The sequence below is a fragment of the Pseudoflavonifractor phocaeensis genome (assembly GCF_021531815.1).
Classification (GTDB): domain Bacteria; phylum Bacillota; class Clostridia; order Oscillospirales; family Oscillospiraceae; genus Lawsonibacter; species Lawsonibacter phocaeensis_A.
The window spans coordinates 173015-230685 of the sequence record NZ_JADYUM010000001.1; the positions used below are offsets into that span (position 1 = coordinate 173015).

At 58.6% G+C, this 57671-nt stretch carries 54 protein-coding genes and 1 other annotated feature (2 of these 55 running past the window's edge); of the genes, 13 read left to right on the forward strand and 41 right to left on the reverse strand.

Annotated features, from left to right (window positions below):
* From I6E42_RS00765 to rpoB, 17 genes are all read right to left on the reverse strand, one after another.
* Positions 1-68, reverse strand: partial view of a metal-dependent transcriptional regulator gene (locus I6E42_RS00765; protein WP_235369829.1) — the start only. The gene continues 301 nt to the left of window position 1, outside the view; only the first 68 of its 369 coding nucleotides appear in the window; the start codon lies at positions 66-68; its stop codon lies off the left edge, out of view.
* Positions 69-166: 98 nt separating this feature from the next.
* On the reverse strand, positions 167-1198 hold the full coding sequence (mreB, locus tag I6E42_RS00770) for a rod shape-determining protein (RefSeq protein ID WP_164475071.1): 1032 nt from the start codon (positions 1196-1198) through the stop codon (positions 167-169).
* A gap of 132 nt (positions 1199-1330) precedes the next feature.
* Entirely contained in the window at positions 1331-2008 is a 678-nt protein-coding gene (locus I6E42_RS12670) for a ComF family protein (RefSeq protein WP_268841824.1), read from the reverse strand.
* On the reverse strand, positions 2005-2187 hold the full coding sequence (locus I6E42_RS00780) for a type II toxin-antitoxin system antitoxin (protein ID WP_235369831.1): 183 nt from the start codon (positions 2185-2187) through the stop codon (positions 2005-2007). The genes I6E42_RS12670 and I6E42_RS00780 overlap by 4 nt, the downstream gene beginning before the upstream one ends.
* Before the next feature lie 253 nt (positions 2188-2440).
* A complete protein-coding gene (locus I6E42_RS00785) occupies positions 2441-3451 on the reverse strand; it encodes an aldo/keto reductase (protein WP_235369833.1) in 1011 nt (336 codons plus the stop codon).
* A 132-nt stretch (positions 3452-3583) separates the two neighbouring features.
* Positions 3584-4387, reverse strand: coding sequence for an ABC transporter ATP-binding protein (locus I6E42_RS00790; protein ID WP_235369838.1), 804 nt, complete (start codon positions 4385-4387; stop codon positions 3584-3586).
* Complete coding sequence (locus I6E42_RS00795) at positions 4381-5319, reverse strand: ABC transporter permease (RefSeq protein WP_235369840.1); 939 nt, start codon at positions 5317-5319, stop codon at positions 4381-4383. Before I6E42_RS00795 ends, I6E42_RS00790 begins: the two co-directional genes overlap by 7 nt.
* A 73-nt stretch (positions 5320-5392) precedes the next feature.
* Complete coding sequence (locus I6E42_RS00800) at positions 5393-6499, reverse strand: ABC transporter substrate-binding protein (RefSeq protein ID WP_235369847.1); 1107 nt, start codon at positions 6497-6499, stop codon at positions 5393-5395.
* Positions 6500-6617: 118 nt separating this feature from the next.
* Positions 6618-6863, reverse strand: a binding site (T-box leader).
* A 118-nt stretch (positions 6864-6981) separates the two neighbouring features.
* Positions 6982-8178, reverse strand: coding sequence for a bifunctional phosphopantothenoylcysteine decarboxylase/phosphopantothenate--cysteine ligase CoaBC (gene coaBC, locus I6E42_RS00805; protein ID WP_235369856.1), 1197 nt, complete (start codon positions 8176-8178; stop codon positions 6982-6984).
* Between the two features lie 534 nt (positions 8179-8712).
* The gene (gene tuf / locus I6E42_RS00810; RefSeq protein ID WP_235369858.1) at positions 8713-9915 is read right to left on the reverse strand and encodes an elongation factor Tu; all 1203 of its coding nucleotides are present in this window, start codon (positions 9913-9915) and stop codon (positions 8713-8715) included.
* Between the two features lie 123 nt (positions 9916-10038).
* Positions 10039-12144: an elongation factor G gene (gene fusA / locus I6E42_RS00815; protein ID WP_235369866.1), complete on the reverse strand. Its 2106-nt coding sequence runs from the start codon at positions 12142-12144 to the stop codon at positions 10039-10041.
* Between the two features lie 18 nt (positions 12145-12162).
* Positions 12163-12633 carry a 30S ribosomal protein S7 gene (rpsG, locus tag I6E42_RS00820; protein ID WP_235369867.1) on the reverse strand — a complete coding sequence of 157 codons (471 nt, stop codon included), beginning with the start codon at positions 12631-12633 and terminating at the stop codon, positions 12163-12165.
* 189 nt (positions 12634-12822) lie between these two features.
* Positions 12823-13248, reverse strand: a complete 426-nt coding sequence (gene rpsL, locus I6E42_RS00825) for a 30S ribosomal protein S12 (protein ID WP_235369872.1) — start codon at positions 13246-13248, stop codon at positions 12823-12825.
* 86 nt (positions 13249-13334) lie between these two features.
* Positions 13335-13574 (reverse strand): ribosomal L7Ae/L30e/S12e/Gadd45 family protein, encoded by a 240-nt coding sequence (locus tag I6E42_RS00830; RefSeq protein ID WP_235369874.1) that lies wholly within the window; start codon positions 13572-13574, stop codon positions 13335-13337.
* Between the two features lie 384 nt (positions 13575-13958).
* Positions 13959-14141, reverse strand: coding sequence for a ferredoxin (locus I6E42_RS00835; protein WP_235369876.1), 183 nt, complete (start codon positions 14139-14141; stop codon positions 13959-13961).
* A gap of 141 nt (positions 14142-14282) precedes the next feature.
* Positions 14283-18047 (reverse strand): DNA-directed RNA polymerase subunit beta', encoded by a 3765-nt coding sequence (gene rpoC, locus I6E42_RS00840; protein WP_235369877.1) that lies wholly within the window; start codon positions 18045-18047, stop codon positions 14283-14285.
* Between the two features lie 22 nt (positions 18048-18069).
* A complete protein-coding gene (gene rpoB, locus I6E42_RS00845; RefSeq protein ID WP_235369880.1) occupies positions 18070-21942 on the reverse strand; it encodes a DNA-directed RNA polymerase subunit beta in 3873 nt (1290 codons plus the stop codon).
* A 566-nt stretch (positions 21943-22508) separates the two neighbouring features.
* Between rpoB and I6E42_RS00850 the strand changes: the two genes are divergently transcribed.
* Together I6E42_RS00850 and I6E42_RS00855 are read left to right on the forward strand one after the other, a co-directional pair.
* Entirely contained in the window at positions 22509-22799 is a 291-nt protein-coding gene (locus tag I6E42_RS00850; RefSeq protein WP_235369882.1) for a hypothetical protein, read from the forward strand.
* A gap of 45 nt (positions 22800-22844) precedes the next feature.
* The gene (locus I6E42_RS00855) at positions 22845-23816 is read left to right on the forward strand and encodes a C40 family peptidase (RefSeq protein WP_235369884.1); all 972 of its coding nucleotides are present in this window, start codon (positions 22845-22847) and stop codon (positions 23814-23816) included.
* A gap of 60 nt (positions 23817-23876) precedes the next feature.
* Here the strand turns inward: I6E42_RS00855 and spoIIR are convergent, their stop codons facing one another.
* The 7 genes from spoIIR to sigK all read right to left on the reverse strand — a co-directional run bounded on the left by spoIIR (position 23877) and on the right by sigK (position 29886).
* The gene (gene spoIIR / locus I6E42_RS00860) at positions 23877-24494 is read right to left on the reverse strand and encodes a stage II sporulation protein R (RefSeq protein WP_235369891.1); all 618 of its coding nucleotides are present in this window, start codon (positions 24492-24494) and stop codon (positions 23877-23879) included.
* An 85-nt stretch (positions 24495-24579) separates the two neighbouring features.
* Positions 24580-25431: a 4-(cytidine 5'-diphospho)-2-C-methyl-D-erythritol kinase gene (gene ispE, locus I6E42_RS00865; RefSeq protein ID WP_235369899.1), complete on the reverse strand. Its 852-nt coding sequence runs from the start codon at positions 25429-25431 to the stop codon at positions 24580-24582.
* A 20-nt stretch (positions 25432-25451) separates the two neighbouring features.
* Complete coding sequence (locus I6E42_RS00870; protein WP_235369900.1) at positions 25452-26747, reverse strand: DUF1015 domain-containing protein; 1296 nt, start codon at positions 26745-26747, stop codon at positions 25452-25454.
* A gap of 2 nt (positions 26748-26749) precedes the next feature.
* Positions 26750-27349 (reverse strand): bifunctional phosphoserine phosphatase/homoserine phosphotransferase ThrH, encoded by a 600-nt coding sequence (gene thrH, locus I6E42_RS00875; RefSeq protein ID WP_235369901.1) that lies wholly within the window; start codon positions 27347-27349, stop codon positions 26750-26752.
* Positions 27350-27368: 19 nt separating this feature from the next.
* On the reverse strand, positions 27369-28565 hold the full coding sequence (locus tag I6E42_RS00880; RefSeq protein ID WP_235369902.1) for an aminotransferase class I/II-fold pyridoxal phosphate-dependent enzyme: 1197 nt from the start codon (positions 28563-28565) through the stop codon (positions 27369-27371).
* A complete protein-coding gene (locus I6E42_RS00885; protein ID WP_235369903.1) occupies positions 28562-29041 on the reverse strand; it encodes an Lrp/AsnC family transcriptional regulator in 480 nt (159 codons plus the stop codon). The genes I6E42_RS00880 and I6E42_RS00885 overlap by 4 nt, the downstream gene beginning before the upstream one ends.
* Positions 29042-29190: 149 nt before the next feature.
* Entirely contained in the window at positions 29191-29886 is a 696-nt protein-coding gene (gene sigK / locus I6E42_RS00890; protein WP_235369904.1) for an RNA polymerase sporulation sigma factor SigK, read from the reverse strand.
* Between the two features lie 134 nt (positions 29887-30020).
* Between sigK and I6E42_RS00895 the strand changes: the two genes are divergently transcribed.
* Positions 30021-30350 carry a YerC/YecD family TrpR-related protein gene (locus I6E42_RS00895; protein ID WP_235369905.1) on the forward strand — a complete coding sequence of 110 codons (330 nt, stop codon included), beginning with the start codon at positions 30021-30023 and terminating at the stop codon, positions 30348-30350.
* A 115-nt stretch (positions 30351-30465) separates the two neighbouring features.
* Here I6E42_RS00895 and I6E42_RS00900 read toward each other — a convergent pair whose 3' ends face one another.
* The 3 genes from I6E42_RS00900 to I6E42_RS00910 all read right to left on the reverse strand — a co-directional run bounded on the left by I6E42_RS00900 (position 30466) and on the right by I6E42_RS00910 (position 34253).
* A complete protein-coding gene (locus tag I6E42_RS00900) occupies positions 30466-31242 on the reverse strand; it encodes a diaminopimelate epimerase (RefSeq protein ID WP_235369906.1) in 777 nt (258 codons plus the stop codon).
* Between the two features lie 70 nt (positions 31243-31312).
* Complete coding sequence (gene hutH / locus I6E42_RS00905) at positions 31313-32878, reverse strand: histidine ammonia-lyase (RefSeq protein ID WP_235369907.1); 1566 nt, start codon at positions 32876-32878, stop codon at positions 31313-31315.
* A gap of 67 nt (positions 32879-32945) precedes the next feature.
* Positions 32946-34253: a Na+/H+ antiporter family protein gene (locus I6E42_RS00910; RefSeq protein WP_235369908.1), complete on the reverse strand. Its 1308-nt coding sequence runs from the start codon at positions 34251-34253 to the stop codon at positions 32946-32948.
* Between the two features lie 574 nt (positions 34254-34827).
* Between I6E42_RS00910 and I6E42_RS00915 the strand changes: the two genes are divergently transcribed.
* Positions 34828-36615: a Na/Pi cotransporter family protein gene (locus I6E42_RS00915; RefSeq protein WP_235369909.1), complete on the forward strand. Its 1788-nt coding sequence runs from the start codon at positions 34828-34830 to the stop codon at positions 36613-36615.
* Between the two features lie 71 nt (positions 36616-36686).
* Here I6E42_RS00915 and udp read toward each other — a convergent pair whose 3' ends face one another.
* Positions 36687-37469 carry a uridine phosphorylase gene (gene udp / locus I6E42_RS00920; RefSeq protein WP_235369910.1) on the reverse strand — a complete coding sequence of 261 codons (783 nt, stop codon included), beginning with the start codon at positions 37467-37469 and terminating at the stop codon, positions 36687-36689.
* A 326-nt stretch (positions 37470-37795) separates the two neighbouring features.
* Here udp and I6E42_RS00925 point away from each other — a divergent pair, with 326 nt between their 5' ends.
* The 6 genes from I6E42_RS00925 to I6E42_RS00950 all read left to right on the forward strand — a co-directional run bounded on the left by I6E42_RS00925 (position 37796) and on the right by I6E42_RS00950 (position 44558).
* A complete protein-coding gene (locus I6E42_RS00925) occupies positions 37796-38479 on the forward strand; it encodes a hypothetical protein (RefSeq protein WP_235369911.1) in 684 nt (227 codons plus the stop codon).
* Between the two features lie 85 nt (positions 38480-38564).
* Entirely contained in the window at positions 38565-39962 is a 1398-nt protein-coding gene (trkA, locus tag I6E42_RS00930) for a Trk system potassium transporter TrkA (RefSeq protein ID WP_235369912.1), read from the forward strand.
* Positions 39959-41395, forward strand: a complete 1437-nt coding sequence (locus I6E42_RS00935) for a TrkH family potassium uptake protein (protein ID WP_235369913.1) — start codon at positions 39959-39961, stop codon at positions 41393-41395. The genes trkA and I6E42_RS00935 overlap by 4 nt, the downstream gene beginning before the upstream one ends.
* A gap of 231 nt (positions 41396-41626) precedes the next feature.
* Complete coding sequence (locus I6E42_RS00940; RefSeq protein ID WP_268841832.1) at positions 41627-43720, forward strand: sodium-translocating pyrophosphatase; 2094 nt, start codon at positions 41627-41629, stop codon at positions 43718-43720.
* Between the two features lie 167 nt (positions 43721-43887).
* Positions 43888-44247 carry a helix-turn-helix domain-containing protein gene (locus I6E42_RS00945; protein ID WP_235369915.1) on the forward strand — a complete coding sequence of 120 codons (360 nt, stop codon included), beginning with the start codon at positions 43888-43890 and terminating at the stop codon, positions 44245-44247.
* Complete coding sequence (locus I6E42_RS00950) at positions 44244-44558, forward strand: sporulation initiation factor Spo0A C-terminal domain-containing protein (RefSeq protein WP_235369916.1); 315 nt, start codon at positions 44244-44246, stop codon at positions 44556-44558. The genes I6E42_RS00945 and I6E42_RS00950 overlap by 4 nt, the downstream gene beginning before the upstream one ends.
* Before the next feature lie 3 nt (positions 44559-44561).
* Here the strand turns inward: I6E42_RS00950 and I6E42_RS12790 are convergent, their stop codons facing one another.
* A complete protein-coding gene (locus tag I6E42_RS12790) occupies positions 44562-45440 on the reverse strand; it encodes a tocopherol cyclase family protein (RefSeq protein WP_235369917.1) in 879 nt (292 codons plus the stop codon).
* 117 nt (positions 45441-45557) lie between these two features.
* On the opposite strand from I6E42_RS12790, the gene I6E42_RS00960 reads away from it, so the two are divergent.
* Together I6E42_RS00960 and I6E42_RS00965 are read left to right on the forward strand one after the other, a co-directional pair.
* Positions 45558-45725 carry a hypothetical protein gene (locus I6E42_RS00960; protein WP_235369918.1) on the forward strand — a complete coding sequence of 56 codons (168 nt, stop codon included), beginning with the start codon at positions 45558-45560 and terminating at the stop codon, positions 45723-45725.
* Between the two features lie 147 nt (positions 45726-45872).
* Positions 45873-47432, forward strand: coding sequence for a helicase HerA-like domain-containing protein (locus I6E42_RS00965; protein ID WP_235369919.1), 1560 nt, complete (start codon positions 45873-45875; stop codon positions 47430-47432).
* 56 nt (positions 47433-47488) lie between these two features.
* Here the strand turns inward: I6E42_RS00965 and I6E42_RS00970 are convergent, their stop codons facing one another.
* The 8 genes from I6E42_RS00970 to I6E42_RS01005 all read right to left on the reverse strand — a co-directional run bounded on the left by I6E42_RS00970 (position 47489) and on the right by I6E42_RS01005 (position 54105).
* Positions 47489-47944, reverse strand: coding sequence for a low molecular weight protein-tyrosine-phosphatase (locus I6E42_RS00970; RefSeq protein ID WP_235369920.1), 456 nt, complete (start codon positions 47942-47944; stop codon positions 47489-47491).
* A gap of 185 nt (positions 47945-48129) precedes the next feature.
* On the reverse strand, positions 48130-49329 hold the full coding sequence (locus I6E42_RS00975) for a site-specific integrase (protein ID WP_022030121.1): 1200 nt from the start codon (positions 49327-49329) through the stop codon (positions 48130-48132).
* A gap of 115 nt (positions 49330-49444) precedes the next feature.
* Complete coding sequence (locus I6E42_RS00980) at positions 49445-49651, reverse strand: excisionase (protein ID WP_022030122.1); 207 nt, start codon at positions 49649-49651, stop codon at positions 49445-49447.
* Positions 49652-49892: 241 nt separating this feature from the next.
* Positions 49893-51221, reverse strand: coding sequence for a virulence-associated E family protein (locus I6E42_RS00985; RefSeq protein WP_235370038.1), 1329 nt, complete (start codon positions 51219-51221; stop codon positions 49893-49895).
* Entirely contained in the window at positions 51199-51837 is a 639-nt protein-coding gene (locus tag I6E42_RS00990) for a CHC2 zinc finger domain-containing protein (RefSeq protein WP_022030124.1), read from the reverse strand. Before I6E42_RS00990 ends, I6E42_RS00985 begins: the two co-directional genes overlap by 23 nt.
* Positions 51838-51901: 64 nt before the next feature.
* Complete coding sequence (locus I6E42_RS00995; RefSeq protein ID WP_022030125.1) at positions 51902-53176, reverse strand: hypothetical protein; 1275 nt, start codon at positions 53174-53176, stop codon at positions 51902-51904.
* A 402-nt stretch (positions 53177-53578) separates the two neighbouring features.
* Positions 53579-53920, reverse strand: a complete 342-nt coding sequence (locus I6E42_RS01000) for a DeoR family transcriptional regulator (RefSeq protein WP_022030126.1) — start codon at positions 53918-53920, stop codon at positions 53579-53581.
* Positions 53917-54105, reverse strand: coding sequence for a hypothetical protein (locus I6E42_RS01005; protein ID WP_212096049.1), 189 nt, complete (start codon positions 54103-54105; stop codon positions 53917-53919). Before I6E42_RS01005 ends, I6E42_RS01000 begins: the two co-directional genes overlap by 4 nt.
* A 434-nt stretch (positions 54106-54539) precedes the next feature.
* On the opposite strand from I6E42_RS01005, the gene I6E42_RS01010 reads away from it, so the two are divergent.
* Positions 54540-55406 (forward strand): helix-turn-helix domain-containing protein, encoded by an 867-nt coding sequence (locus tag I6E42_RS01010; RefSeq protein WP_235369921.1) that lies wholly within the window; start codon positions 54540-54542, stop codon positions 55404-55406.
* A 62-nt stretch (positions 55407-55468) separates the two neighbouring features.
* Here the strand turns inward: I6E42_RS01010 and I6E42_RS01015 are convergent, their stop codons facing one another.
* The 4 genes in view from I6E42_RS01015 to I6E42_RS01030 are tightly spaced (at most 58 nt apart) and all read right to left on the reverse strand, a layout consistent with a single transcriptional unit that may run on beyond the window.
* Positions 55469-56014 (reverse strand): P-loop nucleotide/nucleoside kinase family protein, encoded by a 546-nt coding sequence (locus I6E42_RS01015; RefSeq protein WP_083424723.1) that lies wholly within the window; start codon positions 56012-56014, stop codon positions 55469-55471.
* A gap of 38 nt (positions 56015-56052) precedes the next feature.
* A complete protein-coding gene (locus I6E42_RS01020; RefSeq protein WP_083424722.1) occupies positions 56053-56415 on the reverse strand; it encodes a nuclear transport factor 2 family protein in 363 nt (120 codons plus the stop codon).
* Positions 56416-56473: 58 nt separating this feature from the next.
* Entirely contained in the window at positions 56474-57259 is a 786-nt protein-coding gene (locus tag I6E42_RS01025; protein ID WP_235369922.1) for an ABC transporter permease subunit, read from the reverse strand.
* Positions 57260-57271: 12 nt separating this feature from the next.
* Positions 57272-57671, reverse strand: the 3' portion of a protein-coding gene (locus I6E42_RS01030; protein WP_235369923.1) for an ABC transporter permease subunit. 395 nt of this gene lie beyond the right edge of the window; 400 of the gene's 795 nt are visible here — the last part of the coding sequence; its start codon lies beyond the right edge, outside the window; its stop codon occupies positions 57272-57274.

A 57671-nucleotide genomic window follows, 5' to 3' on the forward strand; every position in this document is an offset into this window, starting at 1 on the left:
GTCCCCTTTTCCTCCTTGAGCACCAGGATCGCCTCCAGGTAATCCTCGCCCGATTGATGCAGAGCCACAGTCTCCGCCCCCTTTCCAGTTTCTCTCTATGGAAAAAACAGCCGGCCAGCGCCCCATGGGGCTGGCCGGCTGTTGTCGTAGGATGCTGCGCCGCGGATCAGTAATTCATCTGCTTGCGGCGGGACAGGTTCATGGTGCCGTCCTGCATCTGGTCCAGGCTGTCCAGGCTCTTGCCGGTGCCGAAGGCCACGCAGGAGATGGCGTCGTCGGCCACATGGGTCTCGATGCCGGTGTGGGACTCGATCAGCTTGTCAAAGCCCCAGACCAGAGAGCCGCCGCCGGTCATGACGATGCCGTTGGTGGAGATGTCGGCCACCAGCTCGGGAGGCGTGCGCTCCAGAACGGCATGGATGGCCTCCAGGATGCGGCTGGAAACCTCCTCAAAGGCCTCTATCATCTCGCTGGAGGAGACAGAGAACACTCGGGGCAGGCCGGTCATCAGGCAGCGGCCCTTAATCTCCATGGTGACTTCCTCGGGGCGGGGGAAGACACAGCCGATGGTCTTTTTCAGCTCCTCGGCGGTGCGGTCGCCAATGAGAACGTTGTGCTTGCGGCGAATATACTTGACCACCGCCTCGTCGAACTTGTCGCCGGCGGTCTTGATGGAGGCGGACTCCACTACGCCGCCCAGGGAGATGACGGCGATGTCGGCGGTGCCGCCGCCGATGTCCACCACCATATGTCCATCGGGCTTGGTGATGTCGATGCCGGCGCCGATGGCGGCGGCCACAGGCTCCTCGATCAGGTAAGCCCGGCGGGCGCCCGCCTGGATGCCGGCGTCCACCACGGCGCGCTCCTCCACCTCAGTGATGCCGGAGGGGACACAGATCAGCAGACGGGGCTTGAACAGGGAGAAGGTGGTGACCTTCTTGATAAACTCCTTGAGCATCCGCTCGGTCATGTCGTAGTCGGAGATGACGCCGTCCCGGAGGGGGCGCATGGCCACGATGTTGCCGGGGGTACGGCCCAGCATGGCCTCGGCCTCGGTGCCCACCTTCAGCAGCTTGCCGGTGTTCTTGTCCATGGCCACCACGGAGGGCTCCCGGAGCACCACGCCCTTGCCCTTGATATATACCAAAACAGAAGCGGTACCCAGATCGATACCGATATCTTTGCTGAACAAACTCATATGACTCGCTCCACCTTACATCTGGATTTGTAGAATCGAAAACGCACGGTTAGTATAACCGGTTTCAAAACGCCTATTTTACGTTATGTAATATTATAGACGCTCTTGTCCCGCTTTTCAACCGTTTTTTCCTTAATTTTTCCGGTCCTCCCCGGTCCCCCGTGCCTGGGCCAGCGTCAGGCACCAGATCCGGTCCGCCCCGCCCAGCAGAAGGGCCCGGGCGCACTCCCCCAGGGTGGAGCCTGTTGTGACCACATCGTCCACCAGGAGCAGCCGCTTCCCCGCCGGTTCCGCACCGGGCAGCAGGGTGTAAGCGCCCCGGACGTTGGCGCGGCGCTCCCGCTCATCCTCCAGGTCCGACTGCGCCCCGGTGTGGCGCACCTTCTCCAGCATGGGGGCCGCGGGGAGGTCCAGCGCCTCCCCCGCCGCCCGGGCCATCAGTTCCGCCTGGTCGAACCCCCGCTCCCGTAAACGACGGCGGCTCAGGGGGACCCAGGTCACGACGTCGGGACGCTGGGGCAGGTGGTCCCGGACGCACTGAGCCGCCAGCAGGCCGAAGGGCCTACCGTAGGCTTTTACCCGGGCGAACTTATAGCGGCGGACCGCCTCAGGCACCCGGTCCCGGTAGGCCAGGGGTGAGAAACAGCCGTCAGCAAAATCCACCTTCCGCTCCGCCGCCTTTCCCGCCAGCCAGGGCAGCTTGTTCTGGCAGTCAGGGCACACCAGGTCTTCCGGCCTGTCCAGGATCTTTTGACAGAAGGGACACTTGATGGGAAACAGCAGCTCCTTGGCCCCCGTCCACAGGTTCATTTCAGATCGTCCTCGGTGATGGGACCGTGCTCTTTTTCAAAGTCGCGGATACATGACAGGATAAGATAATACGCCTGCCCGTTGATCGTTCGTCCTTCGTACCGTGCGATATACTGGAGCTTCTTGTGAATCTCCGGACTGACCCGCAGCCCAATATTCTTGATTTCTTTTTTCTGCATACTACATACTCCGTTCCGCGTACAACAGTACGGTCAGGAATATGGTATATAATATGCACACTTTTATTTTAATTTGCATGCTTTTGCATGCTTTTATTTTGTGAAAACAAGGCAAGGGCAGAGCCCTTGCCCTACATTATATATACATATAATAAACATCATCGCTATATGGGCATCCCGAATCCGGCCCCGAGGCTCAACAAAAGCCCGCACACGGCACATCCGCCCCCTCCGCGGTCCTCCGGCGGAGGACTCAGTCCAGAAAGGTCTGGTAATCCCGATAGTTTTCCTCCAGCAGCCGGGGAATGTCCAGGCCATAGGGGCACCGCGACTGGCACCGTCCGCAGTGGCGGCAGTTCCGGGTCCGCTCCATCTCGGCCCGCCACTTTGGCGTCAGCCAATCCCGGGCGGGCGCCCGGCGCAGCATCAAAGACATGCGGGCGCAGGCGCTGATCTGGATGCCCTCGGGGCAGGGCATGCAGTAGCCGCAGCCCCGGCAGAAGTCCCCCGCCAGCTCCTTCCGGTCCCGGCGGATGACCGCGCGGTACTCCTCTGTCATGGCGGGCGGCTCCTTGATGCAGGCCAAGAACTGGTCCAGCTCCCACTGGTGCTGGATGCCCCAGATGGGGACCACTTGGGGCCGCTGGGCCATAAAGGCCGCGGCGGCAAAGCCGTTTCGGATTAGCCCCCCGGCCAGTCCTTTCATGGCCACAAAGCCCATCCCCGCCCTGACACAGTCATCCAGCAGCATCTCCTCCTGGACCCCGGACAGGTAGCTGAAGGGAAATTGGAGCAGGGCATACAGCCCGGAGTCCACAGCCTCCTGGGCCACCGCCAGACGGTGGTTGCTGATGCCGATCTCCCGGATCTTTCCCTGGGCGCGGGCCTCCACGGCGGCATCGTACAGGCCGTCCTCGCCGCCCGGCTTGGGGCAGAAGGGGGGATTGTGGAACTGGTACACGTCGATGTAATCGGTACCCAGCGCCCGCAGGCTGGCCTCAATGTCCCGCTTCAGCTCCACGCCGGTCTTAGCCTGACTTTTGGTGGCAATGACCACCTTGTCCCGGATGCCCGCGAACGCGCAGCCCATTTTCTCCTCGCTGTCGCTGTAGGCCCGACCGCTGTCAAAATAGTTCATTCCGCCGTCTACCGCTCCCCGCAGCAGGCGGACGGCCTCCTCCCGGGAAATCCGCTGGATGGGCAGACAGCCAAAGCCGTTTTGCTCCACCAGAAGTCCGGTATTTCCCAATCGGACTTGTGCCATACCGCTCTCCTCCCTCATCCATTTCTTTCTTCTCTTATTAAAATGCCTGGGGCAGCGAAAGTCAAGTAGGTGCGGAAATCTTATCAAACGGACCGCCGCGTGAACACGCGGCGGTCCGAGAAATTCCATTCCTTATTCAGACAGGAGAATCCGGTCGTTGTCCAGTTCCTTGCCCGCACCGGCCCGGAAGCGCTCCAGCAGGTCGCCCACCGTCATGCCGGCCCTCTCCTCCCCGCTGACGTCCAGCACGATATGGCCGCTGTCCATCATCAGGGTCCGGTTGCCCAGTTCCAGGGCCTGATTCATATTGTGGGTCACCATCAGGGTGGTGATGTGGTCCCGCTCCACGATCTGCCGGGTCAGGGCCAGCACCTTGTCCGCTGTGCCGGGGTCCAGGGCGGCGGTGTGCTCATCCAGCATCAGGATCTTAGGCGCCACCAGGGTGGCCATGAGCAGGGTCAGGGCCTGCCGCTGCCCGCCGGAGAGAAGACCCACCGGCTGCTTCATCCGGTCCTCCAACCCCATGTCCAGCAGGGCCAGCCGGTCCCGGAACAGCTGCCGCTCCGCCTTGGTGGTGCGGCTGAAGAAGGCGTTCTGATTTTTGGCGGTGCGCAGATAAGCCAGGGCCAGGTTCTCCTCAATGGTCATGTGGGGCGCGGTACCCCGCATGGGGTCCTGGAACAGGCGGCCCATCTCCCGGCTGCGCTTGTACTCCGGCTTGAAGGTGACGTCCTCCCCCGCCAACTCCACGGAGCCCTGATCCACATAGAACGCCCCCGAGATGGCGTTGAACAGGGTGGACTTGCCAGCCCCGTTGGAGCCCACGATGGTGACAAAATCCCCCGGCGCCAGATGGAGGGAGACGTCCTCCAGGGCCTTTTTCTCATTGACTGTGCCGGGATTAAAGGTTTTGGAAATGTGGTTCAGCGTCAGCATTTCTGAGCACCTCCCGCCTTTCTGGCCGCCAGCTTCTGACGCTGGAGGGCGATCAGCTTCCGGCCCTGGGGGGTGGCGATGGCCACCGCCACGATCAGGGCGGACACCAGCTTGAAGCACTCGGTGGGCACGTCTGCGCCGATGGCCACGGCGATAATGATCCGGTACAGGCAGGCCCCCAGCACCACACCCAGCACCCGGCGGGGGATGGAGCCCCGGCCCATCAGGCTCTCCCCGATGACCAGGCTGGCCAGTGCCACCGTCACCATGCCGGTGCCCAGGTTGATGTCGCAGCTCTTGTTCAGCAGGCCGTACAGGCACCCGCCCAGAGCGGTCAGGGAGTTGGACAGACACAGGCCCACCGTGATGGTGAAGGAAGGATTGATGGAGGAAGCCCGCACCATGTCAGCGTTGTCCCCGGTGGCCCGGATGGACAGGCCCAAGCGGGTCCCGAAGAAGAAGACCACCAGCAGGCAGATCACCAGCAGGATCCCGGCCAGCACGATGAGTTCATGCCACTTGACCCACCAGCCCGCGCCGCTCAGACCCTTGGCCAGGGAAAACAGGCTGTCGCTGCCATAGATGGACAGGTTGGAGGACCAGCCCATTACCGCTAGGTTGACGGTGTACAGGCCGGTGTTGACGATGATGCCGGCCAGAATACTCTCCACCCCCAGCTTGGTCTGGAGCATAGCGGTGACAAATCCGGAGCACACGCCCGCCAGCATGGCCGCAGGCAGCGCCAGAAAGGGGTGGCCTGCCAAAGTGACGGTGGCCCCCACGGCAAAGCCCAGGGTATAACAGCCGTCCGTGGACAGATCCGCGATATTCAGGATGGAAAAGCTGATAAACAGCGCCAGGGCCACCAGGGAATAGATGGCCCCCACTTCCAGGGCGGTCTGGAGGGTGGTCAGGGACAAAATGGACGCCATGGGGGTTCCTCCTTAAAGACGAGACGGCGGGACGCCGCGCTGCAGCGGCGTCCCGGTCCCGGTTTTTGTTGGTTTAGCTGAAGCTCTTGGCGGTGGCGATCTCCACCACACCGATGCCCAGAGTACCAAAAGCGGCCTTGATGTCGTCCAGATTCAGGCCGATGGCCTCGCAGGTCTCCGTGTTGATGGTGGCAGCCTCATGGGCCAGGATCACCACGGGGGTGGTGGCGGGATCCGCCCCGTTGACCAGCAGGTCCACCACCATATTGGCGGTCTCAGCGCCCAGGTCATCATAGTCCACGCCGTAGCCGAAGAAGGCGCCGTTCAAAGCGAAGGAATTGGCTCCGGTGTAGTGGGGGATCTTGGCGTCGTTCAGCTTCTCAAAGATGGACAGTTCCGCGCTCATCACCGTGTTGTCGGTGGGAGTGAAGACAGCCTCCACCTTCTCGCCGATCAGGGCGTCCACCGCGGAATTGACCTCGTCGGTATTGGTGCCGGTCTTCTCCACATAGGAGATATTGTGGGCGTCCAGGTAGGCCTTGGCCTCTTCAATGGGCTTCTTGGAGGAGTCTTCGGACTTGGAGTACAGCAGGCCCACCTTCTGGATGTCAGGCTTCACAGCCACCATCATATCCATGATCATGTTGGTGTTCAGCGCGTCGCTGACGCCGGTGATGCTGCCGCCGGGCACTTCCAGGGAGTCCACCAGCTTGGCGGTGACAGGATCGGAGACAGCGGCGAAGATGATGGGGATGCCCTCGTCAGTGACCACGGACTGCATCACCTGGGCGGCGGGAGTGGCGATGGGGACCACCACGTCCACCTGGTCCGCTACCAGCTGGGCGGCGATCTGGCTCAGGGTGGTGCTGTCGCCCTGGCCGTTATAGGTATAATCGGCATAATCGAAGTTCACACCCAGCTCGGCGCTCTTGGCGTCCAGCTGCTCCTGGATCTTCTTCTCGATCTGGTCCAGAGAGGCGTGGTCCATAAACTTGACGATACCCACTTTGTACTCTTTGGTATCCTCCGCGGAGGCGCTGGCGGCAGACCCGGAGGAGGCGGCAGCGCTGGACTTGGAGGCGCCGGAGTTGCTGCCGCTGGAACAGGCAGCCAGAGACAGGGCCAAAGACAGAGACAGGGCGGCAGAGAGAACTTTCTTGATCAGGTTGTGCTTCTTCATGGTTTTTTCCTCCAAAATTTTGTATTTAGGCGGCAGATGAGGGGTCTTGCCGTTGACCCGGATTTGTTGGAGCATGGTCGGAACCATCCTTGAGGAATAAAAAATGGCCCCTTATCCCACATGGGACAAGAGCCATACTCCTGCGATACCACCCAAATTGACGTTAAAAACGTCCGCTCGCTTCACGCGCCATCACGCGTGCCCGGTGGATAACGGGTGGGTCCCCGTCGGCATCTACTTGGCGAACGCCGTTCAAGCCGCCCTCGGAAGTCCATTCACACGACCGCTCCCCGTCCTGATCTCACCACCCAGGACTCTCTGCAGGTTCGCCGCGCCGGTTACTAATCTCCCTCATAGGTTTCAACAGATTTTGTTGTTGGGGTCATTATAGCCGCCTGCCGCTGCTTTGTCAAGGGCTTTCCCGAAAAAATTTTAGCTTGATAAAGAATTGAGACCGCGGCCCAGCCGCGGTCTCAACAGATTTATTTCCCGAGCATCCCGGCCGCCCGGTCCAGGATACGGCCAGCAGCCTTCTCCTTGGACATGAGGGGCAGCTCCTCCACGCCCCCGGCGGTGATCACCGTAAGGACATTGGTGTCCACGCCGAAGCCCGCGCCCGCCACTTTCAGATTGTTGGCGCAGATCATGTCCACCTTCTTCTTGGCCAGCTTGGCGCGGCTGTTTTCCACCATGTCCCGGGTCTCCATGGAGAAACCGCAGATGACCTGGCCCTCCCGCCGGTGTTCTCCCAGGTATTTCAGAATATCCTGGGTCCGCTTCAGGGGGATGGACATGTCGCTGTCCTTCTTCTTGATCTTATCGTCGCTGTAACCGGCCGGGGTGTAGTCGGCCACTGCTGCGGCTTTGAAGATCAGGTCCGACTGCTCACACCGGGCCGCCACCGCCTCAAACATATCCTGGGCGGAACGCACGTCCACCACTTCCACGAAGGGCGGCTTTTCCAGCGCGGTAGGACCGGAGATCAGCGTCACCTCCGCGCCCCGAAGCATGGCCATTTTGGCGATGGCGTAGCCCATCTTTCCGGTGGAGTGGTTTGTCAGGTAACGCACCGGGTCCAGGGATTCCTGGGTGGGCCCCGCTGTCACCAGCACCTTTTTCCCCGTCAAGTCGTGGGGAAGAGCCACAGCCCGGAGAATATGCTGGAGCAGCAGATCAGGCTCCGGCAGCTTGCCCGGTCCCACCGCGCCGCAGGCCAGCCGGCCGGAGGCAGGGGCAATGACCTCCCAGCCGTAGCGGGCCAGAATGTCCAGATTATCCTGGGTCACCGGATTCTCATACATGTTGGTATTCATGGCGGGCGCGATCAATTTGGGACAGCGGCAGGCCAACACCGTGGTGGTCAGCATGTCGTCAGCCAAGCCGTGGGCCAGTTTGGCGCACACATTGGCGGTGGCTGGGGCGATCATGACCAGGTCAGTCCGATCAGCCAGCGCGATATGCTCCACCTGGTGGGAAAAATTCCGGTCAAAGGTATCCACCATACACCGGTTTCCTGTCAGCTGTTCAAACGTAAGCGGCGTAATAAATTGCGTGGCGTGTTCCGTCATGATGACCTCCACACTAGCATGGAGCTTGACCAACGCCGACGTCAGATAAGCTGCCTTATAAGCGGCAATGCCGCCTGTAACACCCAGCAGAATCGTTTTTCCCTTGAGCACGATGATACCTCCTTGAGGCACAACACCCCAGTATTGTGTCTATTATAATGCGTACTGAACAAAGCCGCAAGCCTTGAAAGCCAAGTCTTTCAAGGCCAATTGGCTTTGTTCAAGTGCAAGGATTTCGGCAAAATTGTCCAAAATCCTTGCACCTTCCGCTGGAGCGCCTCAGCGTTCCAGCGGAAATACGCATTGTAACAATGTCTAAATTTCACAAAACAGCTAAAATTAGCTGCTTTTGCGAAATTGCGCGGCGCTTGCCGCGCGAATAAACCGCTTTGCGGTTTATTCAGTAAACATTATTATATAAATTTCCCCCGTCCCTGTAAAGAGGCGGGAGAAAAAGTTCCCTGCGGCAGCAGAAAGTATAGTCAAAAAACCGGGCTTCCAAAGAAGGCCGATTGAGCGTCAAGAAACGAAATTACCCGTTGATCCCGATAACAGCGCTTTTCCCGCGGTGCTGCAAACACCGTGGCGACAGGATATAAAAAACGGGCTTCCGAAGAAGCCCGTTTAAGCAATCAAGAAACGAAATTACTCGTTGATCTCGATAACAGCGCCGGAACCCACGGTGCGGCCACCCTCACGGATAGCGAAACGCAGGCCCTTCTCAATGGCGATGGGGGTGATCAGCTCCACGTCCATGTCGACGTTATCGCCGGGCATGCACATCTCAACGCCCTCGGGCAGGGAGATGATGCCGGTCACGTCGGTGGTACGGAAGTAGAACTGGGGACGATAGTTGTTGAAGAAGGGGGTGTGACGGCCGCCCTCTTCCTTGGTCAGGACGTAAACCTGGCCCTTGAACTTGGTGTGGGGGTGAATGGAGCCGGGCTTGCACAGAACCTGGCCGCGCTCCACGTCGGTCTTGGCAATACCACGCAGCAGGGCGCCGATATTGTCGCCAGCCTCGGCGAAGTCCAGGGTCTTGCGGAACATCTCCAGACCGGTAACGACGGTGGACTTCTTCTCGTCGGACAGGCCAACGATCTCCACGGTCTCGCCAGTCTTGATCTGGCCACGCTCCACACGGCCGGTAGCAACGGTACCACGGCCGGAGATGGTGAACACGTCCTCAACGGGCATCAGGAAGGGCAGCTCGTCGTTACGGGCAGGAGTGGGGATATAGCTGTCGACAGCGTCCATCAGCTCCTTGATGCAGGCGAAGTCGGGATCGTTCACGTCGCCGGACTCGCAGGTCAGAGCGTTCAGAGCGGAACCCTTGATGATGGGGATCTCGTCGCCGGGGAACTCGTAGGAAGACAGGGTCTCACGGACCTCCATCTCGACCAGCTCCAGCAGCTCCTCATCGTCGACCTGGTCGCACTTGTTCAGGAAGACGACCATGGCGGGCACGCCCACCTGGCGGGCCAGCAGGATGTGCTCCTTGGTCTGAGCCATGGGGCCGTCGGTGGCGGCGATAACCAGGATAGCGCCGTCCATCTGAGCAGCGCCGGTGATCATGTTCTTGATATAGTCAGCGTGGCCCGGGCAGTCGACGTGGGCATAGTGACGGGCGTCGGTCTCATACTCGACGTGAGCGGTGTTGATGGTGATACCACGCTCGCGCTCCTCGGGAGCCTTGTCGATGCTGGAGTAGTCCTCGTACTGGGCCTGGCCCTTCAGAGCCAGATACTTGGTGATGGCGGCGGTCAGGGTGGTCTTGCCGTGGTCGACGTGACCGATGGTGCCGATGTTGACATGGGGCTTGGTGCGCTCAAATTTTGCCTTAGCCATTGGAATTTCCTCCTTATTTACAATTCAAATCAAAATACTATGCGGGGGTTACATCGTATCGGAGATATTTTATCCTATTCTGACAGCAAATGCAACCCCATTTTCCAGCAAACCGCTTCAGAATTAGTCCTGATTGCGGCCACGCTCGGCGATGATCTTGTCCGCGATGCTCTTGGGGATCTCCACATAGCTGTGGGGCTCCATGGAATACTGGCCGCGGCCCTGAGTGGAAGAACGCAGGTCAGTGGCATAGCCAAACATGTTGGCCAGAGGCACCAGAGCATCGATCTGGGTAGCGCCGGGACGGCTCTCCTGGCCCTGGATCTGACCACGGCGGCTGTTCAGGTCGCCGATGACATTGCCCAGGTACTCGTCAGGGACGATGACGGAGACCTTCATCATGGGCTCCAGCAGACAGGGAGTTGCCTTGCGGCAGGCCTCCTTGAAGGCCATGGAACCGGCGATCTTAAAGGCCATCTCAGAGGAGTCGACCTCGTGGTAGGAACCGAAGGTAAGGTGGACCTTCACATCCACAACGGGATAGCCAGCCAGAACACCGGCCTGCATGGCACCCTGGATACCAGCGTCGACAGCGGGGATATACTCCTTGGGGATGACGCCGCCGGTGATCTCGTTGAGGAACTCATAGCCCTTGCCGGGCTCGTTGGGCTCCACAGTGATGCGGACATGGCCGTACTGGCCCTTACCGCCGGACTGACGGGCATACTTGGTGTCCTGCTCCACGGACTTCTTGATAGTCTCCTTGTAAGCGACCTGGGGAGCGCCAACATTGGCCTCCACCTTGTACTCACGGAGCAGACGGTCCACGATGATCTCCAGATGGAGCTCGCCCATGCCGGCGATGATGGTCTGACCAGTCTCCTCGTCGGTGTAGGTCTTAAAGGTGGGGTCCTCCTCAGCCAGCTTCATCAGGGCGATGCCCATCTTCTCCTGGCCAGCCTTGGTCTTGGGCTCGATGGCCACGCGGATAACAGGCTCGGGGAACTCCATGGACTCCAGAATGATGGGAGCCTTCTCATCACAGAGGGTGTCGCCGGTGGTGGTGTTCTTCAGGCCGATGACGGCGCAGATGTCGCCGGCATAGCAGCACTCGATGTCCTCCCGGTGATTGGCGTGCATCTGCAGGATACGGCCAATGCGCTCCTTCTGCTTCTTGGTGGAGTTCAGGACGGTGGTGCCGGTATTCAGGATACCGGAGTACACACGCACGAAGGACAGGCGGCCCACGAAGGGGTCGGTGGCGATCTTGAAGGCCAGACCGGAGAAGGGGGCATTGTCATCGGCGTGACGGGCGTCGGCCTCGTCAGTCTCGGGGTTGACACCCTCGATGGCGGGGATGTCAACGGGAGAGGGCATATAGTCCACGATGGCGTCCAGCAGCTTCTGCACACCCTTGTTCTTGTAAGAGGTGCCGCAGGTGACAGGGACCAGACGGTTGTCGATGGTGCCCTTGCGCAGAGCCTTGCGGATCATATCCTGGGGAACATCCTGCTCCTCCAGGACCAGCATCATGATCTCCTCGTCGATGTCGGCGCAGGCGTCCAACAGCTTGGTGCGGTACTCCTGGGCCAGCTCCACCATGTCCTCGGGGATGGGCTCCACACGCATGTCCTTGCCCAGCTCATCGTAGTAGATGTCGGCGTCCATTTCCACCAGGTCGATGATGCCCTTGAAGGTATCCTCAGAGCCGATGGGCAGCTGGATGGGCACGGCGTTGCACTTCAGACGGTCATGGATCATGTGCAGCACGTTGTAGAAGTCGGCACCCATGATGTCCATCTTGTTGACGTAGATCATGCGGGGAACATGGTAGTTATCCGCCTGGCGCCACACAGTCTCAGACTGGGGCTCCACGCCGCCCTTGGCGCACATGACGGTGACAGAGCCGTCCAGTACGCGCAGGGAGCGCTCCACTTCCACGGTGAAGTCCACGTGGCCCGGAGTGTCAATGATGTTCAGACGGGTCTGGGGGAACTGGTTCTTGGTTCCCTTCCAGTAGCAGGTGGTGGCGGCGGAGGTGATGGTGATGCCGCGCTCCTGCTCCTGAGCCATCCAGTCCATGGTGGCGGTACCCTCATGGGTCTCGCCGATCTTGTAGTTGACGCCGGTATAGTAGAGAATACGCTCGGTGGTGGTCGTCTTGCCCGCGTCGATGTGGGCCATGATGCCAATGTTGCGAGTGTTCTCAAGAGAAACTTTTCTAGGCATACTTTCTCTCCTTTGTGATTACCAGCGGTAGTGAGCGAAAGCCTTGTTGGACTCGGCCATCTTGTGGGTATCCTCGCGCTTCTTCACGGCGGAACCGGTGTTGTTGGCGGCGTCCATGATCTCGCCGGCCAGACGCTCCTTCATGGTCTTCTCGCCGCGGGCGCGGGCGTAAGTGGTCAGCCAGCGCAGACCCAGGGTCTGACGGCGCTCAGGCCGGACCTCGATAGGCACCTGGTAGGTGGCACCGCCCACACGGCGGGCCTTGACCTCCAGGGAGGGCATGATGTTCTCAAGAGCCTGGGTATAGACCTCCATGGGCTCCTTGCCGGTCTTTTCCTTGATGATGTCGAAGGCGCCGTAGACCACCTTCTGAGCCACGCCCTTCTTGCCATCCAGCATGATGCTGTTGGTGAGCTTGGTAACCAGGACGGAGTTGTAAAGCGGATCGGGCAGAACCTCCCGCTTGGGTACATTTCCTCTTCTGGGCACTTTGCTTCCCTCCTTCTTATAAATATAGAAATCATAGGTACTCGAAACAGTGTGTTCCGTGTAATGCCTGTCCGAGGTCTGCCCATATCAATATAGGTAAACGCTCGGCAAGGCGGTTTGCCTTGCGCAAACGCACAATGCAATTCAGGTTGGACTTTCGTCCGGAAGCGATCTTACACCAAGGTAAAATTACTTCTTCTTGCCGGCCTTGGGACGCTTGGCGCCGTACTTAGAACGGGCCTGCATACGGCCGTTGACGCCCTGGGTATCCAGAGTGCCACGGATGATGTGGTAACGCACGCCGGGGAGGTCCTTGACACGGCCGCCGCGGATCATAACCACGGAGTGCTCCTGCAGGTTGTGGCCGACACCGGGAATATAGGCGGTGACTTCCATACCGTTGGTCAGGCGGACACGGGCGATCTTACGCAGAGCGGAGTTCGGCTTCTTAGGAGTGGAAGTACGAACGGCGGTGCAGACACCTCTCTTCTGGGGAGAAGGCAGATCGGTGGCCTTGTTCTTCAGAGTGTTCAGGCCGTGCTGGAGGGCGGGAGAAGTGGACTTGTAGGCCACCTGCTGACGGCCCTTGCGTACCAGCTGATTAAAAGTAGGCATGATTTTCCTCCTTTCTCGAAAGCTGCCCCGTGGGGCATGATATATATTTTAACAAAATAAGGAAACCTTATTCTGCTAAAATCAAATTACAGGAGCGCGGCCACCGCGCTCCCCACGGCAATGCCGCAGGCGGAGCCCAACTCCTTCATGGTGGGCACCAGTTCCACGGCGACGTGCTTGTCGACCGCGAGCTGGGCCAGAGGCTGGGTAACACGGGGATCGGCGTCGCCGGCCACGAAAAGCTTTTTCGCCCGGCCGTCGTTCAGGGCGCGCCGCGCCTGCTTGGCACCGACCACCTTATTGGGACTGTTCAGTTCAGAGATCATTCGGTGCCCTCCTCTCCCCTGCCTTCGCAAGCTCCATATCTGTCGCTGTACCGCTTGCGGCCCAGCGCATCCACGTCGCTGCTCCAGCTTTCCCGCCTGCCTGATTCTCAGGACAAGCCGGGTTTTCTAGGGCGTTTCATCGGGTAAAAGGGCGCAAAGCCCCTACCACCGCAATTTGGTATTATACCAGCTTGTCAAGCCCCCGTCAAGCATAAATCTTTCAGAAATCCACAAAGTTTTCCACCGCTTCCTCTCCATTTCGACTGAAGCCGACCCTCCCTCTCTTCTTTTTCAAAAGAGGACCGCCTCGTTTCCTCTCCATTCAGCCGGAAAAATAAAATACCGGAGACGGTTTGTGATACGCCGCCTCCGGTATTTTCCGGGTCAATCCACCTCGATGGCATCCACGGGACAGCCGTCCGCCGCCTCCCGGACCATTTCCTCCTGGCCGGGGTCGATCTCGTCCCGGGCCGCGGCCACTCCTTCGTCAGTCAGGGTAAATACGTCGGGACAGACGCTGGCGCACAGGCCGCAGCCGATACAGTTGCCGTTGACATGGGCGTTCATGGGACACCTCCTTATTCTTAGCGTCAGGATAGTATGCCCTGATTCTGTTTCTTTCATTCCGGCACCCCGGGAGATCGACAAAAAACAGGAGCGCCCTGACGGACGCTCCTGTTTTTGTTCCATATTCTTTCCCGGCGGAAATCAGACCGTGGGTTCCTCGTCCTTGGCTTCGGCGGGAGCCTCCAGCTCCATGGAGCCGGTCTCAAAGAACAGGCTGTCGCCGTCCTCCTCGGGCTCCTCCAGGGCGTCGGCCACCACGGCGCCGCCCTGCTCCCGGAGCAGGTTGCCCTCGTCGTCGATCACGTCGGCCTTGCGGTACTGGGCCAGGCCGGAACCGGCGGGGATCAGCTTACCGATGATGACGTTCTCCTTCAGGCCGATCAGATGGTCCACCTTACCCTTGATGGCAGCCTCGGTCAGGACCTTGGTGGTCTCCTGGAAGGAGGCGGCGGACAGGAAGGAGTCGGTGGCCAGGGAGGCCTTGGTGATGCCCATCAGGATGCGGGTGCAGGTGGGCAGGCGCAGGTCCTCACCCATCTCGTTCTTCTCTCCGGCGTCGATGCGGGCCTTGACGGCCTCCTCGGCATCCAGGAACTCGATGATGTCGATGGTGGAGCCGGACAGCAGATCGGAATCCCCGGCGTCTTCCACCCGGACCTTCCGCATCATCTGGCGGACAATGACCTCGATATGCTTATCGTTGGTGTCAACGCCCTGCTGACGGTACACCTTCTGGACCTCGCGGATCAGATAGTTGTGACAGTCGGACAAGCCGCGGATGCGCAGGACCTCGTGGGGAGACAGGGCGCCCTCGGTGAGCTGCTCGCCCTTGGGCACCACGTCGCCGTCCTTCACCCGGATACCGGCGGAGTACGGCAGGGCATAGGTGACCACCTCGCCGTCATCAGCGGTGATGGTCAGGTTGCACATGACGTTGCGCTTGGTCTCCTCGATAGACACCCGGCCGCCGATCTCAGCCAGCTGGGCCATCTTCTTGGGCTTGCGGGCCTCGAACAGTTCCTCAACACGGGGAAGACCCTGGGTGATGTCGCCGCCGGCCACGCCGCCGGTGTGGAAGGTACGCATGGTCAGCTGGGTACCGGGCTCGCCGATGGACTGGGCGGCGATGATACCAACCGCCTCGCCGGAGCCCACAGGCTCGCCGATGGCCAGGTTGATGCCGTAGCACTTGGAGCACACGCCGCTGCGGGCACGGCAGGTCAGCACGGAGCGGATCTTCACAGAGTGGATGCCGTGGGCCTCCAGCACCGCGGCGTCATCCTTGCGCATCATGGTGTCCCGGGTAAAGAGGACCTCGCCGGTGGCAGGATCCACGATGTCCTCCGCGGGATAGCGGCCGTGGACACGCTCGGCAAAGGTCTCGATGACCTGGCCATGCTCCTCGATCTCCGCCACCTCAATGCCGTCGGTGGTGCCGCAGTCATCCTCCCGGATAATGACCTCCTGGGATACGTCCACCAGACGGCGGGTCAGGTAACCGGAGTCGGCGGTACGCAGGGCGGTATCGGCCATGCCCTTTCGGGCGCCTCTGGAGGAGATGAAGTATTCCAGAACGGACAGGCCCTCACGGAAGTTGGCCTTGATGGGGATCTCGATGGTACGGCCGGCGGTATCGGCCATCAGGCCGCGCATACCGGCCAGCTGACGGATCTGGGCCATGGAACCACGGGCGCCGGAATCGGCCATCATGAAGATGGGGTTGTAGCGGTCCATGGAGGCCTGGAGGGCCTGGGTCACGTCGGCGGTGGTCTTCTCCCAGGCGGAGACGGACAGGCGGTAGCGCTCGTCGTTGGTGATCAGACCGCGGCGGTACTGCCGGTCGATCTTGACGATCTCCTTCTCGGTCTCGTGGATCATGTCGTACTTCTCGGGGGGGACGGTCATGTCGGCGATGGCGACCGTCAGGGAGCCCCGGGTGGAGTAGTGGTAGCCCAGGTCCTTGATGGCGTCCAGCACGCCGGCGGACACGGTGAAGCCGTGCTTGGTGATGCACTTGTCGATGATCTTGCCCAGCTGCTTCTTGCCCACCACAAAGTTGATCTCGGGATCAAACATGGTCTCGGGGTCCTCGCGGTCCACAAAGCCCAGGTCCTGGGGAATGGCCTCGTTGTAGATCAGGCGACCCACCGTGGTCTCAACCAGCTTGTGGCGCATCTCACCGTCCACCTCGCGGTACAGGCGGACCTTGATGGGAGAGTGGAGGGTGACCACGCCGGAGTCGTAGGCCATCATGGCCTCGTCCTTATCGGCGAAGCAGTGGCCGGTACCCTCCTCGTCCCGGGTATAGGTCAGGTAGTAGGCGCCCAGGATCATATCCTGAGTGGGGATGGTGACAGGGCCGCCGTCCTGGGGACGGAGCAGGTTGTTGGCGGACAGCATCAGCACCCGGGCCTCGGTCTGGGCCTCGGCGGACAGGGGGACGTGGACGGCCATCTGGTCGCCGTCGAAGTCGGCGTTGAAGGCGGTACACACCAGGGGGTGCAGCTTGATGGCCCGGCCCTCCACCAGGACGGGCTCGAAGGCCTGGATGCCCAGACGGTGCAGGGTGGGGGCGCGGTTCAGCATGACGGGGTGGTCCTTGATGACGAACTCCAGGGCGTCCCACACGGCGGCCTCGCCCTTCTCCACCATCTTCTTGGCGGCCTTGATGTTGTTGGCCAGGCCGTCGTCCACCAGCTTCTTCATGACGAAGGGCCGGAACAGCTCAATGGCCATCTCCTTGGGCAGGCCGCACTGGTAGATCTTCAGGGAGGGGCCGACCACGATAACGGAACGGCCGGAGTAGTCTACACGCTTGCCCAGCAGGTTCTGACGGAAGCGGCCCTGCTTGCCCTTGAGCATGTCGGACAAGGACTTGAGGGCGCGGTTGTTGGCGCCGGTGACGGCGCGGCCACGGCGGCCATTGTCGATCAGGGCGTCCACAGCCTCCTGGAGCATCCGCTTCTCGTTGCGGACGATGATGTCGGGGGCGTTGAGCTGGATCAGGCGCTTCAGACGGTTGTTGCGGTTGATGACCCGGCGGTACAGGTCGTTCAGGTCGGAGGAGGCGTACCGGCCGCCGTCCAGGGGGACCATGGGGCGGATCTCGGGGGGGATGACGGGCAGCACGTCGATGATCATCCACTCGGGCTTGTTGCCGGAGACGCGGAAGGCGTCCACTACCTCCAGGCGCTTGACGATGCGGGCCTTCTTCTGGCCGGAGGCGTCCTTCAGTTCGGCGCGGAGGCTGGCGGACAGCTTCTCCAGACCGTTCAGGCTCTCCAGCTCCGCCTTCTCCTCGTCACTCAGCTCCTTGCGGTCCATGAGTTCCAGCTTGCGGCGGCTCTCCTCGTCGGTGAGGCCCACGGTGGCCAGCAGCTTCTTCACGGCCTCAGCGCCCATGCCGGCGTCAAAGTCGTCCTCATACTTCTCCCGCATGTCCCGGTATTCCTTCTCGGACAGGATCTGGTTCTTGGCCAGGGGGGAGAAGCCGGGGTCGATGACGATATAGGCGGCGAAATACAGCACCTTCTCCAGGATGCGGGGGCTGATGTCCAGCAGCAGGCCCATCCGGGAGGGGATACCCTTAAAATACCAGATGTGGGACACGGGGGCGGCCAGCTCGATATGGCCCATCCGCTCCCGGCGGACCTTGGCCTTGGTGATCTCCACGCCGCAGCGGTCACAGACCTTGCCCTTGTAACGGATCTTCTTATATTTCCCGCAGTTGCACTCCCAGTCCTTGGTGGGGCCAAAGATCTTTTCACAGAACAGGCCGTCCCGCTCGGGCTTCAGGGTGCGGTAGTTGATGGTCTCGGGGCGCTTGACCTCGCCGTAGGACCACTCGCGGATCTTTTCAGGGGAGGCGATGCCAATTTGGATCGCGTCGAACTCAGCGTAACTCATCTTCTATATTCTCCTCCCGTTCTCAAAAATCCTCGTCGGAGAACAGCTCGTCATCGGAGCCCTCCTCGCCGCCGGCCTCCAGGGTCAGATCGTCGTCGTCGCTGTCGCCCTTGAAGGTAAAGCCGCCGGCGGAGGCAAAATCTGCGTCCTTTTCATAACCGAAATCATCGTCCCGGTCATAGTAATCCTCCCGGACGGGCTGGAAGTTGTCGTCATCGTCATCCTTCAGCTCGATTTCGTTGCCCTCGGCGTCCAGCACCTTCATATCCAGGCACAGGGACTGGAGCTCCTTGATCAGCACCTTGAAGGACTCGGGCACACCGGGCTTGGGCACGTTCAGGCCCTTGACGATGGCCTCGTAGGTCTTGACACGGCCAGTGACGTCGTCGGACTTGACCGTCAGGATCTCCTGGAGGGTATAGGCGGCGCCGTAGGCCTCCAGAGCCCAAACCTCCATCTCGCCGAAGCGCTGGCCGCCGAACTGGGCCTTGCCGCCCAGAGGCTGCTGGGTGACCAGGGAGTAGGGGCCGGTAGCGCGGGCGTGGATCTTATCGTCAACCAGGTGGTGCAGCTTCAGGAAGTAGACGTAACCCACGGTGACAGGGTTGTCGAACCGGCGGCCGGTGCGGCCGTCGTACAGCCAGTTCTTGCCGTCCACCAGGCGCAGGCGGCCCTCCTTCTGCCAAGCGTTCACCCGCTCGGTGTCAGCCATCTCCTCGGGCGTCAGAGCCTGCATGCCGTCGCCCTCCTCGTCGGCCAGATAGAGCTGCTTGCCGATGAGGGGTTCATCCCGGCCCACTTCACGGGCCAGGCCGGCCAGCTTCAGGCAGTCCAGAATGTCCTGCTCGTTGGCGCCGTTGAAGATGGGGGTGGCCACCTTCCAGCCCAGGGTCTTGGCGGCGTAGCCCAGATGGACCTCCAGCACCTGGCCGATGTTCATACGGGAAGGCACGCCCAGGGGGTTCAGTACGATGTCCAGCGGAGTGCCGTCGGGCAGGAAGGGCATGTCCTCCTGGGGCAGGATGCGGGACACAACGCCCTTGTTGCCGTGACGGCCGGCCATCTTGTCGCCCACGGAGATCTTACGCTTCTGGGCGATATACACGCGGACGGTCTGGTTGACACCGGGGCCCAGCTCGTCGCCGTTCTCCCGGGTAAAGATCTTCACGTCCACCACGATGCCGGACTCGCCGTGGGGCACCTTCAGAGAGGTGTCGCGGACCTCCCGGGCCTTCTCGCCGAAGATGGCCCGGAGCAGCTTCTCCTCCGCGGTGGCCTCGGCCTCGCCCTTGGGGGTGACCTTGCCCACCAGGTAGTCGCCGGCGTGGATCTCGGCGCCCACGCGGATGATGCCGTGCTCATCCAGATCCTTCAGGGCGTCCTCGCCCACGTTGGGGATGTCGCGGGTAATGGTCTCGGGGCCCAGCTTGGTGTCCCGGGCCTCGGTCTCGTACTCCTCGATGTGGATGGAGGTGAACACGTCGTCCTTTACCATCCGCTCGTTGAGCAGCACGGCGTCCTCGTAGTTGTAGCCTTCCCAGGTCATGAAGCCCATGAGGATGTTCCGGCCCAGGGCGATCTCGCCGTGGTCGGTGGAGGGGCCGTCAGCCAGGACGTCGTGGTAGTCCACCCGCTGGCCGGCGTCCACGATGGGCCGCTGGTTGATACAGGTGGTGTGGTTGGAGCGCAGGTACTTGGTCAGGCGGTACTCCTTGGTCTCGCCGTTGTCATAGGCCACGGTGATGTACCGGGCGGACACCTTGGTGACGGTGCCGGGACCCTCGGCCAGAATGGCCACCTCGGAGTCGATGCAGTTCTTGTGCTCCTGGCCGGTGGCCACAATGGGGGCCTCGGGGCGGAGCAGAGGCACGGCCTGACGCTGCATGTTGGCGCCCATCAGGGCACGGTTGGCGTCGTCGTTCTGCAGGAAGGGGATCATGGCGGTAGCCACGGACACCATCATCTTGGGGGACACGTCCACGTAGTCCACCTGGCGGCGGTCCACGGAGACCGTCTCGTTGCGGCGGCGGCAGGTGATACGCTCGTTGACAAAGCAGCCGTTCTCATCCAGAGGCTCGGTGGCCTGACCAACGGTGTACTCGTCCTCCACATCGGCGGTCATATATTCGATCTCGTCGGTGACCCGGCCGGTCTCCTTGTCCACTTTGCGGTAGGGAGCCTCAATGAAGCCGTAGCGGTTGACCCGGGCATAGGAGGCCAGGTAGGAGATCAGGCCGATGTTGGGACCTTCGGGGGTCTCAATGGGGCACAGGCGGCCGTAGTGGCTGTAGTGGACGTCTCGGACGTCGAAGGAGGCGCGGTCACGGGACAGGCCGCCGGGGCCCAGGGCGGACAGGCGGCGCTTGTGGGTCAGCTCGGCCAGGGGGTTGGTCTGGTCCATGAACTGGGACAGGGGGCTGCTGCCGAAGAACTCTTTGATGGCGGCGGTGACCGGACGGATATTGATGAGGGACTGGGGGGTGACCACGTCCAGGTCCTGAGTGGTCATCCGCTCCCGGATGACCCGCTCCATCCGGCTGAAGCCGATGCGGAACTGGTTCTGGATCAGCTCGCCCACGCAGCGCAGGCGGCGGTTGCCCAGATGGTCGATGTCATCGGGGGTGCCCACGTTGTGGGCCAGACAGTTCAGGTAGTTGATGGAGGCCATGATGTCGGGGATGGTGATGTGCTTGGGGATCAGGTCGTCCAGATGCTCGGAGACGGCCTCCTTCAGCTCCTCGCCGCTGTACTGGTCCAGCAGCTGGCACAGGGCGGGGAAATAGACCATCTCGTCCACGCCCACTTCGGCGGGATCGAAGTCCACAAACTTCTCCATGTGGACCATGTTGTTGGAGAAGACCTTGATGACCTTTCCGTCCATGTCCAGCAGGGCCTCGTTGACGCCCAGGTCGTCCAGCTCGTGGGCCCGCTCCCGGGTCAGGACCTCGCCGGCCTCGGCCACGATCTCGCCGGTACGAGGATCGGCGATGGGCTGGGCCAGCTTCTGGCCGGACAGGCGGCTCCACAGGGCCATCTTCTTGTTGAACTTATAACGGCCCACGGCGGACAGGTCGTAGCGCCGGGGATCGAAGAAGGTGGCGTTCAGCAGGGACTCGGCGGAGTCCACCGTGGGGGGCTCGCCGGGACGCAGCTTGCGGTAGATCTCCAGCAGGGCCTCCTCGTAGGTCTTGCAGGTGTCCTTCTCCAGGGTGGCCAGGATGCGCTCGTCCTCACCGAACAGCTCGATGATCTCAGCGTCGCTCCGGGGACCCAGGGCGCGGATCAGGCAGGTGATGGGCAGCTTGCGGTTTTTATCGATACGGACATAGAAGATGTCGCTCAGGTCGGTCTCATACTCCAGCCAGGCGCCCCGGTAGGGGATCACGGTGGTGGCGAAGGTCAGGTTGTCCGCCTTGTCCGCCGTGCGGGTATAGTACATGCCGGGAGAACGGACGATCTGGGAGACAATGACACGCTCGGCGCCGTTGATGACAAAGGTGCCGGAGTTGGTCATGATGGGGAAATCCCCCATGAAGATCTCCTGCTCATTGATCTGGTTGTTCTGGGTGTTGCGCAGGTGGACCTTCACTTTGATGGGAGCGGCGTAGGTGGCGTCCCGGGCCTTGCACTCCTCCACGTCATACTTGGGCTTCTCGTCCATGGAGTAATCGATGAAGCTGAGTTCCAGGTTGCCGGCGTAGTCGGTGATAGCGCCCACATCCTTGAACACCTCGCGCAGGCCGGTGTCCAGGAACCACTGGTAGGAGGTCTTCTGGATCTCCAGCAGGTTGGGCATCTCCAAGATCTCCTGGTACCGGGCGAAGCTCTTACGCAGGGTCTTGCCATAGTAGACGTCCTTGGCTCTCTCGTTGACCCGCTTCTGGAGTTCTTCCATGCTTTCCTTGACCATTCTAAAAAATCAACTCGCTTTCTTCTCGTTCAACGGTTGGTTCTCACGGTTTTCAGGGCCGGATGGGGGAATTTTTCGGAAGGTATCTGGTCATTGTGCACAATTTCCGGTCCCTCCGCCATTTTCGCACACCCGGCTGCGTTGTTTGTTTCGCCATCCAATGTCTTGCCTTTCCCGCCCCACCATGGTACACTAGGTGCAGAGCATGGGGAACCAGGCTCAGTTGATACAAGGACATAGGAGCATTTTATTGTACCATGCAGGACCAGGCCTGTCAAGGCCCGGCTCTGTTTTTTTATGGTATGATTCCCGTGAAAAAGTGGTTGTCCTCCCCGCGCCACACGCCGGGAAGGATGCCGCTCTGTCCGGCGCCGCGCCTCCTCCCCCGCGCCGCCGGACAGCCGCAGTCAGAATTTTCCTTTTTTGACACTCTGACTGGAAAACTCCTTCTTCTCTCCTTTGTTCTTGGAAAAATGTACGCAAAGGATTTGACAAGTAGTAACAAATGTGTTACAATTCGGTTACAAGTTTTGATTGCAAGGGGGAATTTCATGGCCACCGAAAACATTCCTCTTTCCTATAAAGGGCATCCCCTGCGTCGGAAAGACAATCTGATCTATTACGGCACCATGGCCGAAAAGTATATCATCATGCTCCAGATCCTCTCCTCCAAGAAGGTGGACGGCCTGGATATGGCGGATAAGGTATCCGTCCAGCTCCAGCTCACCGACCCCGACCTGAAAAGCCGCGACCGCGTGGTCCGCAAGAGCGAGAAGGACAGCCTGTATGCCGCCATGGACCTGGCCTCTGTTTGGCTGGAACGCGCTTTGAGCACCAAGTAAGACGAAAGAAACCAGAGAGACAATATTTGGGGAGGATAACCAGCCATGCTGTTTAACAAGACCGCCGTCCGGCTCACCGCGGGCCTTTTGCTTGTCAGTACCCTCGTCGCCCCCGCCCTGGCCGTCACCGGGACCGTGGATTCCGGCGACAGCCCCCTGCGGGTCCGTTCCCAGGCCAGCACCGACAGCGAGATCCTGGCCCGCCTTGACCACGGCACCCAGGTCGAGGTGATCTCCACCGCCGAGAACGGATGGTACCAGATCACCATCGGCGACATCAGCGGCTTCGTCTCCAGCGACTATCTGGTGGTGGACGGCACTCAGGAAGCCGTCTCCGCTGTTTCCGCTGTCAATCCCGCCGCCGCCGCCCAGGATGCCGCCGCCAAGGCCGCCGAAGCGGCAGAAGCAGCCCAGGCTGCTGAGGCTGCCGAGACTGCCGCCGAGCCCCGTTACGGCAAGGTGACTGTCTCCTCCCTGAACATCCGCTCCGGCGCCGGTACGGAATATGACAAGGTGGGCAGCCTGAAAGCGGGTAAAGTGGTGACCATCCTGGCTGAAACCAATGGTTGGTACCAGATCGAGTCCGGCTATATCAGCGCCGACTACGTGACCATCGTGGACGCCGCCGAGGCCGCCTGCTCCAACAAGGGACAAGAGATCGCCGATTACGCCCTCCAGTTCGTGGGCTACCCTTATGTATATGGCGGCAGCAGCCCCAAGGGCTTTGACTGCTCCGGCTTGACCAGCTATGTGTACCGCCAGTTCGGCTACTCTATCAACCGCACCGCTTCCGGCCAGCTGGACAACGGCACCGCCGTCTCCATGAGCGAGCTGCAGCCCGGCGATTTAGTCATGTTCCGTAAGAGCGGTTCCAGCAGCCGCGCCTCCCACGTGGGTATTTACATCGGCGGCGGACAGTTCGTCCACGCCTCCACCGCCCGGGTGGGCGTCATCGTCAGCAAGTTGAGCGACGCTTATTACACCACCGGTTTCGTGGGCGGCCGCCGCATTATCTGATTTCCCGATATAAGACAAAAAGTTCCCCCATGGGTTGGGGGAACTTTTTTATTTGCCTTGTCAACTAAAAATACCTTTCAGCTCTCCCAACAGCTCCATGCCTTTAAATTTCAACACATAGGGTTCTGTCTCTCCGGTGATGAGGCCGGCCTGGGCCTTGGTGAAGCTGCCGGCCTGGGCCGCCTCCTCCACCGTCTCGCTGGCCGCGCCCAAACACAGGGGCGGAAAAGCCACACACCACCAGTTCTGCCCCTCCCCTTCTCCAATGACGACCCGCAGGGCCTCATATTCTCCGGCCGGCAGGGCAAAACCCTCATACTCCTTGGTGGGGAACCAACACCGGGTCAACTCCGTCGACACGGGGTAATCGTATCCCCACTCCTCCACCACCGCCTGCCCCGCGGCGGCCAGAGCGTTCAAATGCCCCTCCAGAGCCCGGCGCGCCTCCTCCCGGTCCACGTCCTGAGCGTACAGGCACTCCGCCTGCTCCAGCACCCGGTCCCGCACCGCTAATTTCAGTGCCTGGTCCCCGGCGCTGTCCGAGTTGGCGATCACGTGGAGGCGGATCACGCTGTCCGCCAGTTCTTCCTGCTCCCGGTCCAGCCAGACGCCCACTGTCAAAGCACACAGTATCCCCAGCATCAGCGCCAGCTCCCACCGCTTCAATCTTCTGTCCATGTTACCTCCCCGGCGGCTCTCACTGATAAAGAACCGCCCACACTGCAAGCAAATTCACTTACAGTGTGGGCGGTTTTCTCATTTTTTAAACGGTCTGGGCCAAAAAAGTCTCTTTATGGTGTTGGGACAAAAGTTCAAAGGCGGCTTTGGCCGCTTCCTCCCTCTCAAACAGGCCGAAGGCGGTGGGACCGGTGCCGCTCATATTGGCGCCCAGAGCCCCCTGCTGGATCAGGGTGTTCTTGATGTCGGCCACCCGGGCCCGCTGGCGCTCGGGCAGCACATCTTCAAAGACGTTGTACATCCGCCGGGCCACCTCCGGCAGATCCCCCGCCTCCAGGGCGGCAAGCACCCCGTCGGTATCGGGCCGGCGGCGCACCTTGCATCCGTCGATCCGGGCGAACAGCTCCGGGGTAGAGATAGGGAAATCGGGCTTGCACACCACCACCCAGCATTGGGGCAACGCGGGCAGCGGGGTCAGCCGCTCTCCCCGCCCCTCGGCCAGGGCGGTACAGCCCAACACACAGTAGGGCACGTCGGAACCCACCCGCTCCCCCACCCGGGCCAATTCCTCCCGGGAAAAGGGCTGCCCCTCCATCTGGTTCAGCGCCCGGAGGACGGCCGCGGCGTCGCTGCTTCCCCCCGCCATCCCGGCACATACCGGGACGCGCTTGTCCAATGAGATGTCCAGCCCCCTCGGCTCCCGGCCCAGGGTACGGTAGAAGCACAAAGCCGCCTTGACCGCCAGATTCTTCTCTCCGCCGGGCAGGAACGACAGATTGCTTCTGACCCGGATCTCCCCCGTTCCGTTGTCCTCCAGGGTCAGATCATCCGCCAGCGTAATGGACTGCATGACCATTTTCAGATCGTGGTAGCCGTCGGGGCGCTTACCCAGCACGTCCAACGTCAGATTCAGCTTGGCCCGGGCCTGGACCTCCATTGCGGCCCCTCCTTTGTCACTTACACCCGGATCCTCCGGGCCTCCAGATAAAACCGCTTGTCCTGGGCCTCCCCCATGGAGAAGGTCTTCCGGGGCAGTACCCCGTCGTGGATAACGGTGGGGAACAGCTTCTCTTTGCCCATAGGAGGCAGAAGAAAGGCCACCACATCCTCCCGGCTCCCGGCCAGCTCCCGGGCCACATCCTCTCCGTGGATATAGTCCACCCGGACCCCCGGATGACGGACCAGGTAGTCGTCCAGAAAAGCCTGGAGGGTACCCACCGGCAACTGGGCCTTGGGATGGGGCACCGTGACCGTCCCTTCCCGGCCCCCGCCGGTCCAAAACAGCACATGTCCCTGCCCGCCGGCGTTCCGGGAGGCGCCGGGATACCAGCCGAGCAGCTCCGCCAGCAGCTCCTCCCGGTCCACGCCGAACACCACCCGGTGGATCGGCTCGAACTCCAGGGACTCGTCGTGGAGGTTGCCCAGCTCGCACAGGGCGTACCGGGCGGGCAGGCTGTCCCACTGGTCCGGGGGCGTCAGCTTCTTGGCCCGCTCATAGCACTCCTTGGCGGTGGCCAGGGAGTGGTTGCCGTCTCCCACGGCGAAGAGCATCACCGGGTCGTCCTTTCCCAAGCCATACCGGGTCCGGAAATGGACCGGGTCGGCCAGGGCCCGTAACGCGCGGGCCACCTGCTCCTGCTGTTCCCAGGTCAACAGCCAGCCTCTGATATGCCCGCCCCGCTCCATCAGCTCGAAATCGTACAGGGGCTCCATTTTGCCCGTCCTGTTGGACAGGGGCTCGATCACCGTCTTATCCGGATCATCCACCAGCAGCATGGCGTGGGGCAGCTCAATGGGGGCATTCTTCCGCACCGCCACCCGGGGCGGGATACGGGACAGGACAGTGCCCTCGGTGGCCCGGATCAGCGCCGAGGCCCCCGGCTCATAATCATACTGCTCCAGGTCCACCATCCCCACCAGCCCCCGGCGGACCTTGCCGCAGTCCAGGGTCCGCTCCACGTAGACCAGCGCGCCGGGCAGCGTACGGAACCGCTCCTCCCGCAGATACCGGGTCATGGTGTTGTTGATCTCCATGATGTCGGTCTCCACATTAGGGCCCTCCAGGCAGCTCTCCGGCAAAATCAGCCGCAGGGCCGAGGGGGCTTTCCCCACCCGGTCCTCCACCCGCTGCCAGTATTCAGGCTGGGAGGTATACTGGTCGCAGGCCACCACGCTCCAAAGAGACAGGTCACAGTCCCGGGGCAGCAGAATGTCAGCTGGGCGAAACGGCAGGGTATCAAACGCGTCCTTCATGTTTACAGCGCCTTCTTAATGGCGGCCAGCAGGTCGCCGAACTCCTCGTAGGCAGGTAGCTCCGGATGGGCCGCCTTGATGGCCTCCGTGCTCTTGAACAGAAAACCCGCCTTGCTGGCCTGGATCATACCCAGGTCGTTAAAGCTGTCCCCGGCGGCGATAGTCTCGAATCCGCAGGACTGCAGAGCCTTCACCGTGGTCAGTTTGGACTGCTGGCAGCGCATCTGATAGCCGATGATCTCGCCGCTGGAGGCCACCTCCAGGGTGTTGCACATCAGAGTGGGCCAATTCAGCTTCTTCATCAGGGGCTTGGCGAACTGCTCAAAGGTGTCGCTGAGAATGACCACCTGGGTCAGGGTCCGCAGTTCGTCCAAAAACTCCTTGGCGCCGGGCAGGGGATCGATGGTGGCAATGACGTCCTGGATCTCTTTCAGGCCCAGGCCGTGTTCCTTCAAAATACCCAGACGCCACTTCATCAGCTTGTCATAGTCGGGCTCGTCCCGGGTGGTCCGCTTCAGCTCCGGGATGCCGCTGGCCTGGGAAAAGGCGATCCAGATCTCGGGGACCAGCACGCCCTCCATGTCCAAACATACGATATTCATATTCTTCTCCTCCCCGCGGTCACTCCGCGCCATTTTCCCGCCCCTGCTTCCGCCGCAGATTGGTCAGGAAGTTGTCCATTCTGGCGATGGACTCGGCGATGTCCTTCATGGACGCCGCGTAGCAGGCCCGGACATAGCCCTCGCCGCCGGGGCCGAAGGCGTTGCCGGGAATGACGGCCACCTTCTCTTCCATGAGGAACCGCTCGCAGAACTCCTCGCTGGTCAGGCCGGTGGACTGGATGCAGGGGAACACATAGAAGGCGCCCTTGGGCTCGAAGCAGGTCAGCCCGATGCGGTTCAGGTTCTCCACCAGGTAGCGGCGGCGGCGGTCATACTCCTCCCGCATGTGCTCGATGTCTCCGTCTCCGTTGCGCATGGCCTCCACGGCGGCGTACTGGCTGGTGGTAGGGGCGGACATGATGCCAAACTGGTGGAGCTTGGTCATGGCAGCGATGATGGGCTTGGGGGCGCAGACATAGCCCATGCGCCAGCCCGTCATGGCGTGGCTCTTGGAGAAGCCGTTGACCACGATGGTCCGCTCATACATATCGGTGAGGTTGGCCATGGACACATGCCGCTGGCCGTAGGTCAGCTCGGCATAGATCTCGTCGGAGATGACCATGATGTCGGTGCCCCGCAGCACCTCGGCGATGGCCTCCAGGTCCCGGCGCTCCATGATGCCGCCGGTGGGGTTGGAGGGGAAGGGCAGCACCACCGCCTTGGTCTTGGGGGTGATGGCTGCTTTCAGTTGCTCCGGGGTCAGGCGGAACTCGTTTTCCGCCTTCAGCTCCACATAGACGGGGACGCCGCCGGCCATCTCAGCCAGGGGGCCGTAACAGACAAAGGACGGCACCGGGACGATGACCTCATCCCCCGGATTGACCAGCACCCGCATGGCCAGGTCGATGGCCTCGCTGCCGCCTACGGTGACCAGGATCTGGCCATTGTAGTCGTAGTGCAGGTCAAAGCGGCGGTTCAGATAGGCCGCGATCTCCCGCCGGAGCTGGAGCATACCGGCGTTGGAGGTGTACTTGGTGTGGCCCCGCTCCAGGGAATAGATGCCCGCGTCCCGGATGTGCCAGGGAGTGACAAAGTCGGGTTCGCCGATGCCCAGGGAGATGGCGTCAGTCATCTCCTCCAAAATGTCAAAGAACTTCCGAATCCCGGAGGGCTTGATCCCCTGGATCTTTTCGTTCAGGATCTGGTCGTAGTTCATACGAAAATGTACTCCCTTTCCTCGGGCTCCTGGGGCCGGAACACCAGGTGCTTCTCTTTATATTTTTTCAGAATGAAATGGGTTGCGGTACCGGTGACGCCCTGAATGGGGGCCAGCCGTTCCCCCACAAACTGGGCCACCTCCCGCAGGGTCCGGCCCGAAATGATGACGGTCAGGTCGAAGGAACCGCTCATCAGATACATGCTCTCCACCTCGTCATACTGGTAGATCCGCTCGGCGATCCGGTCAAAGCCATCGATGGATTGGGGGACTACGTTGACTTCGATCAGGGCGGTGACCGTCTCCTTCCGGGCCCGGTCCCAGTCGATAATGGCCTGATAGCCCAAAACGATCCGTTCATCTTCATATTTTTTGATGGCTGCCTTTGCCTCGTCCACAGGCATCCCTGCGGCGGCGGCCATCTGCTCTATGCTCATGGTGCAGTCCTGCTCCAGCAATTCCAACAGTTTTTCCACGGCGGTGTCCTCCATTTCTTTGCCCAAATATCCCATTTGAAAACGGGTTCAGAATATTATACACGCATCCGCCGCGAAATACAATCCCGGACTTTTGCTTCGTCCATAAAAATGGCGCCGGCAGTTCCCTGCGGCGCCGCATTGGCAATTTATGGCCTCCATCCCTGCATCCCCGCTTCCAACTTCTCCAGCGCCCGTTTTTCAATGCGGGATACATAGGAGCGGCTGATCCCACATTGCGCCGCAATCTCTCTCTGCGTTTGTGGGGGCCGCTCATCCAATCCATACCGCCGTATGATAATCGTGCGTTCCCTAGGCGTTAAACAGGCATCGACGCAGCGCCGCACTTTTTGACAAGCATCCCGAGTGTCCAATTCCTCCAGCATATTGTCGTCCACCGCGATCACATCCATTAACGACAGGGAGCCCCCTTCCCCCGCCGCTTCCAATGTATCTGCCAGGGACACCTCCCCCTGCAGCTTTTTTTGTGCCCGGAAATACATCAGGATTTCATTTTCGATACACCGGCTGGCATAGGTAGCGAGGCGAACGTTTTTATCCGCTTTAAAGGTAGAGATCCCCTTGATCAGCCCGATGGTTCCAATGGAGATCAGATCATCCTGATCCCCTGATTGGGCATAATATTTTTTGACAATATGGGCTACCAAACGCAGGTTATGTTCTACCAGAATATTTCTTGCCTCAAGGTCTCCTTGGGCACACCGCTTCAGGTACTCCTGCTCTTCAGCCGCTTTTAAAGGACGCGGAAACGAACCGCTTCCTCCGGACAGCCGGAGGGTAAAAAACAGGCCATTCATCATCAGGTAGATCAGTGGGGACAGCACCGTGCAACACCTCCGTTCCACTTTATTCCTCCCGGGCCAGTCCCTATTCTTTTTGTTTTGTTAACCGTTTTTTGTCTCGACAACAGACCTGAAATTTGGTAAAATCAACATATCGCATAAGGGGAGGGCTTTTTATGTCGCATCTTCGCATCAACCGCACTGAATCCATCGACCAACTTTGCCAGGCCCTGCTCTCGCTGAAAAACGCAGAGGAGTGCTACACCTTTCTCAGCGACCTGTTCACGGTCCAGGAGGTAACCGCCTTTGCCCAGCGACTCCAAGTTGCCCGTCTTTTGCACGATGGAAGCACCTATGAAATGGTCCGCAGCCAAGTCCCTGTCAGCAGTTCCACCATCACCCGGATCAACACCGAACTGCGATATGGTTCCGGAGGTTACCAAATGGTCCTCGACCGGTTGTCTGAGCAGGAGCAGACCCCTCCTCCCGGTTCCGCCCAGGAATGAATCACACCTTCTGTCACAGAGGTCCCGCATCTCATGTTCCGCATAGAAATTAAAAATAGCCCGTTGGCTATGGTCCAACGGGCTGTTTCTCTATTCTGTTTCCCAGAATGTGGTTTCATATCTCCACTTCTTCCGGCTGGTCCAGACGGACCGGTCCTCCGATATATGCGGCAGTCACCTCGCCTGCCTGACGGACCACAGTGGCCCGGACCACACCGGCCGGCTGGATATACTCCCTAGAGAATTCTCCATCCGGGGCATGCTGGCTCTGCGCCACGGCAGCGGCCAAAGAACCGGAACCGCAGCTTCCCTCCCAGACCAAGCTGTTGGCGGCTGGCACCTTGACCAGCGGCGTCATTTTTCCGTCACCCAGGAAGATCACACCATAAGCGTCCAGGCCCTGGATGTCCTGAAACAGCGGCTCCGCCTTGTCGAAGAAGCTCCGGCTGGGGTCCACACCTTCCACTACCAGATGGGCAATCCCTCCCAGATGGACCAGGGTGCCCGGATGGCCCTCCACTTCCACAGCGGCGACCGACTGGGGCAGGGGCATCTCAGAGCGGGAGGTACCGGCAGCCAGGTCCACATCCACGGAAACCAGGTGGTCACAGCCGCTGGTCTCGATCCGCACCTGGGACAGTCCGCCCTTCTCCCGGGCGATCAGCATCCCGAATGCCCGGGTGGCGTTGCCGCAGAATTCGCCGCCCATCATCTCCATATGCCCGTCCGCGTCTCCGGTGGGCCTGCAATAAAATCCCACCTGCTCGGCGTGGAACCGCTCAATGGCCATCAGCTGCTCAGCCACTTTGCCGCGGCGCGCTTTCTCCACCGGGTCCATGACAAACAGCGTGATATTTCCGGCGGGATCGGCGCGCAATACCGTCAATTTCATGAACTTCTCTCCTTATTCAAGAGCGCGCAAGGGGCAGGCCCCTTGCGCGCTCTGTGGTTTGAACCTTGGATTACTGGAAGTCGGGGATATACTCCTTGGCCAGATCCAGCAGCTTGCCGCTGTAAACGATCTGCTTGACAGCCTCGATGTCGGGCCAGATCTCACGGTCGATCTCGAAGAAGTCGACCTGCTCACGGACCAGCTTGTAGATGGCCTCGTGGAGAGGAGTGATGCCCTGGCCGTGGCTGTTCAGGCGGCGGCGGATGTCAATGGCCTGGCAGGCGGTCATCAGCTCCAGAGACAGAACGTCCAGAGTGTTCTTGACGATCATGCCCGCCTTGCGGCCGGCTGTGGTACCCATGGACACGATGTCCTCCTGGTTGGCGGAGGAGGGGATGGAGTCCACGGAAGCGGGATGGGCGTAGATCTTGTTCTCAGACACCATGGAAGCGGCAGCATACTGCACGATCATGTAGCCGGAGTTGACGCCGCCCTCGGTGGTCAGGAAGGGGGTCAGGCCGTTGGACAGAGCGGCGTTGACCATACGCTCGGTACGGCGCTCGGAGGCGTCGGCCAGCTCGGAAGCGGCGATGCCCAGAGTGTCGAAGGGGATGGCCATGGGCTCGCCATGGAAGTTGCCGCCGGAGATAACAGCCTCGTCCTCCAGGAACATCAGGGGGTTATCGGTCACGGCGTTGAGCTCGATCTCCACCTTGTCCAGAACATAATCCAGAGCGTCGCGGACGGCGCCGTGGAGCTGAGGGATGCAGCGCAGGGCGTAAGCATCCTGAACGCGGTCGTTCTGGCAGTTGTCGATGATCTCGGAGCCCTCCAGCAGCTTCGCCATGTTGGCGGCCACCAGCATCTGGCCCTTCTGGCCGCGGACGGCGTGGATCCGGGGATCAAAGGCGTTGCGCAGGCCGGTCAGGCCCTCAAAAGCCATGGAGCTGATGATGTCGCCCATCTGAGCGGCGCAGATGGTGTCGTACAGGGCCAGGGAGCCCACGGAGGTCATGGCGCAGGTGCCGTTGGTCAGGCCCAGGCCCTCCTTGCTCACCAGGGTATCCAGAGTCTTGATGCCGGCCTTGGCCATCGCCTCGGCGCCGGACATCTCCACGCCCTCGAACTTGGCGCGGCCGCGGCCCAGCAGGGGCAGGGACATGTGAGCCAGAGGAGCCAGGTCGCCGGAGGAGCCCAGAGAGCCCTTCTGGGGGATGATGGGGGTGACGCCCTTGTTCAGCATCTCGATCATCATCTCGACCAGGATGGGACGCACGCCGGACACGCCGACACACAGGGCGTTGGCGCGCAGCAGCAGCATGCCGCGGGCCACCTCGTCGGCATAGGGCTCGCCCATAGCGGTGCAGTGGCTGAGGATCAGGTTGGTGGACAGCTGGTTGCTCATCTCGGAGCTGACAGCCACGCGCTGGAAGTCACCAAAACCGGTGGTGATGCCGTAAGCCACACGGCCCTCGTCAGCGATCTTCTCGGCCAGGGCGCGGGACTTCTTCATGGCCTCCAGCGCGGAATCAGCCAACTCGACGGTGGCGCCGAAGCGGGCGACGGCCACAAAGGACTCCAGGGTCAGGCTATGGCCGTCCAAAACGATATGCTTGATTTCCTTGGGATTTTTCATTTCTGAGATGTCTCCTCTCGTTGGGTTGCTTCAGCAGCCTTTTAAAATATGGTAGAGGTTAGGGGGATCAGATGAACTGGGAGAACACGATGGCCGCGATCATCAGGGGGATGTTGAAGTGGATGAAGGTGGGCACGCAGGTATCCCAGATGTGCTCATGCTGGCCGTCGGCATTCAGACCGGAGGTGGGGCCCAGGGTGGTGTCGGAAGCGGGGGAACCTGCATCGCCCAGAGCAGCGGCGGCGGACATCAGCAGGATGGTGGCGGCGGGGGAGAAGCCCATTCTGGAGCACAGGGGGACATACAGCACGGCGACCACGGGGATGGTGCTGAAGGAGGAGCCGATGCCCATGGTGACCAGCAGGCCGATCAGGGTGATGACGGTGGCGGCGATGACCTTGTTGCCGCCCATAACGCTGATGGCGGCCTCAACCAGCTCGTCGACAGCGCCGGTAGCCTTCATGACGCCGGCATAGCCGCCAGCGACCAGCATAACGATGGCGATCATGCCCATGATCTTGATGCCGCCGGCAAACTGCTCGTCGATCTTGTTCCACTTCACAGCCTGGCCGATGAACATGACCAGCAGGCCGATCAGAGCGGCCAGAGACAGGTTATCCAGCTTGACCTGAGCCACGACCACGGCGAAGATGGCCACGATGGTCACCCAGTGGGCAGCGGTCATGTGGTCGGACACGGCGTCGGAAGCGGTGGTGTCGGCAGCCAGGTTCTTGTACTCACGGGGCTTGCGGTAGGTGACGAAGATGGCCAGCATCAGGCCGATCAGCATGGCCAGACCCAGGATCCAGTTCCACTTGGCAACATCGCCGGCGGTGACAGGCATGCCGTTGGCGGTCATGTTGTCGGCGATGATGCCCATGAAGATAGTGCCGAAGCCGAAGGGGATGGCGATGTAGGGGGCCTTCAGGCCGAAGGCCAGGGAGCAGGCAGCGGCGCGGCGGTCGATCTTCATCTCATTCATCAGGGACAGCATGGGGGGGATCAGGATGGGGATGAAGGCGATATGTACGGGGATCAGGTTCTGGGACAGGCAGGCGATACCGGCCAGGATGACCAGCATCAGCTTGCCCTTGCCGCCCATGATCTTGGACAGCTTCTTGGACAGCATGTCGGCCAGACCGGTGGAGGCGATGGCGGTGGCGAAGGTGCCCAACAGGACATAGGACAAGGCGGTGTTGGCGTTTCCGCTGAATCCATCACACAGCAGGCCCATGGCGTCAGTGATGGAGATACCGCCCAGAATAGCGCCGGTCATAGCGGCGATAATCAGGGACATCAGGACGTTCAGCTTCAGCAGACACAGGACGCACAGGACGATGACAGAAACCAGGACCGGGTTGGTTAACAATGCCATAACGAACTCCCTCTCTTCTTAAATTTTCCGGTTTTGCTTCATTGCTACAGTTCTCTTCTCTTTGATACAGTTCTCTTCTCTTTCTTTCCAAAAAAGGTCGCGCTTTGATTGTTTGCTCTCCCCGGACGCCGTGTGCCCCAAACCACCATCTTTTCCCTGTTAGACGGCCAGGGAAAAACAGCGGGCTAGCACCGCCTAAAATGACAATTTGGAAGCAGAAAAACGCTCGGCCGGGGGAACTCCGTCTGGATATAAGATACCATACTATTTTGTAAAAATCAACAAAAACTTTTTTTGTTATCACTTTTGTTTTGTGCACCTTCACATCACTTCATCGATAGAGCATCACTATACCGCGCTGCCGCATTGTCCTGGTAAAGTTTTCTTTCCCAAGACCTTTGCCAGAATGGCTTTAAATTGTTTGTTGATTTCTTGTTCTTCTTGTATATTTTGCGGAAAATCAGAAAAAGCCCTTTACCGCGGAGATTTTTTTCTTTATAATTCTACCCGTGATGTAAAAAATATGTAAAATGATGCATAGGGGGCAAAGACGGACCCCCAAGGAGGAACAAAATTGAACATTCGAGATGTCATCACGCTGCTAGGCGCTCTGGCGACATTCCTGTTCGGTATGTCCACAATGACCACCGGACTGGAAAAACTGGCCAGCGGAAAATTGGCCTCCCTTCTGGAAAAACTGACCGACAACATTCTGAAGGGCGTGCTGCTGGGCGCGGTCGTGGCCGGAATGGTCCACTCCTCCGCGGCCACCACAGTCATGTGTATCGGCTTTGTCAACGCCGGGATCTTGAAGCTGCGGCAGGCGGTGGGTGTCATCATGGGTGCCAACATCGGCACCACCATCACCGCCCAGATCCTGCGCCTGGGCGGTCTTTCTGACGACAATTTCTTTCTGATGCTCCTCAAGCCCGAGATGCTGGGTCCCCTGATGGCCTTCGTCGGCATCCTGTTCTTTTCCTTTTTCAACGGCGGAAAGAAAAAAACCGTGGGGCAGGTCCTGCTGGGCCTGGGTCTGCTGTTCATCGGCATCAAGTCCATGGAAAACGCCCTCACGCCCCTGACTCAGCTGGAGGCCTTCCAGGAACTGTTTGTGCGCTTCTCCAACCCCATCCTGGGTATCGCCGTGGGCGCGGCCATTACCGCCCTGATCCAGAGCTCCACCGCCTCCGTGGCAATTCTTCAGGCCCTCTCCGCCTCGGGGTGCGTCACTTTTGCCACCGCCATGCCCATTATCATGGGCCAGAACATCGGCACCTGCGTGACCGCTATTCTCTCCAGCATCGGAGCCAGCCGGAACGCCAAGCGGACCGCCGCCGTACACCTCTATTTTAATGTGATCGGCACCCTGGTATTCCTGATTGTTTTATACGGCCTCAATTCCGTGATTCACCTCTCCTTCTGGAACAACATCATGAATTACGGCTCCATCGCGGATCTCCACTCCTTCTTCAATATCATCTGCACCCTGCTCCTTCTGCCCTTCAACCGTCAGCTGGTGAAGCTGGTGGAGTGGACTATCCCCGACACCGGAGCCGCCGACCCTGTGTCCACCGTTCTGGACCCCCGTTTTCTCTCCACCCCCTCCGTGGCTCTGGAGCGCGCCCGCACCGTGGTCAACCAGATGGGGGCCCTGGCCCAGGACAACTACCGTATCGCCGTGGGGCTGCTGGCCAACTACGACACCAAGCAGCTGGAGCTGCTTACCCAGCAGGAGGAATCCCTGGACCACATGGAGGGCGCGCTGGACCAGTACCTGGTCAAGCTGTCCCGCCACTCCCTGGACGCCCACGACAGCGACCTGGTCTCCGACCTGCTCCACGCCCTGTCCGACTTTGAACGGATCGGAGACTACGCGGTCAACCTCTCCGAATCCGCCACCGCCCTCCATGAACAGGGACTGGTCTTCTCCGAGGAGGCGCAGTTGGAACTGAAATGCGTCTGCTCCGCCGTCAGGGACGCTCTGGCCCAGGTCATGGAGGCGTACCGCACCCACGACTCCTACGCCGCCTTCCAGGTGGAGCCTCTGGAGGAGGTGGTGGACCTGATCACCGCCACCCTGCGGGAGCGCCACGTGGAGCGTCTGAAGCAGGGCCGGTGCACCGTGGAGCTGGGCACACAATTTCTGGAACTGCTCATCAACCTGGAGCGTATCTCCGACCACTGCTCCAACGCTGCCGTCCGCATCATCCATCAGAATTCCGGCCAGGACGCCCTGGTCCGTTCCGACATCCATTCCTATCTCCAGCAGCTCCACCAGGGCGGTTCCCACCAGTTTGACCAGCTGTTCCAGGCCGCCAAGGACAAGTATTACGCCCCCATCGCTGAGACCGCTCAGTGCTGACAGCAAAAAACAGCCTGCCGTGAACATCATTCACGGCAGGCTGTTTTGCTGAACTGTAAATGGCCCCGGCCTCAGCTTCTTTTCCGCGCCCTGTCCTCCTGGATCAGCAGCTTCAGTGCCTCCACACCCACCTGAATGGCGGCGGACGTATCATGGGACTCCTTCTGGTCCAGGCCCGCGGCCTCCCGCTCCTGGTTCCAGATCACATGAAAGACCGAGCCGCACCGGACCCGGCGGGCAGCGGCCACGGTGAACAGGGCCGCGGACTCCATCTCAGAGGCCAGCACCCCCAGCCGCTTCCACGCCTCCCACTTCTGCTCCAGCTCATAGGACACGGGCATCCGGCCGGGTGAGTGTTGTCCGTAGAAGGAGTCCTTGCACTGGACCACACCCACATGCCAGGGCTTGCCCAGCCTCTCACAGCCCCGGACCAGGGCGTTGGCCACCTGGTAATCGGGGACCGCGGGCCACTCAATGGGGGCGTACTCCCGGCTGGTCCCCTCCATGCGCACCGCGCCGGTGGCCACCACCACGTCGTCGCTCTGGACCTCCAGGGCAATGCCGCCGCAGGTACCCACCCGGACGAAGGTGTGGACCCCCAGGTTGGCCAATTCCTCCATAGCAATGGAGGCCGAGGGTCCGCCGATCCCGGTGGACACCACGCTCACTTTTTCCCGCAGAAGTGTCCCGGTCCAGGTCTCATATTCCCGGTTGGTCCGGACATGAACAGGATCGTCAAAATACTGGGCAATGGAGCGGCAGCGCCCGGGGTCGCCCGGGAGGATGCAGTAATTCCCCACGTCTCCCGGTCCGCACTGGATGTGGAATTGCACCTGCCTGTCTTGTTCCTTCACAGCGATGTCCTCCTTTTTCTCCGGCGGGAGCCCCTCCCCCGCCGTTTTTTGTTCTATTATAATGCGTACTGAGCAAAGTCGCAAGCCTTGAAAGTCAAGGCCTGCAGGGAATACTCTGTTTCACACCGGGGAAGCTTCCGGGACAGCATTGCTTGTTTTCTCTCCTTCGCCAGATATATCACCCCATGTGAGCGGACGGCCTTTTTCTTGACCTTTCTATTATTCTATATTATAATAGGATCGATTTTCTTTTTGTATCATACGCCGCCCGCGCGCCGCTTCGAAAATTGGTACGCGGATATACAGTTCCTCGGGAGGTGGCCATCATGAGACGACCCGGAACACTCGCCTGCATTTTCTGCCTTTTGGCCGGTCTTCTGATTGGCGGTATCCTGCCCATGCCCTGGGACCGTGACGCGGTCCCGGCCTCCGGCTCCATTCTCACTACCCCCACTTCTTCCTCCTGCGCTGAAAGCGCCGACTCCTCCACGGTTCTGGATACTCAGGACAACTTTCCTCTGCTGGACACCGCCTGCTACCTGCTTCACGTGATGAAAAACCGTGATTACGAGGCGCTGGCCAGCCTGGTCCATCCCCAGCGGGGCGTCACGTTCACCCCCTACTCCACCGTGGATTTCGACACCGATCTGACCTTCACGCCGGACCAGATCCAGAATATGGACGAGGACAAAACCGTCTATACCTGGGGGATCACAGACGGCCGGGGCAGTCTGATCAACATGACCATGGAGCAATATTTCGCCGCCTACGTGTTCAATACGGACTACACCCAGGCCTCCCAGATCGGCGTGGACCGGATCATCATGAGCGGAAACGCGCTGGAAAACCTGACGGACGCCTATCCCGGATGCCGGTTCGTGGATTTCTGTTGTCCCGGCACCGATCCCGCTTATCAGGGGATCGATTGGTATTCTCTGAAGCTGGTTTTTGCCCCGATGGAAAGCCATTGGGCACTGGTGGGCATCATCCATGGGCAGTGGACCGTTTAACGGCGGATCTCCGATGCGTCCTACCCAAGTCCGCCTTGGGTGGGGCGTATTTTCCTGATTTCACACTTTGAAAGGGTGCTCTGACATGAAAATCGTCATCGTGGGCAGCGGCAAGGTAGGCTATTCCCTGGCGGAACAGCTGGTCCGTGAGAATCACGACATCACTGTGGTGGACGTCCGGGAGGAATCCCTGCGCCGCGCCTCCGACAGTCTGGACATCATGGTGGTCCGGGGCAACGGCGTATCCGCCGGCGTTCTGCGGGAAGCGGGCGCTGACAGCGCCGACCTGCTGGTGGCCGCCACCAACTCAGACGAAGTCAACATGGTCTGCTGCCTCACCGCCAAGAATCTGGGCACCAAGTACACCATCGCCCGGATCCGAAATCCCGAATATACCGCCAGCCTGGCCGAGCTGCGGCGGAACCTGAAGATCGACACCGTCATCAACCCGGAGAGCGCCACCGCCGTGGAGATCTCCCGGCTGCTCCGCTTCCCCTCTGCCGCCAATATTGAGACCTTCTGCCGGGGCCGTGTGGAGCTCATGGGCTTCCGCCTCCAGGAAGGGGACTTTCTGGTGGGCAAGCCCCTCCACTCCCTGTCGGGACAGATCAAAAAGCTGTCCCTGCTGTTCTGCGCTGTGGAGCGGGGCGGAGAGGTGATCATTCCCAACGGCTTCTTTGTCCCCAACGTGGGCGACAAGCTGTACCTCATCGGCCGCCCGGACAGCCTGGACCAGTTCTTCCGCATCCTGGGCCGCTACGCCCGCAAGGTGAAGCAGGTGTTTCTGGTGGGCGGCGGCAAGATCTCCATGTACCTGGCCGCCATTCTGGACCGCTCCGGGGTCAAGCTGAAGATCACGGAACTGGATGAAAAACGCTGCCGCCAGATCAGCGAGCGCTTTCCCCAGGCCATGGTCATCTGCGGCGACGGCACCGACCAGGAGCTGCTGGAGTCGGAAAACCTCTCCTCCTGCGACGCCTTCGTGGCCCTCACCGACCGGGACGAGGACAACCTTATCATCTCCCTGTACGCCATGCAGCAGGGCATCCCCAAGGTCATCACCAAGTGCAACCGGGAGAATTACGCCGGTATCGCCCGCTCTGTGGGCCTGGACAGCGTCATCTCCCCCAAATTCATCACCGCCTCCCACATCCTGCGGCTGGTGCGCGGCATGCAGAACTCCCAGGGCAGCGTGATGAACTCCTTCCACCGGATCGCCGGCGGCGCCGCCGAGGCCATGGAGTTCACGGTCAGCGCCTCCACCCGCCATCTGGGCACTCCTCTGCGGGACCTGTCCCTCCGCCACGGAGTGCTGCTCGCCGTCATCGTCCGGGATCAGGAGATCATCATTCCCGAGGGTTCTTCCACCCTCCAGACGGGGGACCGGGTCATCATCATCTCCCGGAACAGCGGGATCACCGATCTGAATGACATCTATACCCAGGATAAGACCGCTCCCAACGCGGCGGGAGGGCCTCAATGAATCTGAAGCTGGTCTTTAAGGTAGTGGGCCGCATCCTCCAGATCGAGGCCGTGGCCATGGTCCTCCCCCTGGCAGTCGCGCTGGTATACCGGGAAGACCCCGCTCCCTTTCTGTGGAGCATCGCCGCCGTGGCGGTGGCAGGGACCCTTCTGTCCGCCACTCCCTCCAGACAGCACTTCTACATCCGGGAGGGCTTCGCCGCCGTGGGCCTGATCTGGCTCATCACCGGCCTGGTGGGCGCCCTGCCCTTCTGGTTCTCCGGCCAGTTCGCCTCCTTCGTAGACTGCGTCTTTGAATCCTGCTCCGGCTTTACCACCACCGGAGCCTCCATCCTCACCGACATTGAGGCTCTGCCCAAGGGCATCCTGTTCTGGCGCTCCTTCACCCACTGGCTGGGGGGCATGGGCGTGCTGGTGCTGGCCACCGCCGTCATCCCCTCCATGGGCATCCGCTCCCACTACCTGACCCAGGCCGAAAGCCCCGGACCTGTTTTCTCCAAGCTGGTGCCCAAGCAGTCCCAGAGCTCCAAGATCCTATACAGCATCTACTGCGCCCTTACCCTGGCCGAAGTAGCCTGCCTCAAGCTGGCTGGAATGCCCCTGTATGACTCCTTTATCCACGCCTTCGGCACCGCCGGTACCGGCGGCTTCTCCAACCGGAATGCCAGCGTGGGCGCCTACGGCAGCTTCGCCATCGACATGATCATTGCCGTCTTTATTCTGCTGTTCTCCCTGAACTTCGCAGTACATTTCCTGCTGCTCACCAGGCGGTTCAAGGAGGCCCTGCAAAGCGACGAGCTGCGGTTTTTCTTCCTGGTTGTGGCGGCGGCCACGGCGGTCATTGCCATCAACATCTACCCCATCTATTCCAATCTGCTGGAGACGTTCCAATACGCCTTTTTCCAGGTGTGCTCCATCATCTCCACCACCGGCTACTCCACCACCGACTGGTCTTACTGGCCCAACTTCTCCCATGCAGTATTGGTGCTGCTTATGTTCTGTGGGGCCTGCGCCGGCTCCACCGGCGGCGGCATGAAGTGTTCCCGGGTCCTGATCCTGCTCCGTTCTATCCGGCGGGAGGTCCACCGCATCATTCATCCCCGGTCCGTGGAGGTCATCAAGCTGGATGGCAAGGTGACGGATGAGGAAACGGTCCGCTCCGTTCTGATTTTCGTGGGCTGCTACCTCCTCATCGTCCTGTCCGCCGCCCTGGTGATCTCCCTGGACAACTTCTCTTTCACCGTTTCCTTCACCTCCGCCCTCACTTGCGTCAGCAACGTGGGTCCCGGTCTGGAAGTAGTAGGCCCCGCAGGGAATTTCGCCGCTTTCTCCCCCTTGTCCAAGCTGGTCATGTCCCTGTGCATGATCATCGGACGTCTGGAGATCTTCCCCGTTCTGGTCCTGTTCAGCCGGGCTACCTGGCGCCGCGCCTGATCCGGCTGAAACGCCGCCATTCATCTTAGTGAAGCACTATTTGAAAGCAAGCTCCCCTAGGCCGGAGCTTGCTTTATTTTTTATGGCATTATGGTAAACTCTCATAAATTCCTCTCTTGCATTTTCCAGATTGTGTGTTAAAATACTACCATAACTTTATCCTTGACCTGCTTTGGAGCTCCTGAAGCAAGTCCTTGATGTGTTAAAGGAGTGTGCAAGACTGTGAGCAACATGTTTTGGATCGGATTAGTGGGTGCCTTGGCAGCACTGCTTTTCGCTGGATTGCAGCGGAAAAAGGTGCTGTCTTTTTCCGAAGGCAACGACACCATGAAGAAGATCGCCTCCGCCATCCGGCAGGGCGCCAACGCCTACCTGAAGCACCAGTATGCGACGGTGGCCAAGGTCTTCTTTGTGGTGTTTTTGATCCTTCTGGCCCTGGCCGCCTTCCATTTCCTGGATAACTGGTTTATCCCCTTCGCCTTTGTCACCGGCGGCGTGTATTCCGCCCTGGCCGGCTTCGTGGGCATGAAGATCGCCACCTCCGCCAACGCCCGTACTGCCCAGGCCGCCAGCGAGAGCCTGAACAAGGGCCTGAACGTGGCCTTCTCCTCCGGCGCGGTCATGGGCTTCACCGTGGTGGGCCTGGGCCTGCTGGACATCTCCGTCTGGTTCCACATTCTGAAGTACATCGCCGGTTATGACGCCCCCAAGATTGCCCAGACCATGGTCATGTTCGGCATGGGCGCCTCCTTCATGGCCCTGTTTGCCCGTGTGGGCGGCGGCATCTTTACCAAAGCCGCCGACGTGGGCGCCGACCTGGTGGGCAAGGTGGAGGCCGGCATCCCTGAGGACGACCCCCGCAACCCCGCCACCATCGCTGACAACGTGGGCGACAACGTGGGTGACGTGGCCGGCATGGGCGCCGACCTGTACGAGTCCTATGTAGGTTCCATTCTGGCCACCTTCGCCTTGGGCGTGGCCGCCTACCCCGGAAAGGAATGGGGCGCCATGCTGCTGCCCATCGCCCTGGCTGTGGTGGGTATCCTGTGCTCCATCTTCGGCTCCTTCCTGATCAAGACAAAGGAGGGCGCCTCCCAGCGGGAGCTGCTGGGCACCCTGCGCAAAGGCACCTATACCGCCGCCGTTCTGGCCGCGGTCATCGCCGCCCCCCTGACTTACTTCATCCTGGGTAACTGGGGCGTGTACATCGCCATCCTCTGCGGTCTGGCCGGCGGCTGTGCCATCGGCTACTTCACCGAGTACTACACCTCCGACACCTACAAGCCCACCCAGGGCCTGGCCGACTCCACTGAGACCGGCGCCGCCACCACCATCATCGGCGGCCTGTCCCTGGGCATGCTGTCCACCATCGCCCCCATCCTCATCGTGGGTGCCGCCGTGGTGATCTCCTTCCTGGCCGCCGGCGGTTCCATGACCACCGCCGCCGCCAACTACACCGACCTGTTCTCCAAGGGCCTCTACGGCATCGGCATTGCCGCCGTAGGCATGCTGTCCACCCTGGGCATCACCCTGGCCACTGACGCCTACGGCCCCGTGGCCGACAACGCCGGCGGCATCGCTGAGATGTCCGGTCTGGGCGAGGAGGTCCGGGAGCGCACCGACGCCCTGGACTCCCTGGGCAACACCACCGCCGCCACCGGCAAGGGCTTCGCCATCGGCTCCGCCGCCCTCACCGCCCTGGCCCTGCTGGTCAGCTATGTGGATATCGTCAAGGGCAAGATGGACCACGCCCCCGACCTCTCTCTCACCAACCCCGCCGTCCTGGTGGGCCTGTTCATCGGTGCCATGCTCACCTTCGTATTTGCCGCCTTCACCATGAGCGCGGTCCAGCGTGCCGCACAGTCCATCGTGGTGGAGGTCCGCCGCCAGTTCCGTGAGATCGCCGGCATCATGGAGGGCACCACCGATCCCGACTACGCTTCCTGCGTCGGCCTGTGCACCAAGGGCGCCCTGCATGAAATGGTAAAGCCCTCCCTGCTGGCCATCATCGTCCCCATCCTCACTGGCCTGGTTCTGTCTGTGGAGGGCGTAGTCGGACTGCTGGGCGGCGTGTCTGTCACCGGCTTCGCCATGGCCGTCTTTATGTCCAACGCCGGCGGCGCCTGGGATAACGCCAAGAAGTACATCGAGGCCGGCCATCACGGCGGCAAGGGTTCTGAGTGCCACAAGGCCGCCGTCATCGGCGACACCGTGGGCGACCCCTTCAAGGATACCTCCGGCCCCTCTCTGAACATCCTCATCAAGCTGGTATCCACCGTTTCCATCGTCTTCTCCGGTCTGATTGTCAATTTCCATCTGCTGTAAATTTTTCAAGTCTTTCTCCAAATACCAAATCCGGGGCTGAAATCAGCCCCGGATTTGGTATTTTTGGTATTTTCGACCCGATGCCCGGAAATTCATGTTAAAATACCGGAAATTCGGGCACACATTTCCTCCTTTTTCCATTATTCTATTAGTAAGGGGGGAAAAACGTGGAATCGAGGCAAATTTTGTCGAAAAATTTAAAAGCCTACAGGACTCTCAAAAAACGGACTCAGCTTGAATTCGCACAGGAGATCGGTATCTCCAAATCCACACTTCAGGACATTGAACACGGCAAAAGCCCAACCCTGGACACGGTCCAATGTATCGCGCAGCACTTGGGCATTCCATTATCCATTCTTCTTTCTGACGCCATTCCACCCACCCAGCTTGAAATCATCGTTCAGCTGATCCAGGGCTTTGATTGGTTTGCCCAGTGCTCCCAAGAAGCACAGGAGGAACTGCTGAATTCCATTCTGAAAGTCAGCCATTCCCTCTCAGTCATTAAGGAAGAACGTGATGATCTATGAGCATGAACTGTCATGATACACTGAAACGGCTTGGCATCACGCCCAACTACATCGGCTATCATCAGACCATCACAGCGGTGGAGTTGGCCAAGTGTGAACCGGATATGCTGTGTCTGGTCACCAAGAGCCTCTATCCGGAGGTAGCCAAATCCTATGGAAGCAGCTGGAAAACAGTGGAACGCAACATCCGCTCCGTGGTTTCCATGGCCTGGGAACGAAACCCGGATCTGCTCCGGGAATTGGCCGGCTACCCTCTGGACAGCAAGCCCCGGGCCGCCCAGTTTATTGCCATATTGGCCGATCAACCTTGAGTTTTACGCCTCTCCCGCGTACTCAAAACTGGCCTGCCGGTCCTCATGGTCAAATACCAGCCGTTCCCCCTCCCAGAAGGTGTACCGGACACGGGCGCACAGGCTCTCCCGTACCACCCGCTCCATGGTCCCGGAGGCCGGTGCTTTCAGCTCCGCCGGCGCCCGTTCCAGCACCTCTACTTTAAGCCGCAGATCTCCCTGACGAAGGCAAGCGCCTTCCTCCGACCATCTCTCCACCCGAACGCGCCGGTAGGTGGCCAAACGCCAGGACTTCCCGGCAAAGCGTACCTCCCCGATACAGCCGGTAAACCCCAGGGGCATCTTTGCCACGGACAGCATCAGGCTCCCCCGCTGCCGTTCCTGCCACGTGCACTGGGTCCACAGGTATTTCCCCGGAAACGAGCGTCCCCGGTCCGTCTCAACGTAACCGGTCCCGCGATGAAAAAAACAGGAGTTCCCGTTGAATGACACCATACCGTCCACCTGGTGCTCCATACTCAGCACACCGTGGACGCAGGGCAGTCCGGGAACATACCGGAAGGGCCCCATGATGTCCGATCCCAAGGCGTGAAAGGGACCATATTGCAGGTCCCCCCGCAGGGAAAAGCCCGGCTCCTCCAGCTCCAGGTGCAGCCCCTCCCGGGAAAACCAGTTGTCCCCCACCCGTACCTGGAATCGGTCGGGCCATGCCCGGAAGGCACTGGCCGGAAAGGTAAACATCCGGCTCTCTCCCGGCGTCACCACCTGAATGGAGGCGCTCTCCCCCTTTCGGTCCCGGTGATAGGCCGGGATCACCGCGAAGCTGCCCTCCATCCCCTGGTGCTTCAGGTACCAGCCTTCAAAATAGGGGCCCCGGCCGCCTTTGTCATGGTAATACCACACCGCGTTCTCCCTCTTCTCTCCCTGTCCGGCGTTCTCCCTCTAGTGTGCCTCCCTTTCCCCTGATTATTCCTCCCATATCCCTCCCGCGACGGGGCATACTGTGTTGGGGGTGATCAGATGGAAAAGCCGAAATTCCGGGACACGGTAGAGGACTTGCGGCTCAGTCCCGAGCTGCGGCTGTGTCCTAAATTCGACGCAGTGAGTATCGCAAATTTCCCGGTGGCCTCCCTGGACAAGATGGGCGTCCGGGTAGCGGACAACTGCGCCGAGGAGCATATCATGTGACCTTATGGTTCCCCCGCGGGCGGCCCGGTGTTCTTCGGGCCGCCCGCCCCATTTTCCAAGAAAATGCCGGAAACCGGTGGACGCTGCTTCCTTTTTCGTGTACAATAGGGTATCATATCCTTGCCGTATCAGAGGGGGACTTTCTGCATGTACTTACAGGATCAGCATAAGATCTGGCTCGCCGCCGGGGATACTCCCATCTACCTGGAACCCGCCATGGCCAACCGCCACGGCCTCATCGCCGGCGCTACCGGCACCGGTAAAACTGTCACGTTAAAGGTCCTGGCCGAATCCTTCAGCGACATGGGGGTCCCCGTGTTCCTGGCCGACATCAAGGGTGACCTGTCCGGGATGTGCCTGCCCGGCCGGGAGACCAAGCACATTCGCCGAAGCATCGACACCATGGGCATCAGCGGCTTTGACTACACGGCTTATCCCGTGCGCTTCTGGGACGTCTATGGGAAGCAGGGCCACCCCGTCCGCACCACTATCTCCGAAATGGGGCCGGAGCTGCTGAGCCGCCTGCTGGGGCTGAACGACACCCAGAGCGGCATCCTGCGCATCGTGTTCCGCATCGCCGACGACCGGGGGCTCCTGCTCATCGACCTGAAGGACCTGCGCAGCATGGTCCAGTATGTGGGAGACAACGCCAAAGAGTTCAAGCTGACCTACGGCAACATCTCCAGCCAGTCCGTCGGAGCCATCCAGCGCGCCCTCCTCCAGTTGGAGGACGAGGGAGGGGATACCTTCTTCGGAGAGCCCGATCTGGAGCTGTCAGACTGGATGGACTGGGACGAGGACGGCCGGGGCGTCATGAACATTCTGGAGTGCCAGGAGCTGTTCCAGCACCCCCTGCTGTATGCCACGTTCCTGCTGTGGATGCTGTCGGAGCTGTACGAGCTGCTGCCCGAGGCCGGTGACCTGGACAAGCCCAAGCTGGCCTTTTTCTTCGACGAGGCCCACCTGTTGTTCAAAGACGCCCCCAAGGCCCTGGTGGAAAAAGTGGAGCAGGTCGTCCGCCTGATCCGCTCCAAGGGCGTCAGCGTCTGGTTCATCTCCCAGAACCCCTCCGACCTGCCTGACAGCGTTCTGGGGCAGATCGGCAACCGGGTCCAGCACGCCCTGCGGGCCTACACCCCCAACGACCAGAAGGCCCTGCGGGCCGCCGCCCGGTCCTTCCGGGCCAACCCTGCTTTTGACACCGAGGCGGCTTTGCAGGCGCTGGGCGTGGGCGAGGCTCTGGTTTCCGTGCTGGACGAAAAGGGTGTCCCCTCCATGGTCCAGCAGGCGGGCATCCTGCCTCCACGCAGCTCCATGAGCGCCGCCAGCCAGGCGGAAATAGACCAAGTCATCACCGGAAGCCCCCTGTACCAAAAGTATACCCAGGTCGAGGACCGCCGTTCCGCCTATGAGGTGCTGGAGGAGGTCCGCGAGGAGCAGGCCGCCCGGGAGGAGGCCGAGGCCCGTCAGGCCGCCTGGGAAAAAGAGCGCAAAGCCCAGCAGGCAGCCTGGGAGAAAGAGCAGCGGGCCATGGAGCGGGCATACCGCCAGCCGGCCCCTCCCCGCCGTACTACCTCCAGCCGCACCACCTCCAGCCGGAAGAAACAGGACCCCCTGGAGAAGGCCATCAACTCCGCCGCCAACACGGTGGGCCGGGAGTTGGGCAAACAGATCGTCCGGGGACTGTTTGGTACCCGACGCAGGTGAGTATGGTTTTAAGGCGACAAAAAGGACGTCTTTTCTAAAAAGACGTCCTTTTTCCTTTATTGATTCAGGATGTAGTCCAGCAGGGCGCGGCAGCCCGCGTTCACATCCTCCCAAGTCTGGTCAAAGTCTCCGGTGTACCAGGGATCCGCCACATCCCGCGGGCGCCCGGTATAGTCCAGGAGCAGAGACAGCTTCTTCTGGGGGTCGCCTCCACAGATCCGGTTCATATTGCGCAGATTGGCCCCGTCCATCCCCACCAGATAGTCCCAGTCATGGTAATCCGACCGCCGCAGCTGCCGGGCGGCATGCCCCTCGCAGCCAATACCGTGCTCCGCTAGTTTCCGCCGCGCAGGCGGGTACACCGGATTGCCGATCTCCTCGGTACTAGTGGCGGCGGAGGCGATCTTGAATTTCGCCTCCAGACCGCGCTTGCCTACCAGGTCCTTCATCACAAACTCGGCCATGGGGCTTCTGCAAATATTCCCATGGCATATAAATAGTACTTTTATCATCTTTTTATAACTCCATATAAGTCTTGTATTTCTTCTCAAATGCTTGGTATCACAGGGTTTTTCGGGTTTTGATACCCCTGCTGTTTCCGGGGTATCTTCTCAAATCGTCCCGTATCTTCTCATGTTTTTCCCTGCAATATTGGTAAATTCATTGGTATAGTCAGCGGCTTTACCAACGGGCTTTTTCAGCCATTCGCTACCCGAAGCACCTCGGCTTTGGCATCATCGAAGTTTACATGGGCGTAGACATTCAGGGTTACGCTGATGTCTGAGTGACCCATGATATACTGCAATGTCTTCGGGTTCATTCCGGATTTTGCCATGTTGGAGCAAAATGTGTGTCGGCATACATGAGGGGTTACTTTCGGCATCTGGATGCGGTAAATCTTGTTGTACTTTTCAACGATGTGTTCCAAATACTTCTCCCAGTGCAGGGCTACCTTTGGCATATCGTTTTTATCCAGACACAGGAAGCGGATATACCCATCCACCATTGGCTCGACCTTCGGTGCTTCACGACTGGCAATGATTCTGCGGAAACAGGCTGCAACTTCTTCGGTCATCGGCACATAGCGGGTACCGCTCTCTGTCTTAGGCTCCTCAATCACATATTTCATCTGGGAGGTGCGCTGCAACTGATGGTCTACCTTGATACGCATTTCATCAAACTCAATCTCAGAAACCGTCAGTCCGCAGAACTCGGAAATACGAAGCCCGGTATGAAAAAGAATATAGATTGCATCGTAGTATCTGCTGAAATGTGCATCTTCCTTGATGAATTTCAGCAGCTCCCGCTCCTGCTTCCGGGTGATGGCTTCTCTGGTTACGGAATCGTTGACAATCACCGATGCCAGCTCAAATCCAAAGGGATTTTTGCGAATCAGGTCATCGTCCACCGCCATCTGAAAAGCCGGTCTGAGAACGCCCCGGATGGAATGAATGGAGCTGTAGCCCCTGCCGTCCACCTGCTGAAGCTTGATGAGCCACGCCTTTGCATCCGATAAATGCACCTTGTCAATGCGCTGTTTCCCGAATGCTTCTTTTTTCAGAACATTGATTACCGTCTTGTACCCGGCAACGGTATTGTGCCGGACACCCGTTTTCAGGGACACATACTTCTCCACCAGTTCCAGCACCGTGTAATTGCCTCCGTTGGTTACGATGTGGTCAAACAAATCCGCTTCAATCTGCTTTTCTTTCTCTCGCAGCGAAAGCTCCCGTTTCTTGCCTTTGGGCATGGGGTCGTTTTTGTCCAAACGCCAACTGTACACATTTTTCTCTTTTCCGTCCTCGTCAATGTAACGGAACCGATACCTCCCGTCTGCACGCTGGTACTCGCCTTCATGCAAAATCCGATTGCGGTTATCTCGTCTTTTTTCACTCATTGAAATCTCTCCTTTACTGTAAAAGGAGAGCCAGACTTGCACCGTTATAATAGCACAAGTTTGGCTCTCCGTATAGGTCTATCATAGGAAATCGGCAATTCTGCCAAGCACTTTTTTATACTGCCGTTGCCTGATCCAGATACCGCTCGAATTTCTCACGCTTAATGAGGGCACGGTTTCCGTTCATCACATAGAAATCCTCGTTGGGATGCCCGTCAATGAGCATCCGCAGCTTTCCTTCTCCGATGTGGTAATATCCGGCAGCTTCTTCAATGGTCAGCGTATATCTGCGCCAAACAGGAATCTCCATATTTTTCGTCATAGGCATTTATCCTCCATAAATGAAATGTGCCAGGCAGAGAACGGTCAGCAACGAAGTCCGGCAACGGACTTCAAAAGACCTCAAATACATTCTCCATCTGGCTTTTGGTTATCTATTTACTTTTCTTTTATTTTTCTGTTGTTTTGGTTGTCAGAAGGAAAAAAGCGTTGGAAATCAAGGCTTTTCCCGGCAACCGGGTCGGCAACGGGATTGCAACAAAGAGGGCAACGGGCTGTCATTTTCAGAATGGTAGCTCAATCTGCTCCGTTATCTCCACAAACCCGTCAGGGATTTTGTCGGACGGGTTGCCATTGTCCGTTGCTGTCTTTTCACGCTCCCAGCCCTTTTGTCTGCCGAATCCTACGAACATCCTCGGATTGGAGAAATAACGCCAGCCAGTAATGCACTGGTTCATAATCTCATTGACCTCCCGGATTTCCCATTGTTTCGGCTCGTCAAAAGTGTGGTTCAGGGCTTCCTTGTAGAGCTGCTTGGAGCAGACCGTGTCCCCGGTGTACTTGTCCAGATAGGCCTGAATCTGTCCGGCTTTCGTGTCCTCCGGCATGAAGTCCCGCTGATGCTCTTTCAGGTACTTTGCCATTTCCGGGCTGAATTTCAGCTTGAAGTTTCCGCTGCGGTAAATTTCCATGGCTTCTGCCCACATCTGCCGGATGTAGGCTCTGGAAGCAGCTTCGTCCTCCAAAATGTGAACCTCCGACCGCTCCGGGTACACCATGACCGGAATAAAGCGGCGATTGCCGGAACGGTCAAGGGGCAGGAAGTCGAGAGCGTTGGAGGTGCCGCCGAATACACACTGTCTCGGTCTGTCTGCCGGGTGGGTTTCGTAGGGGATTTTGTAAACCTCCTTCTGGCGGCTCAGGAAGGACTTGATTTCCTCAATGCTCTTGGCGTTGGCGGTTGCCATCATCTCGGACATTTCGATAATCCAGTGACCTTGCAGCTTGCGATACACATTGTCATCGTCCAGCTTGCGAAGGTCATCCGAAAACCACTCGTCCCGGAGAGCCAGCAGCCGGAAGAAGGTAGACTTACCCGCTCCCTGACCGCCTACCAGACAAAGCATGATTTCAAACTTGCTGCCGGGCTTGAATGCCCTCGTAATCGCCCCCAGCATAAACAGCTTCAAGGCTTCATAGCTATACTCGCTGACCTCAGCTCCAAGGAAGTGGTGCAGGGCATATCGGATGCGCTCCGTTCCGTCCCACGCAAGGCTGTTCAGGCAGTCCCGGATTGGATGGTACTTATTTTCATTCGCCACGATCCCGATGGCGTTTTCAATCTTTTTCTCACTGGTCAGCCCATAATTTTCTTCCAAATAGAGCAGCAGATATTTCATATCCGTATCTGTCAAGGCTGTACCAGTCCTGTGATAGCCGATGGGCTTTATAATGTCCTTGCGGTCAGTCAGGATGTTATAGGCAATGGCCCCGGCAAGCACCGGGTCACGCTGGAACACTGTCAGACAGTTGCGGATGCTCTGCCGGACACCGCCCTTCTCCGTGCTTTCCAATTCAGCTTTCACTTCTTCAACGCTCCGGGGCGGCTGCATGGCGTTTACTGTATTTTTCACGGCTTGCTGCATCTGGGGCGGCAAGTTCTGATAATCGTTTTTCAAGCTCTATCACATCCTTTCCGTATTCAGTCATAATCTGCGCCCGTTCCTCCGTATCGCCGGACAGCAGCGTGTCCAGCAGATATTCCACATGGCTGATTTTCTGTAAGGCTTCCACAAACCGGGGATGCCATTCCCCATCCGGCTGATTTGGTGCATACTTTACCTTCCACCGTTCCAGCAGATGAAGATAGTCAGCAAGAACACGGAAGCAGCGGGCTTGCGCTTCCCTGAATTGTATCTCCGGGGATTTTCCTTTGGGCTTCCTTCTCTTGTCCGGGGGCTTCCTGTCCTCGTAGGACAGTCCAAAATCACTTACCAATTGTACAGCAGCTTCCTTCTTTCCCAGCCCATAAAGAGCCGCTGTGAAGTCAATCACATCCCCATCTGCCCCACAGCCGAAGCAGTGGTAACGCCTGTCCAGCTTCATGCTGGGGGTCTTGTCGTTGTGGAACGGGCAGCAAGCCATTCCGTTTCTGCCTACCCGGATTCCGTAGTGTTCCGCAGCCTGCCGGGTGGTCACAGACTGCTTGACTGTTTCAAATACATTCAAATCATTTCCTCCTGAAAATAGGAAAGGCACCTGACATTCTCAATACGAAAATGGCAAGTGCCTGTTAGCGTTCCATATTCTGCTTTTTGTGAGTTTCCTTTTTCCGTGCGGCATCCTCAGCCGCCACAATCGCCTTGTTGCGGTTCAGCATTTCATAAATGGAAGTTCTGGCTTTTTCTTTAATTTGCTGGGTGTTTGCTTTCCTGACCTCCGGCTTCGTCAGCGCAGCCTTCATTACACTAAGAGCTGTCTGCATGGCTTTGGTGATTTTGGAAACCACATTGTCCAGTCGGGCGGCAGCGTACTCCCGCTCCTTTTTGGGAGCCTTGCGCTCTGGGGACAGCAGCCAGGACTTTGTTTCCTCCACCAGCTGAATGTCCTGCTTGTGTGTTTCCACCCTGACGGTATCGGTCACAACCTCCACCGCCTTATCATAGGCAATCTCGGAAACATCATCAATCAGAGCTTCCACATCATCCAGCTTCAAGGTCAGCTCGTCCAGCTTTTCTTCCTTTTCCTGAATGACGGCTTCCTGCTCCTGAATCGTCTGAGACTGAGCCACCAGCTGCTCCTTCTGCTTGGCAAGAATGAAGTCCTGCTTTTCCAGATACTTGCGACCGCCGTACTCCGGCTCCTCCTCCAGCTGCAATCCGTGCTTCCTGCAAATATCGAACAGCAAAGCCCGGCAGGCGGCATCATAGACCATTTTTCTATTGTTGTGGCGACCCAGCTTCTTGTCCGGCTCCGGCAGTTCAAAGCCAAGGGCTTCCAAAGCTTTCTCCTGCTGGGGACAAAGCTCCCCGTACTGATTTTCACAGTCAAAGACATGACGTTCATGGATGTGAGGCGTGCTTTCATCAATGTGCAATGCCCAGTCCAAAATGTGGACATGGGAGCCGAAGCGTCTTTCCAGCTCCGCAAAAAATTCCGTAGCCACCAGAAAGAGGGTTTCCGCAGAAGCGTGTTCCTCCATCTTTCCGATTTGGAGCAAACTTTCCTCCGGGCAGGTCTTTTTATTTTTCAGGATTTCATCTGTAGTGCGGTTGCGCTCCGTGTGTCGGTTCTTTTCATTACGGGCATTCTGTCCGTCCGTGTAATCAGAATAATGGGTGTGATAATAAATCTGCTCGACTTCTTCAAAAGTAGAAGCCAGCTCAATCTCGTCACTGTTCTTTTCTGCCAGCTGCCGATAACCGTTGTAGCAGTCCCAGTAGATGTTGTGTTCGGCTCGCTGCTCGTCAATGTGCTCGCTGTTGCTCACATCAAAATTACGGTCATTGTGCTTGGGATTGTAAACGCCATTCTTTCCGGCACGACCGTTGTGTTTTGTCAGTTTCAAATTTGGTTCCTCCGTTTTTTAAAGATTTTCCCCGCAGGGGGAGGGGCAGCGAAGCTGCTTCCTTGCTGCATTTCTGCGCCAAGTAATACCCAGTACTAAGCGGCGCAACGCCACTTAACTGGGCAAGGCTGCCGCCCTTGACCTGCACAGGGGTATTGCATTCCCTGTACCCATGCACAAAGGGCTGCGCCCTCTGTACTCCTGCCCGAAAAACCTGAACCTCGCTATTTCCTCCATGGCTCCTTTCAGCTTCTTCGGCTTTTTCGCAACTCCCCAAGGGACTTCCGAAAAATAGCCGCTGCCGGATTTTGCATTCACGCATAAACTGACAGCGGCTTCTCATCTGACCTTGGCGGTCACATTCGATTTTCTCTCAACAGCGTTGAGAGCTTTCAAGCGAACTCAGGAGGAAACATCTTCGTCCTCTCTCGGAATCAGCACATAAATCCTGTTCGGTTCTCCAACGCCCCGGCGCACCCGCATGATAAGTCCTGCGGTTTCCAGCTCGTTCAAAGAACGCTTCACCGTCATGGAACTTCTGGACAGAGCGGCAGCTATTGCAGTCACAGGGAAACAGACAAACAGGATGCCGTTCTCGTCCTCTTGTCCATCTGAAAGCATGGCATCCAGCATCCGGCAGTACATGACCTTAGCAGTGCTGCTGACCGGGAATCCCAGCAACGCTCTGGGAAAGGGCATACATGGCGGCAGCGGTGTGTCTATCGTCATAAATTCAAAATTCATTTGGTTGGGTTCTCCTTTTTCTTCGCTCGTTTGGATAAATAACGAGGGCAGTCAACCACAACTGCCCGGAAACTCTGCCTGCATTCATGCTGGCACTTCCGGCACAGATTGTTGTAGCTGACACGCCCCCGGTCATTCAGGAAAAAGGACAGTTCCAATTTCCTCTTTTGGCTCATTCTCGGCACAATGGTATCCTCCCGATTTTGTGTATGGTTTCGGGGCGATTTTTAGCCAAAACACCGCCTTGGAGAGGCGCAAAAATCCCCGAAGGATTGCTGACAGGGTAGACTATCCCCCTGTCAGTTTGTCGTGTTTCGGTATCATTTTTTGTGTCAGTTCGCCGTGCTTCCCTGATGTCGTTCCTGCCCCAGTTTCTCTGCGGCGTTTTGCTTCCGTTGGCACGCTCGTATCGATCAGGGTTCCTCCATGTTCCTGCCGATAGTCACTGCGCTGCTTCACCGGGAAGCATATCCCATCAGGACGGTCATTCGATTGGAATAATCCATCGATGAACTGACTACATTATGGAACATTTTTGACCCCCGTGCCGGATATCCGCAAAGTAGGATTTTCTGCTAAAAAGCAAAAATTTCCACGATTGTGGACAAGGCATGATATAATGAAAACAGCGGCAGAAATGCAGCCGCAGGAAGGAGATTTTGCCATGAAAAAAGGCTTATCAATACAAGAAAAACTAAAAGATTTGCGAGTTGTGGAAAAAGGATTCACGCTGAAACAGCTTGCAGATGAAACCGGAATCGCTTCATCCACTCTGGGCAGCTATGAAAGCGATGATTACAAAGACATCAGTCATACAAATCTGGTGATCCTTGCCGAATACTACCATGTTTCTACCGACTGGCTGCTGGGACTCACCGAATCCCGTGAAGTTCAGAATCACGATATATCGGAGCTTCATCTGGACGATGAAACCTTGGATATTCTAAAAAGCGGCAGACTCAACAACCGTCTGCTCTGCGAGATGATAAAGCACCCGGATTTTCTAAAGCTGATGACCGACACCGAAATCTATGTGGACGGCATCGCCACCATGCAGATTAAGAATATGAACGACTGGCTGAATGCGGTTCGGCTCCAAATTGTGCAACAACATAACCCAGAGAGCAACGACCTGTATGTTCAGGTTCTGGACGCTGCCCGCATCGACGAAGAGGAATACTTCTTCCATAACATCCACGGCGATCTGGATCGGGTCATTCGCAGCATCCGTGAGAACCACCAAAACGCCACGGAATCTGCTCCCATTGAAAGACCTGCTTCCAACGATAAAAAGATGCAGCGTCTTTTGCAGTCCATGAAATATAAGAGTAATCCGATTGAAGAATTCTGGCGTTACTTCTGCGAAGAACTGCAAATTGACTACGATAAGCTTCTTGATGACGAGCATGACACCATGAAGAGAATATTTAAGAAATCTAAGTTGTTAAAGAGTTTCCCAAGTCATAAGAATAAAGCCCGGAAATAAAAAAGCCGCTGCCGCATGGTTTTAATTCCATGTAGCAGCGGTTTTTCGCTGGTGGTATTCCGTTACAATAACAACGCTGTTTTATTTGAAATTTTCTCGTTTATTGCGGAAACTGTATCCTGAATCGAATCATTTGTTGTGTCTATAGCATTCCGCTCATATACTCCAAGATGATGGAATTGCTCCCACATCACTTCTACCAATTCAGTATTTGTTTCGCTATCCAATTTCAAACGTCCAGTCGCCCGGTTCAGGGTTTCCTCCTTGCTTGCTCTCAAAATGATATAATGTACTTCATAGCCTTCGTGAACGATATTTAACCAAGGCTGCAAAAACCACGGGCCGATAATTCCATCCACGATTACATCATATCCACCACGGGCATAACGCTTTGCGGCTTCTAAAAAGGCCTCGATCACAATCAGGTTTTGCTCATTGGATTCCGGCAAATGCGGCAATATTGCCCCTTTGCTCAGGTAATGGTAAAAATCATCGGTATGCATATGCACTGATTTTTCCATACAGGATTCCTTCGCAACAATAGCTGATACTGTCGATTTTCCAGTTCCCGGAGGGCCTGTAATTACGATAATTCTTCCTCGCTCCATTTTACTGATCCCTTCAACTTCGTGCTTTGTTCACTTTTTCACAACGATTCAATAGGTATATTATGCTGCTTCAAAAAGGACAGCTTATCCCAATATCCTCTCTGGAACAGAATTTTACCATTTACAACATGGAAGAAGCCGCATCCCCGCAGTCCCAGAGGATCCTTCCATTCTAAAATCGCCCACTGTCCATCTTCAAAGATGTTCTCTACAATGGCAGTCATATCGGCAGTGGCAAATTCTGTTGTAAACATTTCTCGGATTGCATCTATCCCAATCACGGGATCATTTGTCACTTGATGGTTGGTTGCGTTATCATGGTACAAGCTCACGATTGCTTCTACATCGTGATTATTGAACGCATCTACCCATTTACATACTACTTCTTTTGGTCGTAACATAAATATTTCCTCCATATATCGTTAGCTGCCTTTTTCAAGATACACGATTCATGTAAAATCACAATTCCCGCCGTTTCCATTGCTTCAGGGCAGCTGCGACACAAATGCCTGCCACAACGATTGTTAAGAAGATATAGGGAAGGTGGAAACCGTGCAGTGCTACCTCGTACACATCAAAATAACGCAATGGGGTCAGATAGTCCAGAAAATGATTACCTGTGTACTCGGCAGTAAAGGCCAACGCATAGGCAGCCAGCATGGAAATTGTTCCTGTCCGCACCGCAGCCTTATAGGACAGGAGCACGCTGGCAAACAGCAGCCCCAGGGCAAAAAAGAGGATCTGGGTAAAGAACATTCCCATCGTTGTGTAAAGCACCGCTCCCGGCTGATCCAGACCGCCCAAAGGAAGAACAATTGTGAAATAATTGCACACGCCACTGAACAGGGCGAACACCAGCAGGTTCACTGCTGAAACGATCACCTTCGCCAGAACAATGGTTTTCCGCTTCACTGGCTTTGTGAACAGGTATTCCGATGTTCCAAATTTCTTTTCCTTTGCCACACAGGACAGTCCCAAAGACATGGCATAAGGAAACGCCAGCAGCCCCTCCCAGAAATAGATGCACACATACCAGCCGGTGGATGTCGTCAAGTCGCCTTTGACTCCAAACATAATCATGATCAGTCTCGGAAATTGGCTGACCATTGCTGCCATTTCATCCAGACTATCCTGTAGAGACAGAAGTTCAAAATAGCAGAAACCGCACAGAAGCAGCATGATTCCCAGCCAGATCAACAAAAGTTTTCTTGTTTGACGAAACTCATTTTTAATCAATGTTTTCATGTTCACACCTCCTTAGCTGCGGAACTGAATGTCTTTTTTCAGAAAGACACCGTAAGAAAGCACCAAAAACAAGGCAAACAGCAGCACGCACCACCCAAGATACCGGAGGTCATAGAAGCCGTTTTTGGAGATATCAGCGGCTCCGAAGAAAGAGTAGGGAGACAGAAAGCTGATAGCTCGGTTACTGACGATGTTGGAGAAGCTGGTAATACAATACTCCACAAATACGACTAATCCGGCGGTCAGCAGCGGACTGCGGTTGCGGGAAAACAAAATTCCCACCATCATGCCCATTGCAGCGAAGAACAGCGTAACAAGGGTCAGGGACAGGGCAATCAGGAAAAACTCTCCCCAAGGAGTTCCGGAACGGAATATTGCCATGGCGAAAAGGGAAGCCAGCAGATACCCCGTA

Bases quoted from the DNA above. Each gene is read 5' to 3' on its own strand.
- I6E42_RS00940 (WP_268841832.1), top strand. From the start codon at position 41,627: ATGTTTTGGATCGGATTAGTGGGTGCCTTGGCAGCACTGCTTTTCGCT.
- rpoC (WP_235369877.1), bottom strand. From the start codon at position 18,047: ATGAGTTACGCTGAGTTCGACGCGATCCAAATTGGCATCGCCTCCCCT.
- I6E42_RS00925 (WP_235369911.1), top strand. From the start codon at position 37,796: ATGAGACGACCCGGAACACTCGCCTGCATTTTCTGCCTTTTGGCCGGT.
- I6E42_RS01020 (WP_083424722.1), bottom strand. From the start codon at position 56,415: ATGTTACGACCAAAAGAAGTAGTATGTAAATGGGTAGATGCGTTCAAT.
- mreB (WP_164475071.1), bottom strand. From the start codon at position 1,198: ATGAGTTTGTTCAGCAAAGATATCGGTATCGATCTGGGTACCGCTTCT.
- I6E42_RS00910 (WP_235369908.1), bottom strand. From the start codon at position 34,253: ATGGCATTGTTAACCAACCCGGTCCTGGTTTCTGTCATCGTCCTGTGC.
- I6E42_RS00780 (WP_235369831.1), bottom strand. From the start codon at position 2,187: ATGCAGAAAAAAGAAATCAAGAATATTGGGCTGCGGGTCAGTCCGGAG.
- I6E42_RS00985 (WP_235370038.1), bottom strand. From the start codon at position 51,221: ATGCAGCCGCCCCGGAGCGTTGAAGAAGTGAAAGCTGAATTGGAAAGC.
- I6E42_RS01010 (WP_235369921.1), top strand. From the start codon at position 54,540: ATGAAAACAGCGGCAGAAATGCAGCCGCAGGAAGGAGATTTTGCCATG.
- tuf (WP_235369858.1), bottom strand. From the start codon at position 9,915: ATGGCTAAGGCAAAATTTGAGCGCACCAAGCCCCATGTCAACATCGGC.
- I6E42_RS00850 (WP_235369882.1), top strand. From the start codon at position 22,509: ATGGCCACCGAAAACATTCCTCTTTCCTATAAAGGGCATCCCCTGCGT.
- I6E42_RS00800 (WP_235369847.1), bottom strand. From the start codon at position 6,499: ATGAAGAAGCACAACCTGATCAAGAAAGTTCTCTCTGCCGCCCTGTCT.
- I6E42_RS00870 (WP_235369900.1), bottom strand. From the start codon at position 26,747: ATGAAGGACGCGTTTGATACCCTGCCGTTTCGCCCAGCTGACATTCTG.
- rpsL (WP_235369872.1), bottom strand. From the start codon at position 13,248: ATGCCTACTTTTAATCAGCTGGTACGCAAGGGCCGTCAGCAGGTGGCC.
- I6E42_RS00900 (WP_235369906.1), bottom strand. From the start codon at position 31,242: ATGAAATTGACGGTATTGCGCGCCGATCCCGCCGGAAATATCACGCTG.
- I6E42_RS00855 (WP_235369884.1), top strand. From the start codon at position 22,845: ATGCTGTTTAACAAGACCGCCGTCCGGCTCACCGCGGGCCTTTTGCTT.
- I6E42_RS00835 (WP_235369876.1), bottom strand. From the start codon at position 14,141: ATGAACGCCCATGTCAACGGCAACTGTATCGGCTGCGGCCTGTGCGCC.
- fusA (WP_235369866.1), bottom strand. From the start codon at position 12,144: ATGCCTAGAAAAGTTTCTCTTGAGAACACTCGCAACATTGGCATCATG.
- I6E42_RS00790 (WP_235369838.1), bottom strand. From the start codon at position 4,387: ATGCTGACGCTGAACCACATTTCCAAAACCTTTAATCCCGGCACAGTC.
- rpoB (WP_235369880.1), bottom strand. From the start codon at position 21,942: ATGGAAGAACTCCAGAAGCGGGTCAACGAGAGAGCCAAGGACGTCTAC.
- I6E42_RS12670 (WP_268841824.1), bottom strand. From the start codon at position 2,008: ATGAACCTGTGGACGGGGGCCAAGGAGCTGCTGTTTCCCATCAAGTGT.
- I6E42_RS00950 (WP_235369916.1), top strand. From the start codon at position 44,244: ATGAGCATGAACTGTCATGATACACTGAAACGGCTTGGCATCACGCCC.
- I6E42_RS00895 (WP_235369905.1), top strand. From the start codon at position 30,021: ATGTCGCATCTTCGCATCAACCGCACTGAATCCATCGACCAACTTTGC.
- I6E42_RS01015 (WP_083424723.1), bottom strand. From the start codon at position 56,014: ATGGAGCGAGGAAGAATTATCGTAATTACAGGCCCTCCGGGAACTGGA.
- I6E42_RS00830 (WP_235369874.1), bottom strand. From the start codon at position 13,574: ATGATCTCTGAACTGAACAGTCCCAATAAGGTGGTCGGTGCCAAGCAG.
- I6E42_RS01025 (WP_235369922.1), bottom strand. From the start codon at position 57,259: ATGAAAACATTGATTAAAAATGAGTTTCGTCAAACAAGAAAACTTTTG.
- thrH (WP_235369901.1), bottom strand. From the start codon at position 27,349: ATGAATATCGTATGTTTGGACATGGAGGGCGTGCTGGTCCCCGAGATC.
- I6E42_RS01000 (WP_022030126.1), bottom strand. From the start codon at position 53,920: ATGAATTTTGAATTTATGACGATAGACACACCGCTGCCGCCATGTATG.
- trkA (WP_235369912.1), top strand. From the start codon at position 38,565: ATGAAAATCGTCATCGTGGGCAGCGGCAAGGTAGGCTATTCCCTGGCG.
- I6E42_RS00935 (WP_235369913.1), top strand. From the start codon at position 39,959: ATGAATCTGAAGCTGGTCTTTAAGGTAGTGGGCCGCATCCTCCAGATC.
- I6E42_RS00960 (WP_235369918.1), top strand. From the start codon at position 45,558: ATGGAAAAGCCGAAATTCCGGGACACGGTAGAGGACTTGCGGCTCAGT.
- I6E42_RS00965 (WP_235369919.1), top strand. From the start codon at position 45,873: ATGTACTTACAGGATCAGCATAAGATCTGGCTCGCCGCCGGGGATACT.
- spoIIR (WP_235369891.1), bottom strand. From the start codon at position 24,494: ATGGACAGAAGATTGAAGCGGTGGGAGCTGGCGCTGATGCTGGGGATA.
- ispE (WP_235369899.1), bottom strand. From the start codon at position 25,431: ATGGAGGTCCAGGCCCGGGCCAAGCTGAATCTGACGTTGGACGTGCTG.
- I6E42_RS00880 (WP_235369902.1), bottom strand. From the start codon at position 28,565: ATGAACTACGACCAGATCCTGAACGAAAAGATCCAGGGGATCAAGCCC.
- I6E42_RS00980 (WP_022030122.1), bottom strand. From the start codon at position 49,651: ATGACGAAAAATATGGAGATTCCTGTTTGGCGCAGATATACGCTGACC.
- I6E42_RS00785 (WP_235369833.1), bottom strand. From the start codon at position 3,451: ATGGCACAAGTCCGATTGGGAAATACCGGACTTCTGGTGGAGCAAAAC.
- I6E42_RS00975 (WP_022030121.1), bottom strand. From the start codon at position 49,329: ATGAGTGAAAAAAGACGAGATAACCGCAATCGGATTTTGCATGAAGGC.
- I6E42_RS00970 (WP_235369920.1), bottom strand. From the start codon at position 47,944: ATGATAAAAGTACTATTTATATGCCATGGGAATATTTGCAGAAGCCCC.
- I6E42_RS00795 (WP_235369840.1), bottom strand. From the start codon at position 5,319: ATGGCGTCCATTTTGTCCCTGACCACCCTCCAGACCGCCCTGGAAGTG.
- hutH (WP_235369907.1), bottom strand. From the start codon at position 32,878: ATGAAAAATCCCAAGGAAATCAAGCATATCGTTTTGGACGGCCATAGC.